A 56,893-nucleotide genomic window follows, 5' to 3' on the forward strand; every position below is an offset into this window, starting at 1 on the left:
GGAAATCACCTCGGGCCACTTCATCGCCAAGAGCGCCTGAACGACTACCAACCACCGCATCGATCTGAAGAGGAAACAGGTTCAATGAAAAGAATGAAATGGGGACTGAAGACCGCTCTGACCGCTATCATGATATCGAGCGTCGCTATCAGCGCCACTCCTGCCTTCGCGGCAGGCAAGCTGACGGTTTCGTCGTCGCAGGATCCGGGCAGCTGGGATCCGATCGACACGTTCCTCGTGGCATGGGCTGCCGTTTCGACCAATATTTTCGACGGCCTCACCTATCGCGGCCCCGATCTCAAGCTGGTACCGGGCCTTGCCGAATCCTGGGAGGAACTGGATCAAGGCAAGCGCATCCGCTTCAAGCTGCGTCATAACGTGAAATTCCATGACGGCGAACCCTTCAATGCCGAAGCGGTGAAGTTCACCTTCGACCGCCTGCTCGGCGAACAGGGCGCCAAGGGACCGCAGCGCTCGAACTACACCGCGATCGAGAGCATCGATGTCATCGACGACTACACGGTCGACATGAAGCTGAAGACGCCCGATCCTGTGTTGCTGACCAAGCTTGCCGGCTATGGCGCGATGATCGTTCCGCCGAAATATATCAAGGAAAAGGGCGAGGATTATTTCAACCTCAACCCGGTCGGCACTGGAGCCTTCAAGTTCGTCTCTTATACGCCGAAGGTGAACATCAAGCTCGAAGCCAACCCGGATTATTGGGGCGGCGCACCGAAACTCTCCGAACTTGAATACCGCTTCATCAGCGAGCCGGCGACAGCCGTTGCCGAGCTTCAAGCGGGCCGCGTCGATATCGTCATCCCACCGACCATCCCGATCGGCATGCTGCCGGTCATCCAGGGCGATTCCAAGCTCGAAATCGCCAGCGTTCCCGGCCCCACGGTCGATGCGCTGCGCTTCAACACCCGCGACGGCATCACGGCCGATCCGCGCGTGCGTAAGGCGATCATCATGGCCGTCGACCGCGACACGATCGTCAAGTCGATCCTTGCAGGCCAGGGCACCGAGATCGTCAGCTTCCAGAATTCGCTCTCCTTCGGCTACGATCCAAACCTGAAGCCGCTTCCCTATGATCCGGCAGCCGCCAAGAAGCTGCTCGCCGAAGCCGGCGTGAAGCCCGGCGCGGCATTGCAGATCGACATTCGGGGCAACGACGCGACCATGAACGAGGTGGCGCAGGTCGTAGCGAGCTACCTGCAGATGGTCGGCCTCACCGCCACCATCAAGCCGTATGAAACCAACGTTCTGCTGAACGACATCATTCCGCAGGGCAAGACCGGCGCGATGTTCCAGCAGAAATGGGGCGGCTGGACCTTCGACTACGACAACACGGCCTATTCGATGTATCACTCCGGCGAAAAGTGGAATCCTTATGAAAAGGATGCCGCTCTGGACAAGCTGTTGGAATCGCAGCGCCCGCTCACCGATCGCGCCGAGCGCGAAAAGGTACTGAAGGACATCGGCAAATATGTCGCTGACAAGGCGCTCGAACTACCGCTCTACAACAGCAATGCGATCTACGGCGTCAGCAAGCGCGTCAAAGGCTTCGTGCCCGCTCCGGATACCCGCATCAAGCTCAACGAAGTCACCGTCGACTAATCATCAAGCATGACGCCGCCGGCCCGGCCGGCGGCGTCATCCGAAAGCTCTCGGGGTAAGAACGTGGCCGGTTTTCTCATCAAGCGATTGCTGCAGGCGATTTTCGTCGTGATCGCCATCACTCTTCTCGTTTCCTTCGCCATCCGCCTCACTGGCGACCCTGCCGTGATGATGTTTCAGGGCGGCGGCAGCATGACGGAAGACGATCTGGCCCGCATTCGCACAGCCCTCGGCACAGACCAGCCCTTCCTCGTGCAGTATTTCAGCTTCCTGAAGGGACTGCTGACGCTCAATCTCGGCCGCAGCTTCACCGGCGGCACGCCAGTCTCGCAACTGATCGCCAATGCCCTGCCCGCAACACTGCTGCTTGCCTTCATCTCCATGGTCGTGTCGATCGCGATCTCCATCCCGCTCGGCATCAAGGCAGCGACTGCACGCGGCAAGACGGCGGACCAGGTGATCCGCGTTCTCTCGCTCCTCGGCCTATCGTTCCCGAACTTCTGGCTGGCGCTGATGATGGTGCTGTTGTTTTCCATCACGCTCGGCTGGCTGCCACCGAGCGGCATGGTCGGCATTTCGAGCTATGTCATGCCAGCCGTGACGATGGGCGTGATCCTGACGGCGACGAATGTGCGCCTGGTGCGCACCGCCATGCTGGAAACGCTGCAGTCGCAATATATCATGGTCGCGCGCGCCAAGGGCCTTAGCGAAAGCAAGGTGCTCTACAAGCACGCGCTGCGCAATTGCGCCATCCCGCTCATCACCTATTTCGGCATCCAGTTCGGCGGGCTGCTCGGCGGCATCGTCGTCATCGAGCGCGTCTTCAATTGGCCCGGTCTCGGCACGCTGGCATTCGACGCCGTCGGCGCCCGCGACTACCCGGTCTTGCAGGGCGTGATCACCGTGCTGGCGCTGTTTATCGTCGGCGTCAATCTTCTCGTCGACATCGCCTATGGCCTTGTCGATCCCCGTATCCGCACGGAGTAACGCTAATGGCCGCCACGATCTCACGCCGTTCGCGCTTTCTAAACTTCGAATTTATCTTCGGCGCATTGCTCACTGTCGTCATCTGCCTTGCGGTGCTTCTCTCCGATGTGCTCTTTCCCGGCGGCGCAGAAAAGATCGATCTGATGGCAAGGCTTGCAAGGCCCTTCGCCAGCCTCGCTCATCCCTTTGGTACCGATCCGCTCGGCCGCGATGTACTGGCCCGCGTCGTCGCAGGCGGCAAAATATCGCTGACCGTCGGCCTCACCTCCGTGATCGGCGGCGTGGTTCTCGGCGTGCTGGTGGGGCTTGCCGCTGGCTACTACCGCGGCATCTGGGACATGCTGCTGATGCGCTTTGCCGACGTCCAGCTCGCCATGCCCTTCATTCTTCTGGCGATCACCTTCATCGCCATCGTCGGCGGCAGTCTCACCAACACCATCATCCTCTTGATCGTCTCGCAATGGGTGCAGTATGCGCGACTTGTACGCGGTTCGGTGCTGAGCCTGCGCGAGCGCGAGTTCATCCTGTCGGCGCGCGCGATCGGCGTCAAAGATTGGCGCATCATCTTCCAGCATTTGCTGCCGAACCTCATCGGCCCGGTAATCGTGCTGATGACGCTGAATATCGCCACCAACATTCTCCTGGAAAGCAGCCTCACCTTCCTTGGCATGGGTGTCGATCCCACCATTCCGAGCTGGGGCGGCATGCTGGCCGACGGGCGCACCTATCTGCAGACAGCGTGGTGGGTCAGCCTCTTTCCGGGCGTTGCAATCCTTTTGACCGTACTTGGCCTCAATCTTCTTGGCGACTGGCTGCGCGACAGCCTCGATCCGACTGGCAGAACGACAAGGTAAGACATCATGACTCTGATTTTCGAAAGAAGTTTTGAGCGCACCCTGTGGCGCCTTGTCGCCGATGCCAAGCCCAGCCAGAACTTCGAGGCATGGACCTTCGATGACCGAGAAAGCCGCCAGCAGACCGAACACAAGCTCGCGGAAAAGGGCATAAAGGCCCGCATTCGCAGCGCCTACAAGCCGCTGGTCAATGCCTTCATCGAGGAAATCGACCTGCATGATGTGAATGCGATCGAGATCCGCTATCCGGTTCATCCCAACGCACCGGAAAACCGCTTCCGCCTGGAAGCCTATCCGCTCGCGGCAATGGTGGGAGCTCGCGAGATCACCTTTACCGCGCGAGCCGACAGCGACTTTCATTATGACGTTCTGCTGAAAGGCACTGCCGGCCAGGAACGCCAATTGCAGGTGCTCGTGCCCAATCGCGTCCATATCGATGCCGCCGGCGAAACGAGCGTTTCCCCGACCGGCTGGCTCACGAGGAACGGCAATGCGACGGGCGACCGGCTCGTCACCGATTATGAACAACTCTTCGAAGAGACGATCAACGCGGTCACGCAATTCGATTGGGGCGCAAGCGAACCCTATTTCGATGAACTGAACATTCGCGTTTCCCTGCCTGCGCTGGACGAGGCCTTGCCCATCGGCGACGAGGTCATGAGTCTCCGCGAGGCGCTGCATGAGGACTTCTATTTCTCGCTGCTCGAATTTTTCCAGAAGAAATCCGGCCGCCCGCTGGGCGACCGTGGCTTGAAGCCGGGGCAGATCGTTCCGCAGATCCTGCAGTCCTCCGGCGAGATTTCCGTCCGGGTGGAAACGCAGCCACTGACGTCTCGCTACTGGGATAGAGCCGAACAGCAGATCGAGACGGCGACGGAACCTCTGGCTGTGCAACAGATCGAGGCCGAGCTTAACAAGATCGGCGGCGGCGAAACCTTTGAAGCCCTTACTCGCTCCGGCCGCACAGTCAGAGCCCGCTATATCAAGGGCCGCGATGCAGCCGTGATGATCAGCGGCGGACAGCACGCCAATGAGACGACCGGCACCGCGGGTGCCTTGCGCGCAGCCCGTCGGCTTGCCGGGATCGAAGGCGCGCATTTTACTATCTCGCCGCTCGAAAATCCGGACGGTTACGCACTGCATCAGCGCCTGCGCCAGGACAGCCCGCGCCACATGTATCATGCCGCCCGCTATACCGCGCTTGGCGACGATCTCGAATATCGGACCGAAGAGACTGCCGGTCCCTATCTCTTCGAAAAGAAAATCCGCTTCGAGGCGGAGAGGCTGAGCGGAGCGCAGCTGCACGTCAACCTGCATGGCTATCCGGCGCATGAGTGGACACGTCCGCTCTCCGGCTACGTTCCCCGCAACTTCGCCATGTGGACGCTGCCGAAGGGCTTTTTCCTGATTGCCCGTTATCATTCCGGCTGGGCGGCTCAGGCCGAGCAGCTTCTGGACAAGGTCACCAAACACCTCGGCGCCATCCCCGGTCTGCTGGATTACAACGACCGCCAGATCGCACTCTATGAAAACCATGCCGGCGAAACCGGCTTCCGCATCATCAACGGCTTCCCGTGCTTTGCCAATATCGACGACCGCCACACGGTACCGATGACCCTGATCACCGAATATCCCGACGAGACCATCTACGGCAACGCATTCATCGCCGGCCATACCGCGCAGATGGAAACCGTGCTTTCCGCCTACCGCTCCTGGCAGGAAATTATGGCGTTAAGCTAATCGGGCTCGCCGATGTGAGCATATCGAGCAGGGCGGTCATGGCGCTCGTCGTATAGGCATCCGATCGGCGCACGAAAAGCGTATCCACCAGCGACCGTTCCGGAGGAAGCGTGTGAATCGCAACCCTGCCCTCATGGGCGACGGCAGCGACGACGCCTCTCGGCAAGAGGGTGATGCCGACCCCAGCCGACACGCAGCTTATGATCGTGTCGAGAGAACCGAATTCCAACGGCTTCGACGTGACGATCCCCATATCGGCAAGAAGCGACTCCAGCCGCTGCCGATAGGAGCAGCCGATCTGGAAGACGATAGTCTTGAGATCGATAATGCCGGCCAAATCCTCCATTCCGCGAATGGCAGGCGATGTCACGAGAACGAGCTCTTCCTGAAAGATCACCTCCTGCTCGAGATCGGGATGGCTGACCGGACCCGCCACAAAGGCGCCCTCGACCCGGCATGAAACGACATCGTCGATCAGTCGGCGGGTCGTGCCTGTTGTCACGACAAGACGCACCTGCGGATAGGTCTTGGCGAATTGGCCGAGGAGCGGCGACAATCGCAATGCCGTCGTCGTTTCCAGACTGCCGAGAGAAAGCGTCCCGCCCGGCTCGCCATCATCCCTGGCGGCAGTGCGAGCATCGGCTAAGAGCTTGGTAATGCGACCGACAAAGGGCAGAATTCGTTGTCCCGCCGGCGTGGTCGATACGCCCCTCGCATGCCGCTGGAACAGGCTGACGCCCAGCTCTTCTTCCAGTGCCCGGATTCGCGCCGTTACATTCGATTGAACCGTATGTAGCTCCCGCGCCGCCCGGTTCATGCTGCCGTGCCGCGATACCGCCTCGAAAACTTTGAGATCCGATACATCCATTTCCCATCTCCAATAGAGATAACTGTTCTCACAATAAATCATTTTTTATGATATAACGCGCGGCGTATTCTCTCAAGCATAGATAGCTGAGAGACCGCCCATGACCGAAACCGCCACGCACGAAACCGGCCGGAACCATTATGATGCCCAGGTGGCATGGCGGGCCATCCTGTCGGCATTCTGTGCCTGCCTTATCGGCATCGCTCTTGCCCGTTTCGCTTATACGCCGCTCCTGCCCGCCATCGTCGATAACAATTGGTTCGAAGCCCCGGCGGCTGCCTATCTCGGTGCCGCAAATCTTTCCGGTTATCTGGTCGGCGCATTGCTCGGGCGGACGATCGCCGCACGTACTTCCACCGTCCTGACGCTCAGGATCATGATGCTTGCCGCAACGGCAGCCTTCTTTGCCTGCGCTTTTCCCGTCAGCTTTCCATGGTTCTTTGCGTGGCGTTTTGCAGCCGGCCTTGCTGGTGGCGCCCTGATGGTACTCGCGGCGCCGACCGTCCTGCCGCTGATCGCACCGTCTCGCCGAGGGCTTGCCAGCGGTATAATCTTCATGGGCATCGGCGCCGGCGTTGCCCTGTCGGGCACGCTAGTTCCTCTGCTGCTTCAACAGGGATTGCGTAAGACATGGCTCGGCCTCGGCGCCTTATCGCTGCTGCTCACGATCATTGCCTGGGCCGGATGGCCGCGCGAAATCGCCGTCCATACCACCACAAGCCATCATGCCACGCATGTCTCGAAACGGTGGACGCTGCGCGCGCTCTACATCGAATATGGGCTGAATGCCGCCGGCTGGGTCCCGCATATGATCTTCCTCGTGGATTTCGTTGCCCGCGGCTTGGGAGAGGGTTTGCAGGTCGGCGCGGAATACTGGGTGCTGTTTGGCCTCGGCGCGACCATCGGCCCCATCCTCGCCGGCCATTTGGCCGATCGCACGGGTTTTGCCGCAGCGCTGCGGTTCGCCTTCCTTCTCGAGGCCGTCGCAGTCGCCATTTCCACCTTTGGCCGCGGGCAGGCTTGGCTCATCGCGTCGAGCCTGATCGTCGGCGGCTTCGTAACCGGCACGGTTCCGCTGATGCTCGGCAGGATCGCAGAACTACTGCCGCACCATCCGGCGCAGCAGAAGGTCGCCTGGAGCCTGGCAACCGTATTCTTTGCCCTGTTCCAGGCAACAGCGGCTTACGGACTTTCCTTCGTCTTTGCCCGAACCGGCGATAACTACGGCATGCTCTTCTTGATCGGGGCCGGCGCCATGGTTCTTGCCCTGGCGATCGACCTCTCCGCCGCCGTGCTTATCCGCACTCCCGGGGACCACGCTCAGGATCATGAATTATAACTGCAAGAGAATTGGACATGACAGAACTTTTGACCGAGATCACCGGCCGCGAAAACATGCTAGGCGATGGCGGCGCCCTTGATGCGCTCATTGGCTTTTATCGCGCCTTCAATGCCGGCGACCTGGAAGCACTCGCTGCCAACTGGGCCGATGGCGACAGGCCAATCATGGACAATCCGATCGGAGGCATCCGGCGCGGATGGCCGTCGATCCGCGAGGGCTATGCGAAGCTGTTTGGTGGAAAGGCGAAAGTCCGGGTCGCATTCTACGATTTTACCAGCCAAGGCGATGATGACTGGCATCTGTTCGTTGGCCGGGAGCGGGGAAGTTGCGTCACGGCCGACAGGAGTATCGAGCTTCGCATTCGCACGACACGCTGGTTCACCCGGATCGACGGCGTCTGGCGTCAGCTCCACCATCATGGCTCCATTGAGGAACCTGCCCTGCTTGCTGCCTATCAGGAAATCATCTTCGGCGCGCCATTGGAGCGACCAGCGTAGATGTTGTCACGAGATTTTGGCCCTCTGCGCGCTACCTTGCCCACATGGCGCCAAAGTTTCACGCGAGTTGGAATTCATGAGGCATTTTCTGCTGCTGCTCGCCAGCCTGTCCATTATCTGCCTGGGGTCATTTGCACCGCCGGCACATGCCGAGGGATTCGTTCGCGCCGATCATCAGCGAATCGTCGACGGCAAGGGCAATCCCCTCATCCTGCGTGGTCTCGGCCTCGGAGGTTGGATGGTGCAGGAAGGCTACATGATGGGCCTCTCCAATCTGAAGGCACAGCACATCATTCGTCGCCGCATTTCCGAAATCATCGGCGAGAAAAGGACCGAACAGTTCTATCGGTCCTGGCTCGACAATGCCGTGACGAAAGCCGATATCGACGCTATGGCCAAATGGGGCTTCAACAGCGTGCGCCTGCCGATGCACTGGAAACTCTTTATCAAAGACGGCAGCACGTCAAAAAGCATTGTCTGGAACGAAGAAGGCTTTAGGCAGGTCGATGCGCTGATCCGCTGGCTGAAAGCCCATGATATGTACTTGATCCTCGATCTGCATGCAGCACCGGGTGGTCAAGGGCATGACATCGCAATTTCCGACCGCGATCCGGATAAACCTTCGCTCTGGGACAGCGACGAAAATCAGGCAATAATGATCGCGCTCTGGAGCGAGATCGCACGCCGCTACAAGGACGAATCGACGATTGCGGGTTACGATCTCCTCAATGAGCCGAATTGGGGTTTTCAGGACGAGAGCGACAAGGGCGGCTGCCGCGAAACCGAGAACAGGCCGCTGCGCGATATCTACCAACGCACCATCCGCGCCATCCGCGCGATCGACACCAACCACATGCTTATTATCGAAGGCAATTGCTGGGGCAATAATTATGCCGGCTTTTTGCCGATCGATGACCGCAATACAGCGCTCAGCTTTCACAAATACTGGACGCCGACGACCCAGGATTCGATAGAGCCTTTCCTGAAGTTGCGTGAGCAATATGACATGCCACTATGGAACGGCGAATCCGGTGAGAATAACAACGACTGGTACGCGCGCGCCGTAGAATTGCAGGAGAGGAACGGTATCGGCTGGTCGTGGTGGCCTCTGAAGAAAATGGGCGCCGGCAACCCGCTGGAGATCAGGACGAATGCAAATTATCGCGACCTGACCGCCTATCTCCGCGGGGAAGGCAAGAAACCTTCCGTCAGGAGCGCCTTTTCCGGGCTGATGCAGCTTGCGACCGACAGCCGCCATGGTAGAAACATCCACCATCAAGATGTGATCGACGCCCTGATGGGGCCGTCGCGTAAATAAAGCAAGAGCGAATAAGATTAGTACCGTCCTTTGGCACGAGACACTCCAAGTCTCCCTGATCCTTTTATCCCATCGCATGCCTGATGGTCTTCGAGAGACGCCGGAGAAATCGAGGCCTCGATGAGGCAACGAGCTTCCATGACAGAATAGTCCTCGCGATATCGCTCGGCAGGACGCCAATGGAAAGAAACCATCCCGCCAGCATCAGGCGACGCTTTCGCGACGCGTTCATCTTGAGACTGGCAACCGCGCCGGCCGCTGCAAGCGAAAGCTTGGAATCATTCGCGACAGGATGCTGGCGCCTGTCGATGCAAAGCGATGCCAGACGCTCTTCCAGATGCACGGGATCATGCAGGGCGGCATCCTCACGCATGTTCAATCCGACCTCGCTTGCCTGATCCGACAAGGCCTCCAGCCGGCGGAAATCATGCGTGATGCGCCAGCGCGCGCGCTGGCCGAGTTTTTCGGCGAAGACGGAATGATTGGCGCCATGAATGCGATAGGCGCCGAGGCAATCGTCGATGGAGGTTACCTCACCATGAAGCGGCGCAACCGTGGCAAGATATCCATCCGCTCCCTGCCGAAACTCAGGCTCAGGCACCGGCATGACCTTCTCCAGTACGGAACGTCGGAATGCCAGACCGCTGGTGACCGTCGTCTGATAGCGCCCCTTTCGCAGCAGTTCCGGCGTGACGTCACCGGAATCGAAGGGCAATTCGATAGGCGGAAATACATCCTTTACATGCATTTTTTCGTCGACGATATGCAGCCTGAACTGCACCTGTGCGGTCGTCTCCTCGCAGGCTTCAACAACCTCCGATACTGCATTCGGATAGAGATAATCATCCGCATCGAGAAACAATACGATCTCGCCCCGACTGGATGCAAAGCCAGTGTTGAATGCGGCAGCATGTCCGCCGTTCGCCTCGCGCAGGCATGTCTTGATACGATCGCCATACGCGGCAACGACATCGGCCGTCGCGTCCGTCGATGCATCGTCGACGACGATGACTTCGGCATCGTCATAATCTTGTTCTAGCGCGCTATCGATGCTGCGCCTCAGAAAATGCGCGTAGTTATAATTCGCAATAACGATGGAAACGGGAACGCGGTCTGGGATGGAATGCATCGCATTGAACCTCGCAGATCTGCTTTGGTTGCGGCGAACCTTCTCATTCAGGTCCTTATGGATGAAGCCGCTACGAACAGGGATATGTATCGATGCCGACGGGGTGTCTCACGAACATATCGAGCAACAGCTATTGGATCATGCCGATCCATCTTGCCGTTCCAAGCCTCAACAGTTTTATGGCTTTTGAATGACCACTGCTCGTGATGGGAATTTCATCGCCGCATTCATGCATGCAATAAAGACCGAAGCGCCAGCTATGCTTGTCGCGATCAGAGTGTTCTTTCTTCCCAATGAAATTGCATCTGCAACATAAATGCTGCGTCTCACCGCAGGACGCATAGTTCTTCGTGAAGGAAGACAAAATGAAGCCCGCGCGAGGCGGGCTCCATCAACTTTTATTCTGCCGCGCCGGCCGCCTTCGTCCTGCGAGTGCGCTTCGGCTTTGCCGCTTCTGCTACAGCCGATGCGGGAGCTGCGGCAGCAGCCTTTGCCCGGGTAGCTCTCGGCGACGTCTTGGCAGCAGCGGGCTTGGCGGCAGCCGGTTTTGCCGCTGCGGGCTTTGCCTTGGCTTTCGCCTTGGCCGTTGTTGCCTTGCCTCCGGTCTTTGCCGCGTTCAGGAGTGCGACACGACGCTGGCGGTTCTGCTCAAGAGCCTGCTGGAAACCAACATCGTGTTCCGCATGATAGGCGAGATCATCGAGAAACTCAGCCACGTCCTTGATGGTATCGACGACGACATAGCTCAAGCCGCGACCGGCATTGATCGAGTCACGACCGACCGTTACGCCATATCCGCCTGGAACACGCTGGAACCAAGTGGAGCGCCACTTCTTGAAGCCAGCAGCGTCGCGCTCGTACTCCTCCAGATATGCCTTCTGTTCTGCTACTCGGGCACGAAATGTATCAACAACGTTCCGCGCACCAGCCTTCGGCTTGTCAGCCTTTTTGGAAGTCCATTTCTCAAGAAAGTTTGCCATTGATCCGATCTCTTCAGGTTAGCGTTCCTTGTCACGCCGCCATTGCTTCGAAAAAGCTGACGGAGCTCCTCCACAGGGATGCCCGCATATATGTAAAGGATAGATGTATAATGGCAACATAATCCGTTATTATTGCGCCACAATTCGCCATTTCAGCCATCCCATTGCGGCCCTTTCGGCCGCGAAGCGTAAATTTCGTATCTTTTCGCTTGCTGGGATAGCCCTCTCTTGTCCCAATATAGAACTTCGGCACTCTCGTGATGCTGGGCATATTCGCTCTGGAGTATTCTACAGCAGTGGAAACTTGCCGCGTATCGAGGGTTTTATTGATAGCAGCTAGCGCTCGCCGCTATTTTGTTGTCTGGCAAATTCATCTGTGTTCGCCGATACGATAGCTGGCGGCTAAGACATTAACCTTGTCTCTAATCCATGTTCACTCCGGATCGAGACATGATCTCGCGCGCTTTTCTTCTTCTCCGGGCACCTTCGTCAGTTCGCCATATGGATCGAACATGAACCTTGCTGCAGCATCTTGATCGAAGCTCTCATGTTCGTATGCCGCATCTTCAATGCGGATATGGTGGATATGATTGAGCAGACGTTTTGGAAACAATCGGCAAAGACGTCATAGGCGCGTATACTGGGAGAGGCGTCGATGAAGGCAATGTGTGCGGCGTCAGCGTATGGCCCATATGATCGGCAGGGATATACGGAAAGAAGCGGCGATTAAAGGACCGGACCGCGAAAGGGGGTTCGCCCCTCGTAAACGGAACGCTCTCACGGCCGGTCCCATATTCCTGCGGGTCAGGCCCGCAAGAGGCGGCGCTTTTGCGCGCCCATTGCGGCAATATATTGACTAGCGCTAAAAAATGGCAGCCTAACAAAATTGCTTCCCATTAAGATCTCGCGCGTAGATAGTAGTCTATGAAACCTCACCGCACATCGATACCTCTCTATCAGTTAAGACACTTTCCATGAGGACAACAAGACTGATCCCGCGCTCCTCCATCGAGACGGCACGCCTCCGCCTGCGTCCTACATCGACCCTCGCCGCAATACGCGCCTTCGAAATCCAGAGCGACTGGGCCGTGACACGCATGCTGAGCAACGCCTCATATCCACCGAACGAAAACGATATCAGAGATTGGTTTTCCAGCCATGAGCGCGAATGGGCCGAAGGCTCCGCCTATCGTTTCGCCATCGAACAAGAGGAAAGAATGATCGGCATCGTGGACGTTGATGGCATTGCCGACAGCAAGGGGAGCCTCGGCTATTGGCTGGAAAGGCAAGCTTGGGGAAAGGGCTATGCCTTCGAGGCAGCACAGGCCTTGATCGCCTTCTCCTTCCAAACGATCGACTTGTCCAAGCTCGAATCCGGTCATGCATCCGACAACCCCGCCTCGGGACGGGTGCTGACCAAACTGGGTTTCCGTCGAGCTGGCTACAGGGAACTCTTTTCGCGAGCACGCCGCGAAACCATCATCCAGTGCTGCTATATGCTTGAGCGTTAATTGCCGCGAACCCATTATATGACGCAGCGCCGCATCTTTATGCGGCCGTATTGCTTGGTCACCTATGACCGATACTCTCGGCCGATGTCTCCGGAGGCGATTGCTTGGGCGGAACATTGCCGTTCTGCTCGGCACGATCGCGATGCAGGGCCGCGCGGGCGAGCAGCATGAAGGTGATCGGGGTCGTCACCGTTATGAAGATACCGATCAGCAGTTCATGAATGACGAGGGATCGCGTCGCCGTCGAAAAGAAGATCGTCGATGCGATCATGATCGCGCCGATGCCGCCGCTCGTACCCAATGTCGGCGCGTGAATGCGCTCGTAGAATGTTCCAAGCCTTAAGAACCCGATGGCGCCGACGAGCGTCAGGAAAGCGCCGATCACGAGAAGTGCACCGACCGGGACCGCCGCCCATAGCGGCATGTTTTCAAATGAGGCGCTCATTCGATCACCTCCCCGCGCATCAGGAATTTTGCCAATGCAACCGTTGCGACAAAGCCCAGCATACCGATGACGAGTGCGGCTTCGAAATAAACGACGCGACCAGTGCCGATGCCAAAAGTCAACAGCAGCAGCATGGCATTCACATAAAGCGTATCGAGCGCAATAATGCGATCTTGCGCGCGCGGTCCCCGGAACATGCGGATAGAGGCGATCGCCATCGCTGCCACGATCATCAGCTGCGCAATCGTAACGGACATCTGGATGATCATGGCGCTCATGCGAAAATCTCCATCAGCAGGCTTTCATAACGATTGGAGACCGTTTGGCGCCATTGCGCCTCGTTCTCGAGATCGAGGACATGCAGCAGCACCGTGTTGTCGTTAGAATCATATTCCAGCCACGCTGAACCCGGCGTGCTGGTCAGGATAACCGCAAGCAGCGCCAGCGGGATTTGATCCCGCACCTTGAGCTGAAGAACCACAAAACCCGGCGTCGTCTTATGCGAACGCCCTCTCAGGATAATCCAGGCCACCTGGACGTTCGATTTCACGACATCGAAAACGACCCGGAAGAAGAGCTTGGGCAGCAGATACCATTTCCGCAGCCGCGGCTTTTCGGGTCGCAGCGATGCCATGCCCCAGGACGCAAAGACCGCGACGATGATACCTAGGATAAGCTGACCAAGCGAGAAGCCGTTCAGCAGCAGCCACATAAGGATCAGGCTGAGTGTCAAAAGCGGATAAGGCAACATCACAGGCCTCCCGTTTTTGCTGGCGAGACCACGGCATTACGGACAGCATCGACATAGATGTTGTGATCCCTAAGCGTGCGGATAGTCGCATCCATGTACTGCATGACCGGTCCTGCCCAGATGGTCAGCGCCAGCGTCAATGCGAGCAGGCTCATGACCGGGACGATCTCGATGACGAGGACGCGGGGAACAGTGCCCTCGAGCGAACTCCAGAATGCGCGTATGCCGGCGCGCGTCATGGCGATCAGAGCGGCAATGCCTGAAAGAATGACGAGCAGGATCAACGTCCAGACCGCAGCGCTCGGCGGAACGCCGATCGCGCCGGTCCCCATCATGGCCGAGAGCATGGTGAACTTGGAGACGAAGCCGGACAGAGGCGGCAGGCCTGCCAACAGGATGCCGCAAGCGGCAAAGCAGATGCCGAGCATTGCCATGGTGCCGGGCATGGTTACGCCATCCTCTTCGGCCGACTCCTTATCCTCGGCATCACCATAGGCCTCCATGGTAACGGCGAGAACGCTGGCGCCGGCATCCTGTCCGCGCTCCACGAGTTCGATCAGCATGAAGAATGCGCTGATCGTCAGCGTCGAGCTGACGAGGTACATCAGCGCGCCGGACGAGATCGAGCCATCATTGATACCGATCACCATCAGCAGCGTACCGGATGAGACCAGAACCGAAAAACCGGCGAGCCGCCCAAGCGCCTGCGACGCCAGCACGCCGACCGTTCCGAAGATCAGCGTTGCCATCCCTCCATAGAGAAGCACGATCGCGCCGAAGCCCGCAGAAGGGCCGGCGCTGAACAGGAGCATGGTCAGCCGCAGGATGACATAGATGCCGAGCTTGCTGAGGATCGCGAATATGCCCGCAACCGGCGCCGAAGCCGCGCTATAGGCTGTCGGCAGCCAGAAGCAGAGCGGCCACATGCCCGCCTTGATGAGGAATGCGATGCCAAGCACGCCGGCGCCGGCCTGCATCAACATGCGGCGATCTGCCGACATTTCTGGGATGCGCACGGCAAGATCCGCCATGTTCAGCGTTCCCGTCGTGCCATAGATCAGGCTGACGCCGATGAGGAAGAGCAACGCGGCTGCGAGGTTGACGGCTATGTAATGCATGCCCGCCTTGACGCGCAGCGGTCCGGAACCATGCAACAGGAGGCCATAGGATGCCGCCAGCATGACCTCGAAGAAGACGAAGAGGTTGAAGAGATCGCCAGTCAGGAACGCGCCGTTGACGCCCATCAACAGCAGCTGGAACATGGTGTGAAAATGCGCACCGACCGCATGCCAACGCGCCAGCGAGAATATCAACGCGGCAACGGCGACTATGGATGTCAGCAGCAACATGAGTGCCGACAAGCCGTCGAGCACGAGCACGATACCAAAGGGTGCGCTCCAGTTTCCCAGCAGGTAGGCACGCTCCTGACAGGGTGATGCACCTTCTGCACGGAAGAGCGCAAGCGCAATGCCCACCAGCAACAGCGCTGCAACGAGACTGATGAGCGCCTTCAGCGTACGTGAACGCTCATCAATGAACACGAGCAGCGCACCCGCGACAAGGGGAACAAGGATCGGAGCGATGATGAGATGATGCGACCAGCTCGTCATTTCCGGTCACTCCGTCCGTCGACGTGGTCCGTACCGGTCAGGCCGCGCGATGCAAGCAGCACGACCAGGAACAGGGCTGTTGTCGCAAAGCCGATAACGATCGCAGTCAGCACCAGAGCCTGCGGCACCGGATCTGCCAGAGCCTGCGTTGCCGTGTCATCGCTAAGCAGCGGCGGCACATTCGTCTTTACGCCGCCGACACCGAAGATGAAGAGGTTGACGGCATAGGAAAGCAGCGACAGTCCGATGATGACTTGGTAGGTGCGCGGGCGTAGAATCAGCCAAACGCCGCAAGCGGTCATCACACCAACCGCAATGGACAAGATGAGTTCCATCAGCCCCCCTTTACCTTGTCGGCATCAAGCGCCCGCAAGCGGTTGATACGGATCGACTGGTGCGCAAGTGCGACGAGGATCAGAACGGTGGATCCCACAACGAGCAGGAAAACGCCGAGATCGAAGAGCAGCGCGCTTGCCGCCGGCACTTTGCCGATCAGCGGCAGGTCTAAATATTGGAAGTGCGAGGTGAGGAATGGATAGCCGAAGAACCAGGCGCCGATGCCCGTCGCCGTCGCGATCAAAAGCCCGGCGCCCATCCAACGGAGCGGCAGGATGCGGATGCGATCCTCCGCCCAGCGCGTGCCACCGGCCAGATATTGCAGCAGGAAGGCGATCGAGAGCGTCAGGCCAGCAGAAAAGCCGCCCCCCGGCGCATCATGCCCCCGCATGAAAATATAGACCGACAGGGCGATCACGAAGGGGAACATCCACTGCATAATGACGGAGGGTACCAGCAGGTAGTCGCGCACGGTATCTCCGGCCGAGCGCTCCGGCCGTTCCTCGTCGAAACGATTCTGGATCCGCTGCTGCTCCGGCATCTCCATGCTGTCGGGTGCCGGGCGGAAACGACGCAGCAGCGCATAGACCGTTAAAGCGACGACGCCGAGAACGGCGATTTCGCCCAGCGTATCGAAGCCTCGGAAATCCACGAGGATGACGTTGACGACGTTGCGGCCGCCGCCCTTCGAATAGGCATTCTCCAGGAAATAATTCGCGATAGCGTCAGGTACCGGCATGGTCATGACGGCATAGGAAATGAACATCATGCCGACGCCGCAGATGACAGCCAGAGCCAGATCGCGGAAGCGGCGGAAACGGGCGCGCAAATCGACCGTATCGTCGATCCCTTCGGTCCGCTTCGGCAGCCAGCGCAAACCCAGCAGGATGAGAACCGTCGTAACAATCTCAACGAGAAGCTGGGTGATCGCGAGATCCGGCGCCGACAGCCAGATGAACGTCATGCAGACGATCAAGCCGACGCCGCCCAGCATCACCAAGGCGGCAAGCCGGTGATATTTTGCAAAGAAGGCGGTGCCAATCGCCAGGCAAATACCAATCGCCCAGACTGCGGCGAAGACTGGGTCGGCGCCCAGGAAGGAAAAGTGCTTGGCTTCGAAACCGGACAGATAAAGCGGCAGCAGACCGGCGGCGAACCCCATCACAACGACCCAGCGAAGCTGCGGCTGCAGCTTGCGCGTGCCGATCCGCTTTTCGGCGGTTCTGGCCCAATGCCAGGAAACCTCGACCAGCACCCGTTCGAAGATGCGCTGCCCCTTCAAGCGTCGGAAGATAGGCGGACCGTCGTCGCATCGGGAAAAGTAATCCTTGAAGGTGAAATAGAATACCGTGCCGCCGACCAATGCGACGATGCTCATCACGAGCGGCAAATTGAAGCCATGCCAGAGCGAGAGGCTGTATTGCGGCGTATCGGCATTGAGAACGCTGACCACAGCCGCATGCAGGAAAGGAGCCACCGAAAGCGCCGGAACGATGCCGACGACTAGGCATACCACGACCAGAAGCTCGATCGGGAAGCGCATCCAGCGCGGCGGCTCGTGCGGCTTGGCGATCGGCAGATCGGTCGGCGCCGGCCCGAAGAACACCGTCTGAATGAAGCGCAGCGAATAGGCAACGCTGAAGGCGCTTGCCAGCGTCGCCACATAGGGAAGCATGCGATCGAGGATGGAATCCGCATGGGTTTCGATCGCTTCGGCGAAGAACATTTCCTTCGACAGGAAACCATTGAGCAGCGGAACACCGGCCATGGCGGCACTCGCAACGATCGCAAGCGCTCCCGTGAACGGCATATAGCGGAACAGACCGCTCAGACGGCGCATGTCGCGCGTGCCGGTCTCATGATCGATAATGCCGGCCGCCATGAATAGCGAGGCCTTGAAAGTCGCATGGTTCAGCATGTGGAAGATGGCGGCGACTGTCGCAAGCGGGCTGCCGAGGCTGAGCAAGGTGGTGATGAGGCCGAGATGGCTGATCGTGGAATAGGCGAGCAGCCCTTTGAGATCCTGCTGGAACATCGCGAAATAGGCGCCGAGCACCAGCGTGATGATGCCGGCGGCACCGACGATATAAAACCACTCGTTAGTGCCGGCGAGAACCGGCCAGAAGCGCGCCAGCAGGAAAACGCCGGCCTTCACCAGGGTGGCGGAATGCAGATAGGCCGAGACGGGCGTCGGCGCCGCCATCGCATTCGGAAGCCAGAAATGGAACGGGAATTGCGCGCTCTTCGTCAGCGCACCGAGCAGGATGAGGATCAGCGCAGGCAGATAGAGCGGATGGTTGCGGATGATATCGCCCGATGCCAGGATCTTGTCCAGATCATAGCTGCCGACGATATGGCCGAGCAGGATTAGCCCGATCAGCAGGCAGAACCCACCGATCCCCGTGATCGTCAGCGCCATGCGGGCACCATCGCGAGCGGCAGCCGAATTGTGCCAATAGCTGATGAGCAGGAATGAGAAGATGCTCGTCAGTTCCCAGAATATCGAGAGCAGAATGACATTGCCTGACAGGACGATGCCGAGCATCGCGCCCATGAAGGCAAGCAGGAAGGAGAAGAAGCGCGGAACCGGGTCCTCCTCCGACATGTAATAGCGGGCATAGACGATGACGAGAAAGCCGATGGCAGTGATGACAAGCGAAAACAGCCAGGCAAATCCATCCAGCCTGAGACTGAAGTTAAGCCCCAGCTGCGGCAACCACTCTATGCTGTAGCGCACTACGCCACCGTCCATCACGGCGGGATAGAAGCTAGCGCAAATTAAGAGCGCCAGAAACGTGATGATCCCGGCAATCCATGCCGGCCCGCGCCGCGACTGCGTGCGTAACAAACATACGGAAAGAAGACTTCCGACAAACGGTAGAGCCAAAAGTGCTAGAATAAAAATGGGCTCGCTCGTTATCCCAAAACGTCGTTCCTTCGCTTGGCAGGATTGCACCAGTCGGCAAAACCCCTGGAAATCCGCTAGATTATGCCCTATATGACAGATATCGCCCAATATGGGCAGCTTCGAACCCTGCGTCAAGGTAAGATGGCGATGATTTTGACACCAGCGCTCTGCCGGGCGGCCCGCGGCTTCCTCGATTGGACGCAAATGGACCTTGCGGAGCGTTCCGGCGTGTCGCGCAGCACCATCCGCGATTACGAGGGTAATCGGCACAGCCTGCATCGGGCGACGGAAGCGCAATTGAGATTGGCGCTCGAGACCGGAGGCGTCGCCTTCTTCCGGATCCAGGGGCATGAGATCGGCATCTGTCCCAAGGCTCTCGTCACGGAAGGTCAAGCGCCGTCGCATGCCGAGAGTTGCGAGATCCTGTCTACCACCGGCGACAGGGGCCAGATCCTCCCTCCGAAAGCAGACCGATAGGATCGACGACCGACATCTAGCACGAGCAAAGCGTCAGGCGGCAAGCCTGTTCTATACGACGCAACGGACAACCCATCTAGCGGCCTGGGAAGCCTGGCCGGTTGTCGATCCGACTCTGCTCGCAAGAAGGTGAATGAATAGGCCCTCAAATCAGCCACATTCACGCCGATCACCGCATCCGCGCCGTACCCCAAAACGACCGGAGAAACATATGTCCATCACCAGCGAAGCATCAACCACGGTTCCAACAGTCCGCTACCGGCCATCGCAGCGGCTCCTGCATTGGCTAATGGCTGTCATCATCATTTCCGCACTCCTCATCGGTCTCTATTGTTCTTATCTCACGCCCGGCGTGCCCCTACGCCGCGCCCTCCTCGATGTACATAAATCGCTCGGCATGACTGCGCTTGTCCTCATCGCCGTGAGGCTGCCGCTGAGGCTTTCGTTTGGTGAACCCGCCTATCGGCGTCCGCTAGACGTCTTTAGCCACTACGCAGCGCGCGGCGCACACATTCTGCTTTACGCTCTGATGATCTTGATGCCGCTTGCCGGCTACACCACCTCCGCTGCTGGTGGGCATGATCTGCCATGGTTCGGTCTCTTCCAATGGCCCAACCTGCTGCTGCCCAACGGCGGCCTGGAAAGAATCGCTGCGCAGATCCACGAATACGGTGCTTACTGCCTCTATGTTCTTGTCAGCCTGCATGTATTGGCAGCCCTCTGGCACCATTTCATTCGGAGGGACGAAGTGTTGCAGAGAATGCTCGGACTTTGAATTATCGATAGTGTCGATATCCATTGTCTAGACTACGATGGGCGTCGGCAGCCATTTCGGGTGGGAGATTTGGCAATAGCGTTCTCAAATCTGTCATATCGTGTCACTAGAAGCACGTGCTGGAAATTAGCCGCAAACGGGTATGATTCCCGCCCTCTTCATTTTGCGAAACAGGCCCGCCATGCATCACAATTCTCCCATCATCATTGAGGGCGCCACCGTTGTCTTCGGCGACCGCCTGGAGCCTGCATCGGTACGGATCGAAGAGGGACGCATCACTGATATCGACGGTGCCCGCGACGGAGCCGAGGTTATCGACGGGCGCGGTCACCTTCTCGGGCCTGCCTTTGTCGATGTCCACGGCGACGCTTTCGAACGACAGCTCATGCCGCGCCCGGGCACGATGCTGCCGGTTGCGCCGGCGCTTCTCGAAACGGACCGCCAGCTTGCTGCCAATGGCATCGCCACAGCCTTCCACGCGCTGACCTTGAGCTGGGAGCCGGGGCTGCGCTCCGTTGAAAACGGCCGTGCGGTGGTTTCTTCTCTCGATAAGCTGGCTTCAAGGTTGATGGTCGACAACCGGGTACAATTGCGCTGGGAAACATTTTGCTTTGAGGCAATCGACCTCATTCGCGACGCGTTGTCAGGTTCTCACCGGCCCTCCATTGCGTTTAACGACCACACATCGATGCTGCTGCTTGATCCCGCGGTATCGCTGCAGGAGCGGCCGTTCGATCTCGATCCGAATTTCCCTGCCCTTGATCCTGGCTCACCGGTCTTCGCGGACAAGATGGCCGAACGCGCAAAGAGGGCAAAGCTGCCGGTCGCGGACATGATCGCCATGGCACGCGCCATGTGGGAGCGCCGGCCGCAAGTCCTGGCCGCCATCAACGAGGTCTCAGCACTTGGCGAGGCTGCCGGCGCTCCGATGCTTTCGCATGACGACAGCCAGATCGAGACACGTGATTTCTATCGCGCACGCGGCGCACGTATCTGCGAATTCCCCATGAACCGTCGCGTGGCGCGCGCTGCCAGAGACGCGGGCGATTTTATCGTCTTCGGCGCGCCAAATGCGACGCGCGGCGGCAGTCATCTCGCGTCGATCGGCGCGGCCGACATGATCCGCGAAGGTCTCTGCGATATCCTCGCCTCGGATTATTATTATCCCGCCATGCTCCTCGGCCTTGCACGCCTGAAAGCGGATGGCGTGGGGCAGTTGCAGGATCTATGGCCGCTGGTCTCCGGCAATCCCGCACGAGCATCGGGTCTCCATGATCGTGGTACGATCAAGGTCGGCAACCGAGCCGATCTCATCCTCGTCGAATGGCCGGAGGGTGATGTACCCGTCGTCAGGCGCACCTGGGTCGCGGGTCGCGAAGCCTATCGGGCTATCGCCGCTGGTCATTAGCGGGCATCAAAGCACTGCGTCATGCAGGCCGTTTTTCGCGCCCGGAGGGTCTCATTCATTGAAGAAGGGAGGCTAAACCGACACCGATCATGCAAGTCAGCAATCCCGCGCAGATGAAGAACAGCACCAGAGGTGTGTATCTGGACATGCGGCCTCCTCTCGACGTTACTCCAGGGATCGTCATACGATGAAATCCGCCCTCCTGGGCACCGATGCGATGCAAAGCTCTGCGCCCCACTAGGAGCCGTAAAGCTCGTCACCGAAGTCTACGCAGGAGTCGGCCGCTGGTTCCGAAAATATCAAGGCGTTCGCTCAAATGGATTCCGGCCGCGAGCTTGGCCACGGCCGAAAAGCTCGAATTATCTGAGCTGCTATCCCTTATCTCCGGCGATGCGTTGCCCATCCGTAAGGTAGCGCCAAACGCTGCTCTCTCCGACAAAAAGAGACACATGTCCGTCAAAACAATGGCAGTGGTTGCTCTCATCAATTGCTGAAAATCGGGATCTGTTTCGATCCAGGATCAATCGATAGAGGCTGGATTGCGCAAAGTTTGAGTTGACCGTTTTCAATGGTGAAGCGACACTTGCCACCTGGAGCGAGGCAGGAGGAATAATGATGCACGAACCAGATCGCTGGCGCCAAATGGCAACTGCGCCAAAGGACGGGAGCAGAATTCTCGTTACAATCCGCCCCTCCGAACAGGGGCCGGCAGAAGTCGATCTTGCCTATTGGTCGAGTGGAGATCGCTTTGGGTCGGAAGGCTGGCGCGCTTCCGACTCTGCGCCGGGGTGCATCATCGAATATGCCGAGCCAGAATTGAAGTGCTGGATGCCGCTTCCCTCAGCCAATCTCAATCGGGCCTCAATGCCCTCACCCTGGGAGGGCGATGACGCTGAGCAACTCGACGGGGCAGGGATTTAGCGACTCAAGCCGGCAGTCGCAGGATTGGATGGCAAACAATGGTATCTTGGTAGCTCCAGGGCATCATCGGATCCCGCCTGCCAGTTGTACCATAGTGATATCGGCGATTCCGCTCATCAGCTTGCAGGGATTTGCACGTGCTTTCAAAACTACCGAACCGTCTTCGTTATCGACAGAATCCGGCACCTGATTGCTAGATTTTCAGCCGTTTTGCCACAATTACGCCTGCCGTTTCCGAAATTGTCGGCGCAGGCTACGCGCCCTCGTGGGCTGTGATTTTGGAAAATATGGTTGTGATATGAAGATTATGAGACTGGTTCTTTTGCCCGCAGTGGCCGTGCTGATGGCAAGCGCCGCTGCACATGCACAGGAATGGAGATACTTGCCGGATTATGGCGACCCAGGCGATGGCTATGCGGCGCCGCGGTATTTTCGCGAAGCGCCGCCGCGCTATCGCGACGATCGGCGTCTCGACGATAGCTATTACTATCACGGCGACGCTTATGGCTATTATGATGACGAGGATGGCGATTTTCCGCCCCCTCCCCGGCGCTTGCCGCGGCAGGCTTCGATCGATCCGCGCGAGACTTCTCCGCAATTCAACCCCGGCGTCAAGGATGACCGGCGTGCCGCCATGGCGCGATCGCCGATCCCGCGCACGGTGGTGCCCTTCTCCGGCTACGAACCCGGCACGATCGTGATCTCCACGAAGGAAAAACGTCTCTATCTGGTTCAGAATGATGGGACCGCACTCAAATACGGCATCGGTGTCGGCAAGCAGGGCTTTGCCTGGAAGGGCACGGAAACGGTCAGCCGCAAAGCAGAGTGGCCGGATTGGACGCCGCCCAAGGAAATGATCGCCCGTCGGCCGGAATTACCCGATCACATGGAAGGCGGCCTCAATAATCCCCTTGGGGCAAGAGCGCTCTATCTCGGCTCCACCCTTTACCGCATCCATGGCACCAATGAGCCCAACTCGATCGGCAAGGCCGTATCTTCCGGCTGCATCCGCATGGCAAATCCGGATGTGATGGATCTTTATAGCCGGGTCAACGTGGGAGCGAAGGTTGTCGTGCTCTGATTGCGCCTTTGGCGCCGTGCCAATTCGGCTCACGAAGGGCTGTTATCCGCTGGAGGAAAGCTCATCCGCTTCCCGCCATCCGCGCAGCAAAGCGAACAATTCTTCGCGATCCTTCTCATCAAGGCGTGGCACGCCCGGAACGCGGACAGGACCGACATTGAGGCCGGAATAGGTAACGGCCTCCTTGACGACGGTAACGTTTGTTCCGTTGCGGAACTTCGTGCGCATGCGTTCGAAGGGCTCAAGCTTGTTGACGATGGCGCGGGCGGAGGCGAAATCACCCTTCTCCAAAGCCGCGTGAACGGCAAGCGATAGCTTTGGCGCAACATTGACGAGGCCTGAGGTGAAGCCCCTTGCGCCGGCCGCCGCAAATGTCGGAGCCCAGCTTTCGGCCAGACCGCAGACGAACAGCGCGCCCTTTGGATCGGAACTCGCGATCGCCCGCGAAAGCAGCATCAGATCCGTCGTCGCAAACTTGATGCCGACAATGTTGCCGTGGCCGGCCAGGCGAACCATGTCGCCAACGCTGAAGCCCTCGGCGCGGACATAGGCCACGAGCGGCAGGGGCGAGGCCTCCGCCAGATCGCGGAAATAGTCGATCTGCGAGGCGGGAGCGGCGAATGGATCCACCGGTTGATGCGACATGACGGCGGAGGCGCCGATCGAGGCAGCATCCCTAGCCATCTGGATCGCCTCACGCAATGAGCGGCCAATCGCCGCCGTCACCGGCGCCTTGCCGTCGACACCGAAAATCGCAGCTTCGTGGACGCGGCGGATTTCTTGCGGCGTGAGCGCATAGAACTCGCCGGTATTCCCCGCCGCAACGATGTTGTGAATGCCGGCAGCGGCCACGCGCGCGTAGACCTGAGCGGTCACGCGCGGTTCCACTTCGCCACTTGCATCATAGGCCGTGACCGGGACGCCGGAGACGCCGGTCAACGCCTGCCGCATGGTTTCAATGCTCATAGTTCCATCCTTCGTCATCCCTCGTGGCGCAAGCAATGAAGCTTCCAAAAGCCGATCGCCTCGCCTTACCTCATCCAATATCTTAAACGCCCCGGAACATGCGGGCCCGTGCATTCAAGATGTGTCGTTTCATTGCATCGTGCGCTTCGGTCTCCCGCCGCTCGAAGATCGCCTGCACGATCACGGCATGCTCATCCTGCACACTGCGGATCTGCTCGGGCGTCCGCTTGAGACTGAGGCTGCGGGTCACCGAGTGACCGATGGCAAAATGCGGCCGAAACAATTCGCGGGCAGTGATATGGAACTGATTGCCGGTCGCGATCGCAATGGCATTATGCAGCTCCTGATCCTCTTCAGCACCAAGGCGTCCCTCGCGAAGACACTCTTCGATCTTCTGCAGCGCCGCCATGATCCGATCCTTGTCATCAGGCTGCCAGTTGCGCGCCGCAAGCTCGGCGGCTTCCGCCTCGAGCCCGGCGCGAAATTCGAAAAAGCGCTGCACGTCGGCCAGCGATCCTACAGGCACCATTTTGAGGACTGAAGAATCCGGCCTTTGGCGCACATAGGAACCCGACCCCTTGCGCGAAACGATCAAACCGTCCGCTCGCAGCCGCTCCAGAGCGTCGCGCACGACGGGCCGGGACGCCCCGAACATTTCCGCAAGCTTGGCTTCCGCCGGCAACCGCTCGTTCACCGGAAAGGTTCCATCCGCGATCATCGCGACGATCCTCTCATAGATGATGTCGCCGAAGCGCGTCGCGCTCACGCCGGAATCGTTGGCGACGGAGAGTTTCATCATCGTCCTCTGTGAATGCCGCTCAACGACGGAGCTATCAAATCTGTAAAAATATGTCAACTCTTGTAATTATCTGATAATATGGAGCGCAAAGATTGATGAGAAGGCCCTGGAAGAGGAAGGCTATATTGGCAGCGGCGCGTGCCCAAGCGTCTGGATGGTGCCTACGCCTTTGCGTAAGCTCGCTATCATCAGTCACGTAAAAATTAGGGCGGCCATCAGGCCGTCCCTTTCATTTGAAGAGTGTATTGGCTCGCGTGAGCGCAATCATTTCGCGCGTGCTGCGCCCGAATTGCCAAGATCTTCCGGCCGTGGCGTGCGCGGCACCATTCGCCCCACCACCAGAACCAAAAGTGCTGCTGCCAGCAGGCAGGCCGCAAGGAAGAACATCGGTGTGATCGTGCTTCCCGTCGCATCCTTGATCCAGGGCACGACGTTCTGAGCGATGAAGCCGCCAAGATTGCCAACGGAATTGATCGCAGCAAGGCCGGCGGCAGCCCCCGCTCCTTGGAGGAAGCGCGACGGCAGGCTCCAGAACACCGGCTGGCCCGCGAATATGCCAGCTGCCGCGATGGAGAGGAAAACAAACTGCAGCGTATGGTCCGGAATAACGGCTGACAGAACCAAGCTTACGGCACCGACCAGCGCGGGAATGACGATATAGGGTGTCTTCGATTCTACCTTGTCCGCCGCCGTCGGCACAGCATAAAGAGCGATTGCAACGAGAAGCCATGGAATGATGTTTAGGAAGCCGTTCGTCGTGTTGCTGACACCGAAATTCTTGACGATGGTCGGCAGCCAATAGCTGAGACCGTAAGCGGCAAGCGGGAAACCGATATAGCAAAGCGCCATCAGCAGTACGCGCGGGTTGATCAGCGCCTTGAAGCCATCGGCGGCGTTCTGCTCCATGCCCGAATTTTCCACCGCGAGCCGGTCCTTCAGCCATTTCTTTTCCGTATCGTCGAGGAACGTCGCCTTGGACGGCAGGTCCGGCAAATAAAACAGCGTTATGAAACCGGCAAGGATGGCGGGAATGCCGGTCACCAGGAAGACCCATTGCCAGCCGGCAATACCATAGAGCCCATTCAAATCCAGCAGCACACCGCCGAGCGGTGCACCGATCGCATTGGCAAAGGCGCTGAAGATCATGAAAAGCCCGACCATCCTGCCGCGATAGGCCGAAGGATACCAGAGGGTCAGCAGATAGAGCACTCCGGGAAAGAAACCGGCTTCGCAGGCGCCGAGCAGGAATCGGAGAATGTAGAACATGGTCGCATTCTGCGTATAGGCAAGCGCGACCGTCACCGCTCCCCATGAGATCAGAATACGTGCAAACCACCTGCTGGCTCCGAACCTGTCGAGAAGCAGGTTGCTCGGCACCTCGAAGATGAAATAGCCGATAAAGAACAGAGAAGCGCCAAGACCATAGGCGTATTCGCTCATGCCGAGCGCGCCGACCATATCGAGCTTGGCGTAACTGACATTCTGACGATCGATATAGGCGATCAGATAGAGGATACCCAGAAAAGGCATAAGCCTCCAGGTGATCTTGGAAATAAGCTGCTTTTCATCAATCACGCATCTTCCTCCCTGAAAGGTGGTTATGAGTGATATAGATAGCGCAACTTAGTGTTTATCAATGCAGCGAAACATAAACCTCATTCCGCCGATGAAACTCGCAGCGGAAAACAAGCGAGCGGGTCTTCAAAGCAAAAAATGCCGATTTCGCCGCAATTCGCGCTTCAGGCAACGCGCTCGAATTTGGTGCGAATATGCTCGATATAGTGCTGGCCGGGCGATGGCGCCTTTACCATGGCAATCGCTGCCTTTTGCGGAACGCCGGTGAATTGACGTTCCTCACCATTCTTGAAGCGAATATAAAGCCGTCCGTCATCCGGGCGGAAATAGACTGATTTGATGATTTTTGACGAAACTGGAAGCTCTTGCATGGGTCACCTTACCTCTGCCGGCTTTGTCGCATGAAAAGCGAAATATTGGGTGAAGCGACCTAGTTAATTAAAGATAGAGTTGCATCGAACGATTTTATCGATTGCGCCCAGCAGCTTAACTATCCTTCGGCAAGGCGCTATCCGGATAAAGAATTGCGAACTCCGCGCTCGGATCGCCGACAGAGGCATGAAGCGATGAATAGCGATCGTGCCGGCTTCTGGGAGCCACCGATGATAAGCGGATATCGGCCGCGCCGCATATTATTTGAGCACCCGGATCGCTTGACACATTTTTAGCCCCCTCATATGATTTTTACCAATTGATCAAAAAGCTGGGGAACTAAAAATGACCAATGAAATCATACTGTCACGCCGCGCCGTGATTGCATCGGGCATAGCGCTCGGCGTCAGCGCTCTCGCGCCGGCCGCCCGTGCAGCCGCGCCGCTCAAGGTGGCGGGGATTCACGCCTCGCCGGTCGAAAACGCGTGGAATTCCTGTCTTCACAAGGCACTTCAGGATGCAGCCAAGGAAGGCGTTATTGAATATGTCTTTTCCGAAGGCGTTTCGGGCACGGATTATCCGCGTGCCATGCGCGAATATGCCGAACAGGGCAACAAGCTGATTATCGGCGAGGCCTATGCTGTAGAGAAGGAAGCACGCCAGGTTGCTGCCGACTACCCGGATACGGCTTTCGTGCTCGGCTCCAGCGGCGAGCCTGCCGGCAGCAATTTCGGCGTCTTCGGCACCTGGAACTATGACGGCGCCTATCTTGCCGGCATGCTGGCGGGCAAGATGACCAAGTCGAATGTCGTCGGCTCCGTCGGCGCCATCCCGATCCCCGAAGTCAATATGCTGATCAATGCCTTTGCCGCCGGCGTCAAAGCGGTCAATCCCGACTGCAAGCATCTCGTCTCCTTCATCGGCACCTTCTTTGACCCGCCGAAGGCGCGCGAAGCCGGTCTCGCGCAGATCGACGCCGGGGCCGACGTGCTCTTCGGTGAGCGCATCGGCACTGCGGACGCCGCCAAGGAACGTCACATCAAGTCGGTAGGATCGCTGATCGACTACACGCCGCGCTATCCCGATACCGTCTTTGCCAATGCCATGTGGTACTTTCGTCCCATTCTCAATGCGGCGATTGCTGATGTTGCCGCCGGCAAGCCGGTCGGCCGCAACTACACGGCCTATGGCCTGATGAAGGAAGGCGGCAGTGATATCATCTATGTGAAAGGCGTCGCACCGGCAGAAGCGGAAGCTGCAATGGAGAAGGTTCGTGCCGACATCAAGGCCGGCACCTTCGAAGTGCCCAAGGTCGCGGATCAGCCGAAGTAGTTCTTCGGCTCGATCATGACCAGCCCGTCATTCGCCGATGCCACAGAGCTGGCCGGCGCCATCAAGTCCGGCAAGCTTACCTGTGTGGATGCCATGCAGGCGGCACTTGCCGCCTGCGCCATGAAAGATGAGCTTGGCGCCATTACCTATGTCAATCCTGAAGCCGGGCTTGCGGCAGCGCACGCCCTGGATCAGGAGGCATCGGAGCATCCCGAGCGCTTTGCGCAGCGCGCCTTTGCCGGCGTTCCGACGATCGCCAAGGATCTCGGCGGCCCCTTCCCGGGACTGCCGATAACGGCGGGCTCTCGCTTGTTCGCCCGCGCCGGTCAAGGCACGGACAGCGATTTGGCAGAGCGCTTTCGCGATGCCGGTCTCTGCGCCTTCGGCTTGAGCACCAGTCCGGAATTCGGCTTCTCACTCGCGTCCGAACCGGTAATCGGTCCGATCTGCCGAAATCCCCTGGACCAAGACAGAACCGCCGGCGGCTCGTCGGGTGGTGCCGCGGCCGCAGTCGCCGCCGGTATCGTGGCGATCGCGCATGCGACGGATGCGGGCGGCTCGATCCGCGTGCCGGCCGCTTGCTGCGGCCTTGTCGGAATGAAGCCGACACGCGGCGCCGTGCCCGCCGGCCCTTCATTCGGCAATCATCTCGGCGGCATCGCCAGCGAACTGGCCGTCACCCGCTCGGTACGCGACACCGCAGCGATCTTCGATGCCGTGCGAGGTCGAACGCGAGGACCGTTCGCGGATATCGCTCAACTCCCGGCCAAGACGGGTAAGCTTCGCGTCGGATTCCTTGCAGACACCGGCCAGCGTTACGCAATCGAACCAGATCGGGCCCAAGCGGTGGAAGCAGCAGCCAGTTTCCTGGAAAGCCAGGGAAACGAGCTGGTATCCATCCGTTGGGATGAGATGGAAAGTGCCGTTCAAGCCAGCAGCCGCGCTTTTGGCGATATCATCTCCGTCAATATCGCCAGCCTGATTGACGATCTCGAACTCGACATGCGCCTTGCAGAGGCGATGACACAAGCCTTCATCATGCGCGGACGCGCCATGCCCGCAACCGCCCTTTGGAACTCCCTCAATGGCGCCGTCAGGGCAAGCCGCACTCTGTGGGATGTCTTCGACAGGGTCGATGTCATCGTCATGCCGATGCTCGCCACAGCACCGCCACCCATCGGGTCCTTTCCAACGGATCATTCGGACACTCAATTGCACCTCGAGCGCATGACATCCTTTGCCCCTCTTGCCGCGCTCGCCAACATATCCGGCTTTCCGGCGATTACAGGCCCGTTTGGAGAGGATGCTGAAGGATTGCCGCTGCCGGTCCAGCTGATGGCACCCATGGGTGAGGATAAGCTGTTGCTGCAGCTTGCATCCGTGCTCGAGGCCGAGCAACGTTGGCAGCACCGCTTCCCGATTGCAGGCTTTCCGGCATGATCATTCCTGTCCTCTCCATTGAAGGTGTCAGCAAACGCTTCGGCAGCACGATTGCCAATGACGATATCTCGCTGTCCTTGGCAAAGGGCGAAATCGTTGCCCTGCTCGGAGAAAACGGCGCTGGCAAGACGACATTGATGAGCATCCTCTTCGGGCACTATGTGCCCGATACCGGCCGCATCCTGATCGACAATATAGAATTGCCGCACGGCAAGCCGCGCGCGGCAATCCGGGCTGGTGTCGGCATGGTGCATCAGCATTTCTCGTTGGCGCCGAACCTGACGGTGCTCGAAAACATCATGACGGGCACGGAGGGACTTTGGTCACTCAAGTCTCAAACGGATGCGGCCCGAAACAAGCTCCTGGCTATCTCCGAGCGCTTCGGCCTGAAAGTTGATCCCGATGCGCGCCTTGGCGATCTCTCCGTCGGCGAGCAGCAGCGGGTGGAAATCCTGAAAGCCCTCTACAATGATGCGCGCATCCTCATCCTCGACGAGCCGACCGCCGTTCTGACGCAGATCGAGGCCGAGAAACTATTCTCGACGCTGAAGCAGATGGCAGCACAAGGCCTGTCCTTGATCTTCATTTCGCACAAGCTCGATGAAGTCATGGCAACGGCCGATCGTATCGTCGTCCTGCGCGGTGGCAAGGTTGCAGCCAAAAGGCAGGCATCCCAAACAAGCAAGGCCGAGCTTGCGGAGTTGATGGTCGGACATCGTGTCACGCGCCCAACCCGCGAAGCCTCGACGCCGGGCGCCATCGCTCTCGAAGCTCGCGATATCACCGTCAAGACCGGTGGCGTCGAACGGCTGAAAAAGATCAGTTTTCATGTCCGGGCCGGCGAGGTTCTGGGGATCATCGGAGTATCGGGCAACGGGCAGGCGACCTTGGGGCAAATCCTGTCCGGCACGTCGAACCGTTCCTCCGGCGAGCTTCTTCTGTTCGGAAAGCCTGTCGGCGATCTCGACGTTGCCGCGATTATCGATGCCGGCATCGGACGCATTCCGGAAGACCGAAACCGTGATGGTGCGATCGGCGAAATGGCGATCTGGGAAAATGCCGTGCTCGAGCGCCTGCCTTCCTATTCGAAGCATGGCCTCGTCGACAAAGGTGCCGGCATGGCATTTGCGCAGGAGATCATCCAGGCATTCGATGTGCGCGGCGGTAATGCTGCAACCCGCACCCGGCTATTATCGGGCGGCAATATGCAGAAGCTGATCCTCGGTCGCAATCTCCATGAGCGACCACGAATCCTGATAGCCGCCCAGCCAGCACGCGGGCTGGACGAAGGTGCTGTGGCCGCCGTTCACGGACGCATTCTGGAAGCGCGCCAGCAAGGCACCGCCGTTCTCCTGATCTCGGAGGATCTGGACGAGGTCATTGCATTGGCCGATCGCATCCAGGCAATCGTCGGCGGACGCCTTTCGGCGCCTATCGATGCCGATAAGGCCGATGCGCGCCTGCTGGGACTGATGATGGCGGGGGAATGGAAAGAGAAGAGCGGAGCCGACAATGCGATTTGAACGGCGCGAACACCGCCCACTCTACATGATGGCCCTTGCCCCTCTGCTCGCAATCGTCGCGGCACTCGCCTTGGCCGGCATCCTGATTGCAATCGCGGGCGCGCCCGTGCTTGAAGCCTATCGCAGAATCCTGCTTGGCGCCTTCGGGTCGCGACTTTCGACAACCGAGACGCTGACGCGTGCGACGCCACTGATCCTGACGGGGCTTGCTGCGGCCGTTGCCTTTCGTGCCCGCCTCTGGAACATCGGCGCCGAAGGGCAATTCTATTTCGGTGCCATTGCCGTCGCCGCCTTCGGCTCGAAGATGCTCGCCGGCCTGCCCGGCCCGATCGTTATTCCGCTATTGATGGCGATCGGCGCCATTGCCGGCATGATCCTGATCCTCGTGCCACTATGGCTGCGGCTGCGCTTTTCCGTCGACGAGGTCGTCACCAGCCTTATTCTGAACTTCATCGCCGTTCTCTTCGTCTCCATGCTGATCGACGGTGTGCTGAAGGATCCGACGGCATTCGGCTGGCCACAATCCCAGGCCCTTGTCGATCACGCCATGCTGCCGAAGCTGATTGCCCGATCGCGTCTTCATATCGGTTTTGCAATTGCGATCGTCATTGCTGCGATCGTTTATTTCGTTCAGTCGCGCACCGTTTTCGGCATGCAGTCGCTGGCGGCAGGCCTCAATCCGTCAGGCGCCGTTTTTGCCGGCGTTCGCCTCGGCTCGACCCTCGTCAAGGTCGCCTGTCTTTCGGGCGGGCTTGCCGGCCTTGCCGGCGCCATCGAAGTCATGGGTGTCAAAGGCTATGTCACGACCGATCTGTCCCCCGGCTTCGGCTATTCCGGCATCGTCGTTGCGATGCTTGCGAACCTCAACCCGCTTGGGGTTGTCCTCGCAGCGATCTTTACCGCGACAATGTTCGTCGGTGCCGACGGCATGAGCCGCAGCCTCGGCATTCCCACGTACATTGCCGACGTCACGGTCGCCCTGTCGCTGTTGACCATGCTGATCGCCTTGTTCTTCACGCAATACAGGATCCGCCGATGAGCACGCTGGTCGACATCATTGCATCGGCCGGGCTTTGGGCCGCGGTGCTGCGGATCGCCACGCCGCTAATCTTCGGCACGCTCGGCGCGCTTCTTTGCGAGCGGGCCGGCGTTCTCAACCTCGGCATCGAGGGCATCATGACCTTCGGTGCGATGATCGGCTGGCTCTCCGTCTATCACGGTGCGGATTTATGGACCGGCCTTCTAATTGCGGCAATCGCTGGCGGCATTTTCGGTCTTCTGCATTCGGCCCTGACGGTGACACTAGGCCTGTCGCAGCATGTTTCCGGCCTCGGCGTCACGCTCTTCGCGTCCAGCTTCAGTTACTACGTCTTCCGGCTGATCGTTCCGATCGCCGGGACGCCGCCGACCATCACGCCGTTCCAGCCGATCGCCATTCCCGGGCTTTCCACGCTGCCCTTCATCGGCCCCGCTCTCTTCACGCAGACCGCCCCGACCTATCTCGCGATCCTGGTAGCGCTGATCATAGCCTACCTCATCTTCCGCACGCCGGTCGGGCTTGCGATCCGCATGACCGGCGAAAATCCACACGCGGCCGAAGCACAAGGCCTCAACCCCATGAGGATCCGCTATGGCGCCATCATCGCCGGTAGCGCATTGATGGGCATGGGCGGCGCTTTCCTGACGCTTTCCGCCTTCAACAGCTTCTTCCCGACGATGGTGCAGGGCCGCGGATGGATCTGCATCGCGCTGGTCGTCTTTTCATCCTGGCGGCCGGGCCGGGCGCTGTTCGGCGCCCTCCTCTTCGCCTTCTTCGATGCATTTCAGCTGCGCCTGCAGACCGCAGTTCAGGGTGTCCCTTATCAGCTCTTCCTGATGACACCCTATATCCTGTCCATCGTTGCCCTTGCCATCATGAGCAGGCGCGCCCGCGTACCGCAGGCGCTGATGCAACCCTATCGCCGTGGCGAAAGATAATCCGAGGAGCGTTCCATGTTCGATCTGATCATTCGCAATGCCAATCTGCCCGATGGCCGCAAGCGCATCGACATCGCGGTCAAGGATGGCAACATCGCAGCAATCGAAGCCTCGATCGCGGCAGAGGCGAAGGAAGAGATCGATGCGACTGACCGGCTGGTGAGCCCCCCCTTCGTCGATCCGCATTTCCATATGGATGCCACGCTTTCGCTCGGCCTGCCGCGCATGAACGTTTCCGGCACGCTTCTGGAGGGTATCGCGCTTTGGGGAGAATTGCGCCCGATCGTAACGAAGGAAGAGCTTGTCGATCGCGCGCTGCGCTACTGCGATCTCGCCGTCACGCAAGGACTGCTGTTTATTCGCAGCCATGTGGACACTTCCGATCCGAAGCTGGTGACGGCCGAGGCGCTTCTGGAGGTGAAGGACAGGGTCAAGCCCTATATCGACCTGCAGCTCGTCGCCTTCCCGCAGGATGGCTATTATCGCGCCAAGGACGGCGTGGCTTCCCTCGCGCGCGCGCTCGACATGGGCGTCGATATCGTTGGCGGCATTCCGCATTTCGAGCGCACCATGGATGAGGGCAGAGCTTCGGTCGAGGCGCTTTGTAGGATCGCAGCCGATCGCGGCCTTCCCGTCGACATGCATTGCGATGAAACCGACGATCCGATGTCGCGTCACATCGAGACGCTGGCGGCAGAGACGGTCCGCTTCGGGCTGCAGGGCCGCGTCGCCGGCTCGCACCTGACCTCGATGCATTCGATGGACAATTACTACGTCTCCAAGCTCATCCCCCTGATGGCGGAAGCAAGGATCAACGTCATTCCCAATCCGCTGATCAATATCATGCTGCAGGGCCGGCACGACACCTATCCCAAGCGCCGCGGCATGACCCGTGTGCGCGAACTGATGGATGCCGGGCTCAACGTCTCCTTCGGCCATGATTGCGTGATGGACCCCTGGTATTCGATGGGCTCCGGCGACATGCTGGAGGTCGGTCATATGGCGATCCATGTGGCGCAGATGGCGGGTGTCGAAGACAAGAAGAAGATCTTCGACGCACTCACCGTCAACTCCGCCAAGACGCTCGGCCTTGAAGGCTATGGCCTGGAGAAGGGTTGCAATGCCGATTTCGTCATGTTGCAGGCCGTCGACACGCTGGAGGCGCTGCGCCTGAAGCCCAATCGTCTCGCCGTCATCAAGCGCGGCAAGATCATCGCTCGTTCCGCCCCGCGCGTCGGTGAGCTTTTTCTCGATGGCCGGCCTTCACAAATCGATGGCGGGCTCGATTACGTGCCTTTGAGGGGCTAACAGACCACCTCCTGAGCCACAACCACGCAGTTCTTGGCTTGGAGCTCGCTTACCGCAAAGCGGGATCTCACAACACTCATATTGCTTGATCCCGAACCGATGGGCTTCGTGAAATTCCCACAGATCACCTGCTTCCCTTTGCCTATTCCTGCTAACCCTCAAGCCGCGTAAATCACATATGCATAACTGATACAAACTTCGCTTTACAACTAACATGTCAGCATGCTATGCACTGATCTCATAAGATCGGGAGGATCGGATGAGTGAGAATTTTGGCCTGTCGGCCGCCCTGGCAACACCCTTCGATGCGGATGGCGAGATTGCGATCCCGGGAGTGATCGAGCAGGCGAAGCATTGCCTTGCCAATGGCTGCAAAAGCGTCACCCTGTTCGGCACCACGGGCGAAGGCGCTTCGATCGGCATGCAGGAGCGCAAACAGGTTCTGGCCGCCATGATTGCCGCCGGCGTCACACCTGAGCAGATCGTCATGGGCGTGCTCGTCGATGCCGCCGAGGACGCCGCGGCGCAGGCTGGGCAGGCGCTGGCGCAGGGCGTCCGCAATATTCTTCTTGCCCCGCCCTCCTACTTCAAGAACGTCAGCGACGATGGCCTCTTCAAATGGTTTTCGGCCGTTTTCACCATGCTGGGCACCCATGCCCGCGACGTGATCGTCTACAATATTCCGTCGGTCACGATGGTACCGCTCTCCATTTCCCTCGTTGGCCGCCTGCGCGCCGCATTTCCGGATGTCGTTGTCGGCGTCAAGGACTCCTCCGGTGATTGGCCCTATACCGAGGAACTGCTGAAGACGCATGGCGATCTCATCATTCTGATCGGCGACGAGCGGCATCTGGCCCGCGGCGTCCGGCTCGGCGGACAGGGGGCAATCTCCGGCATGGCAAATCTCCTTCCGCGCGAGGTGCAAGCCATGGCGGAAAAAGGCATCGACGACGCCAATGTCGAGCGCTTCGTCGGGCAACTGCTGAACTATCCGGTCATCCCCTCGATCAAGGCCATTCTCGCCCGTTTGACTGAGAACGATAGCTGGCTTGCCGTGCGCCCGCCGCTCGTGGCATTGAACAGCCAGGATTCCGACACGCTCTTTGCTGCCTTCGGCGCACTGTTTCGCGCCAAGGCGGCTTAACCGAACAGCCCGGAGCTGCCGATGGATGGACCAGGCGAACAGACGACGTTGAGAGAGAAAGCTTATGAGAGCTTCACGCGCCATCTCTTGGCGCGCGATGTTCGCCCCGGGCAATTCATCTCGCAGCGGCGGCTGGTCGAGCTGACGGGATTGACGCTCGGCGCGATCCGCGAACTGATCCCGCGCCTGGAAGCCGAAGGGCTGATCAAGACGGTGCCCCAGCGCGGGCTGCAGATCGCTCATATCGACCTGGACCTGATCCGTGAAGCGTTCCAGCTCCGTCTTTTTCTGGAAAAGGAAGCCGTCGCGCTGTTCACCTATTCGGCGTCAGATGAGACGATTGCCAAGCTTTTGAAAGACCATCGCGATATCGCGGATGCGATCCGCTCCGGCGACAGCTCGCAGGAGCTCGAGCTTCACGCGCAATCGGTGGATTGGGGCATGCACGATGCCTTCATCGATGCGCTCGGCAATACCATCATCTCGAATGCCTATCGGGTCAATTCGATCAAGATGCGGCTGATCAGCCAGGACAGGTTTCGCATCAATGGGCATGTCGGCCCAGTCATGGAAGAGCATCTGAAAGTGCTTGAAGCAATCGAGCGACGATCGGCCGATGAGGCGGTTACCGCGCTGGTAGCCCATATCGGCGGAGCCCGGGATCGCGCGTTGAAGATGTAAACAGCTTTGAATAACAGGCCGCGAATGAGGAGATTTTCGGCCAAAGGAGGAGGAACGCAATGTCATCGTCATTTTTCAACCCGACACGTCGCGGCTTCATGGCCGGCACCGCCGCACTCGGCGCAGCAAGCCTTCTTGGTGTCCGCACCGCTTCGGCAGCCGTCGACTGGAAGCGCTTTGCTGGCACGACGCTCGAGGTCAATCTGGTCAAGAGCCCGCGCAGCGAAACGATCCTCAAATATCTGAGTGAGTTCGAGGCGCTGACCGGCATCAAGGTCAATGCCGAGGCGACGCCCGAACAGCAGCAGCGCCAGAAGACCACGATCGAGCTCAGCTCCGGTAAGCCTAGCTTCGATGTCGTGCATCTGAGTTACCACGTCCAGAAGCGCCAGTTCGAAAAAGGCGGCTGGCTCGCCGATATCAGCGGCTTCATGAAGGACCCGTCGCTCACCGATCCCTCGCTGACAGAAAGCGACTTCGCCGAGGCCGGGCTGAAGTTCGCGAAGGATTCCGCAGGCGTCATGCGCTCCCTGCCCTTCTCGGTCGACTACTGGATCGTCTACTGGAACAAGGCCCTGTTCGAGAAGAAGGGCCTCGCCTATCCAGAAACCTTCGAAGATATGGCGAAAGCCGCCGAGGCGCTGACGGATAAATCGACCAACACCTATGGCTTCGTCGCCCGCGGCCTGAAGAATGCCAACGCGCCGGTGTGGACGACCTTCATGCTCGGCTATGGCACGACGCCGCTTTCGGCTGACGGCAAGCTGCAGACGGAATCGCAGGGCGCCGTCGACGCCGCCAAGCTCTATCAGCGCCTGATGACGAAATCCGCACCTCCCGGCGTTTCCGGCTTCAACTGGGCCGAAGCGCAATCGGCCTTCCTGCAGGGCAAGATCGGTATGTGGGTCGATGGCGTCGGCTTCGCGCCGCCGATCGAAAATCCGGAGAAATCCCGCGTTGTCGGTCAGGTCGGCTACGGCGTCATGCCGAAAGAACCGAATGCGCAGGCAGCTGCGACGACCGGCGACGGCATCGGCGTGACGGCTGCCAGCCAGAAAAAGGAAGCCGCCTATCTCTTCTGCCAATGGGCGATCTCGCACGACATGGGCGCGCGTCTCTTGCAGGCCGGCGCAGGCGTTCCCTTCCGCCAGTCCATCCTGGAGGATCAGAAGGTGCGCGAGGGCGTGAAGATGCCGGGTGCCTGGCTCGATGCCGTCGCGGGCTCCGCCAAGGTCTCCCAGCTGGCACTGCCCGTCATCATCCCGGTCACCGAGTTCCGCGACATTTATGGTGTCGCGCTGACGAACATGATCGGCGGCGCAGATCCTGCAGCCGAACTGAAAACGGCAACCGCCCAGTTCGAGCCGGTTCTGGCACGAAGCGAGGGATAATGGCCTCCGTGAGCATTGAAGATACTGCCGCCAAGGCAACCAAAGGAAGGAGCAAGCCGCAACGGCTTGCTCCCAACTACTGGCCCTTCGTCATTCCCGCATTGATCGTCATTGCCGCTGTCATCGTCTTCCCATGGGTCTTCACCCTCTGGATGAGCGTGAACAAATGGACGCTTGGTCAATCGCAGAGTTTCGTCGGCTGGGACAATTATGTCCGGCTGGCGACCGACATGCGCTTCTGGGAATCGCTATGGCACACGGTTCTTTACACCGTGCTCTCCGTCGTCGGCCCTTTGATCTTCGGAACGCTGGCGGCGCTGATCTTCGATGCGAACTTTCCTCTGCGCGGGTTCCTGCGCGGCATCTTCGTCATGCCGATGATGGCGACGCCTGTTGCCGTCGCGCTCGTCTGGACCATGATGTTCCATCCGCAACTCGGGGTCCTCAACTACCTGCTATCGCTTGTGGGCATCGGGCCGCAGGAGTGGATCTACAATCAGGCGAGCGTCATCCCCTCGCTCGTGCTCGTCGAGGTGTGGCAATGGACGCCGCTGGTCATGCTGATCGTGCTCGGCGGTCTCGCCTCGGTGCCGCGCGAACCCTATGAAAGCGCCGAAATCGACGGCGCCAATGCCTGGCAGAAGTTCCGCTATCTGACGCTGCCGATGATCTCGCCCTTCCTGATGATCGCCGTCATCATTCGCGGCATCGATGCGATCAAGAGCTTCGACATCATCTATGCGATGACGCAAGGCGGCCCGGGAACGGCATCCGAAACGATCAACATCTATCTCTACAACACAGCCTTTTCCTATTACGACATCGGCTATGGCTCAGCCATGGCAGTGGTGTTCTTCATCCTCATCGTCGCGCTTTCCTTCATGCTCCTGATGATGCGACAGCGGACGAAATGGACCGACGCGGAGGGACATTGAGATGAAGCGTTCGACACTCAACCGTATCGGCCTGTTCTTCGTGGCCTTGGTCATCGTCTCGCCCGTTATTCTGTTCTTCCTCTGGATGATCTCGCTGTCGCTGAAATACGAAATCGACAACGGCGCCTATCCGCCGATCCTTATTCCGGATCGTTTCGCCTGGACGAACTACGTCAATGTCTTCCAGGAAAACAACTTCTTCCTCTATTTCTGGAACTCCATTCTCGTGACGGGGGCAGCTACCCTCCTCGCACTCGTCATCGGCGTGCCGGCCGGCTACGGTATCGCGCGGTTGAAGGCCGAGAAATCCGCCGTCGTCATCATGATTGCCCGCATGACACCCGGTCTTTCCTTCCTCATCCCGTTATTCCTGCTGTTCCAATGGCTCAATCTTTTGGGAACGCTCTGGCCACAGATCATCATCCATCTCGTCGTCACCGTGCCGATCGTCGTCTGGATCATGATTGGCTATTTCGAGACGACTCCGATGGAACTGGAAGAGGCCGCAAGCATCGATGGCGCGACGCCCTGGCAGGTTTTCCGGCTCGTCGCCCTGCCCATCGCCCGGCCCGGCATCGTCGTTGCCTTCATTCTGTCGGTGATCTTCTCGTGGAACAATTTCGTCTTCGGCATCGTGCTTGCCAGCCGCGAGACCCGCACGCTCCCCGTCGCCGTCTACAACATGCTCTCCTTCGAGCAGGTCAGTTGGGGACCGCTTGCTGCTGCCGCCCTGATCGTGACGCTGCCCGTTCTCGTGCTGACGATGTTCGCGCAACGGCAGATCATCGCCGGTCTGACGGCCGGCGCCGTCAAGTGACGCAGCCTTTATCTTTTGGATAGGATCACATTCATGGCACCCGTCAATATACAGAGCATCCAGAAGCGCTACGGCCAAGTGAAGGTCATTCACGATATCAGCGTCGACATCGCCGATGGCGAATTCGTCGTCCTTGTCGGTCCCTCGGGCTGCGGCAAGTCCACCCTGCTGCGCATGATCGCCGGGCTCGAAGAGGTGAGCGATGGTGAGATTCACATCGGCCGGCGCGAGGTCAGCCATCTGCCGGCGCGCGACCGAGATATCGCGATGGTCTTCCAGAACTACGCGCTCTATCCGCATATGACGGTCGCCGAAAACATGGGTTTTGCGCTGAAGCTGAAAAAGGCAAACGCTTCGGAAATCGCCGCCAAGGTGCAGAAGGCTGCCGCCATCCTCGGCCTGGAAAATCTGCTGGATCGCCTGCCTCGTCAGCTTTCCGGCGGCCAGCGCCAGCGCGTCGCCATGGGCCGCGCACTGGTGCGCGATCCTCAGGTCTTCCTATTCGATGAGCCGCTCTCCAATCTCGATGCAAAGTTGCGCGTGCAAATGCGCGGCGAGATCAAGTCCATGCATCAGCGCGTCGGCACGACGACGATCTACGTGACCCATGACCAGGTCGAGGCGATGACCATGGCCGACAAGATTGTCGTGCTGCACGGCGGTCTTATCGAGCAGGTCGGCGCGCCGCTCGATCTCTACGACCGGCCGGCCAATCTCTTCGTCGCCGGCTTCATCGGCTCACCGTCGATGAACTTCATCGACGGCAGGATAGAGGAAGGCGTCTCCCGCAGCGACAAGGGCCTCATCCTGCCCCTGCCGGAAGGCTTTCCGATCGACGAGCACGGTGGACGCCCACTTGTCTGCGGCATCCGACCCGAACATATCCGCGCCGCGACAAGCGGCTTGTCGGCCCGGGTCGGCATTGTCGAAGGCACGGGATCTGAGATCTATGCCAAGCTCGATTGCGGTGGCGAGGAAATCTCCTGCCTGTTCCGCGAGCGGCTGAACATCCGCTTCGGCGACAAGATCGAAATCGCGATAGACCCGGCCAGCATCCATCTTTTTGACAAGGCAAGCGGAAAGCGGCTTTGAACGCTCCTTCAATTTTCGATCCACCGGCCGGTAGGGCCAAGCACGTCCTTTGTGTCGGCGCTGCCGTTCTCGATACGCTCTTTCGCGTCCGCACCCTTCCCCAAGGTCAGGGAAAGGTTTTGCCTTACGACATGCTGCAGATCGCGGAAGGCATGGCCTCCAGCGCTGCCTATGCCATCTCACAGCTCGGTGGCGCGGCAAGCCTATGGGGTGCCGTTGGCCAGGACGAAATCGGCGATCGGATCGTTCGCGATCTCAAAAGCGATGGCATCCATGTGGACGGCATGCTGCGTGTGGACGGCGCCCGTTCTGCCGTCTCGACCATCCTAGTGGACGATGACGGCGAAAGGCTGATCGTCCCCTTCTATGATGCGAAACTGCATCATACGGTGAAGGAGTTCACGGCCGAGGATATCGCTGCATTCGATGCCGTCTTGGTCGACGTGCGCTGGCCGGCGCTGGCACTGCAGGTTCTCAAAGCTGCCAGCGCGATGGGCAAGCCGGCCATTCTCGACGGCGACGTGGCTCCTGACGGCATCATCGAACAACTGGCGCCGGAAGCGACCCATATCGTTTTCTCCGAACCGGCCGCGCAGCGCCTGACGGGCACAAGCGATGTATCCGAGATGACGCAGCTTCTGAAACAGCGGTTCGCTCATGCCTTCATCTGCGTGACCGCAGGAGCGGCCGGCAGCTGCTGGTTTGACGGGCATAACAATACCGTCGCGCATTGTCCGACCATTTCCGTCAAGGCCATCGACACGCTTGCCGCCGGCGACATTTTTCACGGCGCCTTCGCCCTCGCAATCGCCGAAGGTATGGCGCCGGCAGCCGCAATCCGCTTTTCTTCTGTCGCCGCCGCCATCAAGTGCGAGTCGTTTGGCGGGCGCTCCGGGGCGCCGACGCGGGTCGAGGTCATCTGCCGATCCCATTCGCGTTGAAAGCTGGGACGCGAGCGGGGCATCAGGCTTTCAGGCGCGAAAAGCGGCGCTTGGCGATCGCTCGCATCTTCCTGAAAGATCTGCCGATTCTCATTCCCGATGAGGCTTTGTTCTCCACGTGTCATGGCGGCGTTCCCGCCTTCTTTTAATCAGTGATAATCAATGCAGTCACTGAAAATCGAACACACTCAGACCAGCGGCCATTTCATCGAGACCAAGCGGGCGCGTGACCGGAGGCTCGGCTCTCGCCAGACAGCCTTGCCGTTCGCATAGGCGGCAGGCGGGGCCGATTGCGATCTGATTTGTACCCAGCGCCTTGCCATAGGCCACCTCGTCACGATGGGCGATATCGCAGCCGATCAGAAGTGCTGTGCGGCGCACCCTTTCGCCGAAGTCGGCCCGCGGCCCCTCGATCGTTCGCGATATGGTCAGAAAGCCCGCCCCGTCAGGCATTTGGGTAGCGTCCACCAATATCTGGCCGGGCTGAGTGAAAGCGGCATGGATATTGAGCTTCGGACAGGCGCCGCCGAAACGCGCCTGCGGAAAACCTTGGGCGCCCGCCTTGCGCAGGCGATGACCGGCATTATCGATCTCCATCAGGAAAAACGGGATGCCGGATGCACCCGGACGCTGCAGGCTGGTCAGCCGCGTGGCGGCCTGCTCATAAGAGACGCCGAAGCGAGCGCCGAGGGCTTCGATATCATAATGCAGTCGCTGCGCTGCCGCGAGATAGGCGCCATAGGGCAGCAGAAGCGCATGAGACGCGTAGCGCGCCAGCTCGAAACGGGCGATGCGATTGGCCTCGGGCGTCGAAAGCGTGAGGGAACTCAGCTCGGCGGCGATCTCCTCGCGCAGGGCCAAAAGAGAGACTTCTGTCGCAATCTCCCGGGTCTGATCGAAGGGCGAAAGACGCTCCGACAGGAAAAGCCGCATGGAATGCCGGTCATAGCGCCGACGCAAGCCGGGCATGGCGTGCACTGGCAACAGGCGCACCGCGATGCCATGCTCGGCCTTTAGCCATGCCTTCAATGCGCCCGCCAGGTCGTCGCCGGACGCCAGGCGTTCATGGAAGGTCTCCGCAGCATCTTCGATGCGGGCAAAGAAATTCGGACGCGACTGCAGGCGATCGTGAACCTCGTCGAGCGGCAGGCGCGGTCCGGCGACCTCGGCAACCCGGCCCTCGCGGCCCAGAAGCTCGACGAGATCGGACAGTCTTGCGGCCTGCTCGCGATAAGCGCGATAGAGCCGGATCATGCCGTTTGCTGCGTTCGGCGCGGCATCGGCGAGCTCGATCAGCTCCTGGTCGCCAGGGATCTCGCCTGACAGCAGTGGATCGGCAAAAACTTCACGCAATTGCCCTGCACTGCCGGCCTCACCGCCATGCAGTTCGTCGAGGTCGACCTTATAGACCGCCGACAGTTTCAACAGCAGTTGTACGGTCAGCGGCCGCTGATTGCGCTCGATGAGATTGAGATAGGACGGCGAAATATCGAGCGCCTGCGCCATCGTCGTCTGCGTCAGACCGAGGCCCATGCGGATGCGCCGAACCTTCGGGCCGGCAAAGATCTTGCGCTCAACCATCTGTCATACCTTTTACAAATTTTCCGAAGGAAGATATTTACACGATTTACAACTTAACTGAACGTTGTTGTCAACGATAGCACATCCTAACCCTTTTATCTAAGGCGATTCTCCGCTTTTTCTCGCGCTTACAGCGCAAGTATTGTAAAAATAGTCATGTAATCGAGATCGATCGGAGGATCGAGAAGAAGTATCGGGAGAATCGCATGACAGATTTTTACAAACTGGTTCCGAGCGCGCCCGCCGGGCGTTTCGATGGTGTCGAGCGCCCCTATCAGGCCGCGGATGTGGAGCGGCTGCGCGGATCGGTCAGCATCCGCCATTCACTGGCCGAGATGGGTGCGAACCGCCTCTGGCAGCTCATCCATGAGGAGGATTTCGTCAATGCGCTTGGCGCATTGTCCGGCAATCAGGCCATGCAGATGGTTCGTGCCGGCCTGAAGGCGATCTATCTCTCGGGATGGCAGGTTGCCGCCGACGCCAATACGGCCTCGTCCATGTATCCCGATCAATCGCTCTATCCTGCCAATGCAGGCCCGGAGCTCGCCAAGCGCATCAATCGCACGCTGCAACGCGCCGACCAGATCGAGACCGCGGAAGGCAAGGGCCTTTCCGTCGACACATGGTTTGCGCCGATCGTCGCCGATGCCGAAGCGGGCTTCGGCGGGCCGCTCAACGCTTTCGAGATCATGAAGGCCTATATCGAGGCGGGGGCTGCGGGCGTCCATTTCGAGGATCAGCTGGCATCGGAGAAGAAATGCGGCCATCTCGGCGGCAAGGTCCTCATTCCGACGGCGGCCCATATCCGCAATCTCAACGCCGCACGGCTTGCCGCCGACGTCATGGGCGTGCCGACCCTCGTGGTTGCGCGTACCGATGCCGAGGCCGCCAAGCTTCTGACCTCGGACATCGATGAGCGCGATCAGCCCTTCGTCGACTACGACGCCGGCCGCACGGTCGAAGGCTTCTATCAGGTCAGGAACGGCATCGAACCCTGCATCGCCCGCGCCGTCGCCTATGCGCCGCATTGCGATCTCATCTGGTGCGAGACGTCGAAGCCGGATCTGGAGCAGGCACGCAAATTTGCCGACGGCGTGCATCGGGTTCATCCCGGCAAGCTGCTGGCTTACAATTGCTCGCCATCCTTCAACTGGAAGAAGAACTTGGACGACGCGACGATCGCCAAGTTCCAGCGCGAGCTGGGCGCCATGGGCTACAAGTTCCAGTTCATCACGCTTGCCGGCTTCCACCAGCTGAATTTCGGCATGTTCGAGCTCGCCCGCGGCTACAAGGCTCGCCAGATGGCCGCCTATTCGGAGTTACAGCAGGCGGAATTTGCAGCCGAGGCCAATGGCTATACCGCCACCAAGCATCAGCGCGAAGTGGGCACCGGCTATTTCGATGCGGTCTCGCTGGCAATCACCGGCGGCCAGTCATCCACAACGGCCATGCACGGATCGACCGAGCATGCGCAGTTCAAACCGGCAGCAGAGTGATATCAGGATCTTAGGAGGAGAATGACATGGCATCGATAGCACGCGTTCGCGAGAGAGCAGAGGAGCAATCTCTGACCATGAATGCCGATCAGCAGGCGGTCATCCGCATGCTGGCCAATGAGCTGCATCGCCTCAACCAGGCGGTCATGAATGCGGTCGAAGCCGGCGTTTCCGTCGAGCTCGTCCGCTCGGCGCGTCATCACGGCGGCAACGGCAACTGGGGTGATCTCTTGATCCCCGTCGTCGTCGCCAAGGCTGCGAACCACGCCTGACGATCATACTTTCCAAGCAGACTTCGGGCCGCTGTCATCCGACAGCCGGCCCGTTCTCATGGCTCGCGATCAGAGCGTCGCGTCATCCGCAAGGTCCGCAAACGCCTGCCTGATAACCTCGGCAGTTGCGGCGGAGGCAACCAGGGCTGCCAGCAGGATTCTTGCCTGCCCCGGCCGCAGCGTCGAGGAATGAATAGCGCCGGCCTCGACGAGATCGTGCCCGCCGCCACCGCCGCCATAGCTTGAGATCAGCAACCCATCCGGCACCCGGCTGGAAACCACGACAGGCACGCCGACGTCAGCGCAGCGCCTGACAGCCTCGACCAGACGCGCGTTGGCATTGCCCGAGCCGAGAGCCGCCAGAACAATGCCATCGGCATCAGCCCTCAGGCTCGCATCCACATGTATCGAGTCACAACCGGGATAGATTGCCACCACATCGATGCGCGCGCTGTCGAGTACTGCCGAAAGGCGTAGACTTGGCGGATTTTCGCGCGGCCGCGATTGCCGAAAAGCGTCGGCAACATCCGACGAATATTTATAAAGCCCCCAAGCCGGCAGCAGCCGACCGCCGAAGCAGACGAGCACGCCACGCTCTGCATTGACCGGATCGGTAGCGGCGGCAACGGCGGCGGCAAGGTTGGCGGGGCCGTCGGCGCTCGGATGATCCGCCGTAAATTGCGCACCCGTGAACACGACCGGCTTGTTGAGGCGGTGCTGCAGATGGACGAGCAGCGCGGTCTCTTCCATAGCATCCGTGCCATGCAGAATGACGATCCCGTTGATGGCGTTATCGGCAAGCAGTTCGCCGACCTTGCAGCTGATCTCCTGCATGTCGGCGAGCGTCAGGCTCGCCGAATCCTTTGCCATCAGCTCAATGGGTCTGAGATCGACAGGCATGTCAGGAAGAAGTGCCAGCAGGCTCTCACCTGTCAATGACGGTATGCTCGCGCCGCTATCGGTGCGCTCGCTTGCGATCGTGCCGCCGGTGGCAATGACGGCCACCAGCGGATTGAGTTGTCCTTTTGTCACGCCTGGCCCCGCTCGGCCGCCAGCCGATAGATGCGATCCCGCAACAGGTACCAGCCAATGACAAGAGCCGGCGCGATCAGGATCAGCGAGGCGATCGTCCACGTGCCGACCGGATAGTCGAGTGCCATCAGCACCAGCACCGCAAAGAGGAAGACGAGCGTCAGGATACCGGTATAGGGCGCGCCGAACATACGGAAATCCGGGCGGGCCATTTCGCCGCGCTTGGAGAGCTTCCAGAGCTTCAACTGGCACAATACGATTACGCCCCAAGCCGAAATGATACCGAGCGCCGAAATATTGAGGGCAATCTCGAAAGCGGCCGACGGAACGACGGCGTTCAGCGCCACGCCGATGACGGTGACGACAGCCGTCACGGCGATGCCAACATAGGGCACGCCGGCCTTGTTCATCTTGGCGAGCGCGGCCGGCGCCGAGCCGGAGACAGCCATCGAATGCAGGATGCGGCCGGTGGAATAGAGGCCGGCATTGAGCGAGGACAGCACTGCCGTCAGCACGACAAGGTTCATGATGATGTCGGCGCCTTGGATGCCGATCGTCCCGAAGAAGGTGACGAAGGGGCTCTCCCCTGCTTTGTAGGCCGTATAGGGCAGAAGCAGCGACAGGAGAAGGACCGAGCCGACATAGAAGATCAGCAGACGGGCGACTACCGTGCGGATCGCACCCGGCATGACCTTGCGCGGGTCTTCGGTTTCGCCGGCGGTCGTGCCGATCAGCTCGATCGATGCGTAGGCGAAGACTACGCCTTGTATGATGACGAAGGCCGGCAAGATGCCATTGGGGAAGAAACCGCCGCTATCGCTGATGATGCTGAAACCAGCCGAATGACCGGCGATCGGCGTGCCCGAAACGACGAAATAAATGCCGATGACGAGGAAGCTGACCAGCGCCAGAACCTTGACCAGGCTGAACCAGAATTCGAGCTCGCCGAAGACCTTCACCGACAGGAGGTTCATGGCCAGCACTACCATCAGGGCAATCAGCGCAAAGACCCATTGATCGATGCCCGCGAGCCATGGCACGTAATGCTTGAAGAAGTTCATATAGAGGGCGACGGCCGTGACGTCGGCAACCGATGTCATGGCCCAGTTCAGCCAGTACATCCAGCCGACGGCAAAGGCCATCTTCTCACCGTAGAATTCGCGGGCGTAAGAGACGAAAGAGCCGGAGCTCGGGCGGTGCATAATCAGTTCGCCAAGCGCGCGTAGCACCAGAAAAGCAAAGAAGCCGCAGAGCGCGTAGACGAAGATGAGAGCCGGACCTGCTGCCGCAAGACGCCCTCCCGCGCCCAGGAAAAGACCGGTACCGATCGCGCCGCCAATGGCGATCATCTGGATCTGCCGTGGCTTCAACGCCTTGTGGTAGCCAAGATCCTCATTGACCGGCGGCCGGCGATCCGCCGGAATATTCTGAATAGGTTCGACTGACATTGCTCCTCCCTCGAGCCGTTTGTCCATGGGCGGATCCGGGGTGATTTTGCACCCGACCGGATGCCGCTGCCTTAATCTGGCCGGCGATCAAGCTTAGCGATCGCCGGTCATGCTGTAATGCTGTATGACAGATTTTCTCTTAGACATAGAAATAGCGGCAGGTCAAGTCGAGCGGCGCTTATTGACGCGGCAGAAGCTAACGGATAACAGATTTCAAAATCTGTCATACAGCTTGACAGATAGAGCTTGATTTCGACCATAGGAGGATAATGTGGTCAAGACGCGAAGCGAGTATGACCTGCTGGGTGAAAAGGATATTCCGGCTGAGGTTTATTGGGGGGTACATACGGCAAGAGCCGTGGAGAATTTCCAGGTCACGGGAACACCGATCGGCCGCTATGCGCATCTCATTCGAGGCCTGGCCTTCGTCAAGGAAGCCGCGGCTCTTGCCAATCACGAGTTGGGGCTTCTGAGTAAAGACAAGCTCGATGCCATCGTGCGCGCCTGCCGCGAAATCCGCGCCGGCGAGCTTCACGACCAGTTCGTTGTCGACGTGATTCAGGGCGGCGCCGGCACTTCCACCAATATGAACGCCAATGAGGTCATCGCCAACCGCGCGCTCGAACTGCTCGGCCATGCCAAAGGCGACTATGCGCACCTTCATCCGAACGATCACGTCAATCTCAGCCAATCCACCAACGACGCCTATCCGACGGCCGTCAATGTCGCGCTCATCGAAGCGATCGACAATCTGGCGGCGGCAATGGAGACGCTGCAGGATGCTTTCGAACGCAAGGCCAAAGAATTCGACGGCATTCTGAAGATCGGCCGCACGCAGCTGCAGGATGCAGTGCCGATGACGCTCGGCCAAGAATTCAGGACCTTTGCCGTCATGCTCGGGGAAGATCGATCCCGCCTGATCGAATCGGCCGCCCTCCTGCACGAGGTCAATCTCGGCGCTACCGCTATCGGTACCGGCCTCAATGCGCCAGTCGGCTATGCCGCCCTTGCCTGCGCCCACCTCGCCCAGCTGACGGGTCGCCCGCTGGTCACCGCAAGCGACCTCATCGAAGCAACGCAGGACCCCGGCGCCTTCGTCCATCTCTCCGGTGTACTGAAGCGCGTCGCAGTCAAGCTATCGAAGACCTGCAACGACCTGCGCTTGCTCTCTTCCGGACCTCGCGCCGGCATCGGCGAGATCACGCTGCCTGCCATGCAAGCGGGCTCGAGCATCATGCCCGGCAAGGTCAATCCGGTGATCCCGGAAATGGTCAACCAGGTGGCATTCTCCGTCATCGGCAACGACATCACCGTGACTATGGCGGCGGAAGGGGGCCAACTGCAGCTCAATGCCTTCGAACCGATCATCGTGCGCTCGTTATCGGAGAGCATCATGCATCTGACCGCGGCCTGCCATATCCTTGCCGAACGCTGCGTAGATGGCATTACCGCCAATCCGGCTCTGATGGCACAACGCCTGCAGGAATCGATCGGCCTTGCAACAGCACTGAACCCGCTGATCGGCTATCAGGCGGCGACCAAGGTTGCCCGCGAGGCTCTGGCAACAGGACGCACAGTGCCGGAAATCGTGCTGGATCATGGATATCTGACCGCCGAGCAGCTCTTCGAGGCGCTACGGCCGGAACGGCTCGCCAACCTGCCGCTCGCTCTCAATGAGGCTGTTGCCCCTCGCCAATAATCGTGGTCACCACGCGCTTGACCTGACCGAGATGGGCTTCCATCGCCGCGATGGCCTCCTCCTCCGATGCCGCCGCAATCGCCTCGACGATGCGGCGGTGCTCGACATTCGAGGCCACGCGTCGCTGCGCCATCATGTTGACCAGCTCCGATTGTCGCATCAGTGCGTCGCGGGCGTCGGAAACGATCTTGGCAAAGACGGCATTTCCTGAGGATTCGGCAATCATCGAATGGAATTCCGAGTCCAGAGTTACCCACTTCAAAGGGTCTTCTTCTCGGTCCATCTCATCGCAAAGCTCAAGCAGGCGCGCCAATTGCTGCTCCGTGCGCCGCAGCGCCGCCCAGCCGGCGGCAGGAACTTCGATGAAGGGACGCGCCTCGATCAGGTCGCGCGCGGAATAGCCGCCATAGCGGAGCTCTGGACCTGGCGTGGATGTCACGACATAGGTGCCACTGCCGGTACGGGTCTGGGTGAGGCCGAGTGTCTGAAGCGAACGGAGCGCTTCGCGGATGATCGGGCGGCTGACACCATAGCGCGTCGCAAGCTGCGACTCGGCCGGCAGCCGTATCCCAACTGCCAACCGTCCCGATGTTATCGCCGAACGAATATCATCAAACACTGCTTCGGCAGCGTTTTTCCGACTGATCGGACTTGTATAAGATAACCAATCAGCCACCTCACTCATGACAGCCAAACTTCACAAACATTCCGCGCTTGTCAAGGATCGGCTGACGAAATGGCACCTGTTCGCCGGGGCGCACACAATTCGAAAAGCCGACCTTATGTTGATAACGCCATCGGCGACAACTTGCACTTGATACCGCCTTTGTGGGCGATATAAAGAAATCCCTATTCCTTTATGTGGAACCTCATCGTGCCCTTACCCCTCTTCGCTTTGTTTCTGGCCGCCTTTGCTTTCGGCACGACCGAGTTTGTCATCGCGGGCATTCTTCCGGACGTGGCGCAGGGTCTGGGTGTCTCGATCCCCTTTGCCGGCTATTTGGTTTCCGGTTATGCGCTGGGGATTGCACTCGGCGGGCCGCTCCTGACCATGGCGACACGACAGGTTTCGCGCCGAACCATTCTGATCGCTCTGACGATCGCCTTTTGCTTGGGCCAGATCGCCTGCGCGCTTGCACCCGACTTCGCCGCCATGCTCCTCTTCCGTGTTGCGACCGCCGTCGCCCACGGCGCCTATTTCGGCATCGCCATGGTGGTTGCGGTCGGCCTTGTGCCCCAAGCGTTTCGGGGACGCGCGGTCTCCGTGATCCTCGCAGGCCTGACGGTCTCCAATATTGTCGGCGTTCCTCTTGGCGCGGCCATCGGCGGACTTTGGGAATGGCGGACGACGTTTTGGGCAATGACCTTGGTCGGTGTCCTCGCATCAGTCGCGATATGGGTCTTGATCCCGCAGACGAAAGCAGAAACTCAGCAGTCCAGCCATTTGAGCGGAGAAGTGCGTGTTCTCGGCCGCCAGCAGGTCTGGACGTCCCTCATCATGATGCTCGCTCTGATGATCGGACAAATGGTGCCGTTCACCTACATAACACCGCTCCTGCGTGAAGTGACGGGCCTTGATGCCATGCTTATTCCCTGGGTTCTTCTGCTCAATGGCGTCGGAGCGACATTGGGAGTTGTGATCGGCGGCAGGCTGTCGGACTGGAAGCTGATGCCCTCGCTTATCGCGATGCTCGCCATTCAATCCGCGACACTCGTCGTCCTTTATCTAGTCAGCCCCTACCCCCTGCCGATGAGTGTGGCGATCTTCGTTTGGGGCGCGCTTAATTTTGCGATTGGCACCCCTATCCAGGCCCGCATCCTGATGTGGACCGCCGATGCGCCAGGCCTTGCTTCCTCACTCATTCCGTCAGGATTCAATATCGGGATTGCGATCGCTGCAAGCGTCGGTGCTGCACTGCTCGAAAGCGGCTATGGCTATCGCAGTTTGCCGGTGCTGGGCGCGATCACGCTTGCCTTGGCCTGCGTGGTTGCCATCCTCTCTGCGGCGCGCGAAAGGCGCAGCGGCGCCGCGCCTCCCAATGCGGCTCTCACGTAATGTCTTTTGCAAGGCAGCGGCCCTTAACACCGGCCGCCAGCGCGCAAGTCAGGCGATCAGCCCTTTCATCGGCAGGACATGATCGGAGCCCGGAAAGACGTCGCGCGTCAACAGGGTCGGTGACGCTCCAAGCAGATCGACCGCGATCCCCTTGACGACGGCGCGTAGATCCGTCGTGGCGGCAAGATCTCGGCCATCGCGCAATTGCGCCTGCTTGAGACCGGGCCAATCGGCAATCACCCGGCCGCCCTTGATCGCGCCGCCGGCGAGGAAGGCGGCCGTTCCAGTGCCGTGGTCGGTGCCTTGGGTACCATTGACCTGCGCCGTGCGGCCGAATTCGGTCGCAACAAGAATGGCGGTATCCTTCCAGGCCGGACCAAGCTCCTGCTGGAAGGCGGCAAAGGAATTGTCCAGCCCGACGAGCAGCTTGTTCAGCCGATCGACCTCTCCGGCATGGGTATCCCATCCTTCGAAAGCCAGTGCCGCAACGCGCGGGCCATCGTCTTGGGCCAACAGGCGCGCAGCCCCTCTCGCCATCTGTTCCATGCCCGTCGGATCGCCGGGGCCTCCCTTGGCCTTGACATCAAGACCGGCGGCGATCTTGCCGGTCGAAATGCCTTCAGCAAGGATTTTAGCAAAAAGCGGATCAGTGTGGTTGTAGAGATCCATCAGCCGCGGTGGCAGGTCGTCGCTCACCGGCTGGAGAGTCGATGGCGACCAGCCGAGTACCGGCGCCTTGCCGCGAATGACGAGTGGTGCATTGGCGCCGACCGAGAGACCGCGGATCTCCGAAGCTCCCGGTGAAACCTTGTCACCCTTCGGCAGCCCCTCCAGCATCCGGTTCAGCCATCCGGATTCGACGCGGCCGGGCATTTCGTAACCGGACTCCAGCACGTCCTGGCCATCGAAATGGGACCGGTCGCGATAGGGCGTCGCGCTGGCATGCACGACGGCTGCCTGCCCTGCGCGATAGAGCCTGTTGAAATTCGGCATCGACGGATGCAGCGCAAAAAAACTGTCGAGCGGCAATGCCGCCTCCGGGCCGGTCGTCGTCATGGCGATCGCCTGCCGCAAGGCCTGATAGTCGGGGTCGCCGACCGGCGGCACGGCCGTTAGACCATCGAGCGCGCCACGCAGGATGATGGTGATGAATCGCGGGTCGCGCCCACCGGCAGCATGGGCAAAACGCGGGATGAAGGCCCAGGCAAACAAGGCGCCGGAAGCGCCAAGGACGGCACGACGGGTGGGGGTCATGAGTTCGCAGGTCATGGTCAGCGCCTTTGAAATTCGGGTGAGAGATAAGCGATCGTCAAGCCCTGCTTGCGGGTCTCGGCGCGCGATACGGCCTGCAACGTCTCATTGGAAAGGAGCGGCCCCAGGCTGTCGGACACGAAACTACGGGGGTCGACCTGAGACGGCACTGAATTCGCAATCATATTGGCGACATCCATCCGCATGCTCAGGCCCTCGCTGGAAGCCCAGACATCGACCGTGTCGGCAAAGCCGTTAGGGCCGGCCGGCGCCCATAAGGGCTGGCCCATGGCAGTCAAGGCGCCGAGAATGACATTCGGCTTCGGCGTTTCGCCGGTCGCCCGCAAGAGCGCAGTCATGAATTCAAGCGGAGAACGAACTTTCGAGAGCGTCGGGTTCCAGGCATCCTCGGAACCGACAAGCGCCCGGTAAACTGCAGAAAGATCGCCATCCGTCTTGCTAAACGTCGCAGCGACGGTCTGAACAAGTCCTGGCGGCGGGGTATCGGCCACGAAATGCCGGACGAGCTTAGTGGCGATATGCTGTGCTGTTGCCGGATGGCGGGCGAGATCGCGCAGGGCTTCCCGCCCCTGCCCCACGCCATTGTCGGCATAGGTGAGGCCGAGCAGCGTCTGATCGCCGGGCTCGTGGGCACCGGCATTGAAGACGAAGGTGCCGGGGGTCCCAGGCTTGCCTTCGTTGCGTGCCACCGTCCAGCCGGTTATGATCTTGGCAAGCGTCGTCACGTCAGCCTGCGTGTAGCCACCGTTGACGCCAAGTGTATGGAGCTCCATCGTCTCTCGGGCGAGATTCTCGTTCAAGCCGCGCTTCTTATTGCCATTGGCCTTCGAATTCGGTCCAATCGATTGCTGATTGTCGAGATAGGCAAGCATGGCCGGATGGGTCTCGACAGCGAATAGCATATCGGCGAAACGGCCGAAGACGTGCGGTCGGATCGCTTCGCGCTCGAAGGCGCCGGCGACGATATGCACCTCCTCGCTCTTCGAGACGGCAACCGCGAAATGATTTGCCCAGAACATGGCAAGCCGCTCGCCAAAGCCGATCAATGGCTGCCGGATGGTGCCGTTGAAGCGGGCATCCACTTCCGCCAGCAGGACCTGCTGCGGCAGGTAGGGCATTGCGGGTTTTTCCAGCTTCTCGACCGCCTTGCCGATGACAGCCGCCATGGCCTGGTTGTCTGGCGGCGCGGACATGGTCTGACTGCCTGGCGCTGCGCCCGATGGCTGTGCCGGAGGTTTCTGCGGTGGCTGCGGCCCCTGCATCGGTTTGTCTTGCGGGGCGGAAGCGGCCGTGACTGCCGCCTGCTGCCTGGCCTGTTTTCGTTGCTCCTGGAAGGCATAGAGAGAAACAAGAAGATCGGCTGTGGATTGCAGCTGCGGCCCAACCGGAACAGGGACGTAACGCTCGGTGATTTCTTCCAGCAACGCACCGCGCGGATCGGAGGCGATCGAGGTGATGCCGTTGTGGTCCGCCCCTAATCCGAAACGGGAAAGCGCGAGCGCTGCGTAAACATCATTGGACTGCTGGGCCATGGCCTTGCCACCTCCTGCTTCAAACATGTTCCTTTAACGCAGGTCTGGTTCCAATCCGTCGCTCGGCAAGCGTGATCATCTTGTGGCAGCCGGGGCTTTGGGCATGCTGCGGCGGGCCAGGCTTTCCGCCAGCGCCCGACGCTCGTCATAGGAAAGCGTTGCCGCAAAATCGACGGCACGCTGTTCGACCTTCGCTCTCAAGGCTATATCTGCATCGCGCGCTCTCGCCAGGGCCGCCGAAAGCGCCGCCGTATCGAGCGTGGGTTGGCCAAGGAGGGAGGCGGCATCGATCTTTGCCTGCTGTGCCTCGAGAATGGTCTGGCGCTCGCCCTTGCGGGCCTCATTGAGGGCAGCGCGCAAAGCTTTCCTCTGGGTCGACGGCAATTGCTCGCCGGCGAGCGGCATCATTTCGCCGCGTGCCTGCGTCTTGCGGATCCATGTCAGCCCGCCACCGGCCAATGCTCCGACCAGGAACGTATTCAACACCAAAAGAAAAATGACTACTATTCGAAAGCTGCGATCCGTCATTGGTTGTCCTGCTGCGCTATATTCGCGTCCGGTCCTATATCGCCAAACATGGTGGCGGTTCCATCGGAGACGATCGAGGTATCGGATGTTAGGTTTGGAACCAGGACGGCAATGGCAATGCTGCCGGCAAGCGCGCCGGCGATGCCGACCCCCACAAGGCCGATACCGGCCGAGCCAAAGCGGAACCAGCTTCGCATCGTCAGGCGGCGTACGAGCTTTGCGAGAATTCGCTCTTCCAGGCCGGTGGGACGGGGATTTACGACGTAGGTGTCGAGCAACGCGTCCAGATCGGCCGCGCGCGTAAGCGTTTCGGCGGCGGCATGGCTCTTGGCAAAATCCCGCGCGGCTGCGCGCTCAGCCTGCGGCCATCGGCCGATATCACCGCCATAGGCCGCAGTCAGTGCTTCAAACCGCTCGGCATTCATCGGACCCGCGATATGTTCAACCATCGCCCTCATCCTTCAACAAAAGCCCCTGCAAGGAGCGCCTTCCACGCGCAAGCAGGCTTTCCAGTGCATCGACGCTGACATCCATGACCTCGGCTGCCTCGGCATTCGACAGTGACTGATAGTAAACCAGAATGATCGCCTCGCGCTGCCGGGGCGCAATCATCTGTAAGGCCCGTTCGACGCGCCTCGACGGATCGTCCTCACTCATCAACCCCGCATCCGGCGCCGGTCCTTCATATTCGATGTCGGGCGGATGCTCGGCAAGAACGTCCTTGCGCCGACGCAGGCGGTCATAGCAAAGGTTGATCGCCACACGATGCACCCAAGTGCTGAAGCGAGCGTTGCGCTGGCGCCAGCCGCCGGCATTTCGCCAGACGCGCAAAAATGTCTCCTGCGCCACATCCTCGGCCTCGGCGGCATCGCCAAGCATGCGGGTCGCGACGGCGACGATGCGCGGCAATTGCCGCGCAATCATCATGCGCATTGCCGAAACGTCGCCCGCAGCGATACGGCCAAGCAGATCATCATCCGGGTCGCTACTTTTGGGCGCACGATCCCACCTCATCGACAATCGCCACCGCTCCAGTTCCCCACGATACCTGCATGACACCTCGCGCTCAGCCTTTCGGCCGGCAAACGGCGCCCCTTGGATCGCAGCATCTCGGTCAGCGTATCATCCTTCGACATCAAATGCGGGCTCACAGGAATTGAACGCGGCCCTTAGGGAAATCCGTCGCTCTCATGCCAGGAATTTTCGAATTTTCTTTCACGTTGAAAGGCCATTTAAGAATGGTCGCATAAAAAGCCGGCTTGCCAGAAGGCGGGAGTTTCAACAATTCGGACTCTAGCTATTGCCAGCTTGCAAGACGGCAGACAAAGGCTCAAGCAGATAAGAGCGGCGGCGGATTGATTGTTGTCCGGTCCTGCCGGTGTAGGGATAAAGCCTTGACAGTGAGACCCATGGCATGAAGGCGGAATCAAGACTTCGATGATCAATATCCGCTGACGGATCTGCGAACTCCGAAGGCTAAACGCATCATAGGTCACAACTTAACCGCTAGATAACTTCCCAAAGAAGCGTACCCGAGATCGCTCAGCCAATATATTTCGCCATCAGCTTCCGATTTTCACTTCACAAAATGGGGAAATTGCTCAGGGAAACTTGCGTGTGGCTTATAGTGCTTGACAGGATATATTCTGTTGCGATTTCCTTGCTCAATTTTTGAGGATAGATAAATACCTCCATCCTGTCGAGCATCGCTGGTATATGGGGCTTCAGCACTGAACGGCATGATGGAAGAAGAATATCAAGAAGAGGGGCACAGCTTGAACATCGGTTTCTGTGGAGAGGTGAATGAGGCGAACTAAGGAGGAGGCGGCAGAAACGAGGAACGAGATTTTGCAATCCGCAAAAGCTCTGTTTCTCGACAAGGGCTACGAGAATGTCAGCCTGGAAGAGATAGCCGTAGCCGCCGGTGTCACGCGGGGGGCGGTGCACTGGCATTTCAAGAACAAGCAAGGGCTGATGTTTGCAATCCGCGACGAGGCCCAGCAGCCGTTCAAGGATCTGGCGGAGCGGATGTCGAAGGAACTGCCGCCCAATCCGCTTGATCTCGTCGCCGATACGATAGCCGCGATATTCGACGATATTCACAGCGATCCGCGCAAGCGCAGCAT

The 56,893-nt window shown here is 59.6% G+C and carries 53 protein-coding genes and 1 pseudogene (2 of these 54 cut by a window edge); 32 read left to right on the forward strand and 22 right to left on the reverse strand.

The features are described 5' to 3' along the window. The 5 genes from ACYJRZ_RS17100 to ACYJRZ_RS17120 all read left to right on the forward strand — a co-directional run. On the forward strand, positions 1-40 hold the 3' portion of the coding sequence (locus ACYJRZ_RS17100) for an ABC transporter ATP-binding protein (RefSeq protein ID WP_459461259.1). The gene continues 1,784 nt to the left of window position 1, outside the view; the window shows 40 of its 1,824 coding nt (coding positions 1,785-1,824); the start codon falls outside the window, past its left edge; its stop codon occupies positions 38-40. 53 nt (positions 41-93) lie between these two features. Next, positions 94-1,620, forward strand: coding sequence for an ABC transporter substrate-binding protein (locus ACYJRZ_RS17105; protein ID WP_459461261.1), 1,527 nt, complete (start codon positions 94-96; stop codon positions 1,618-1,620). 63 nt (positions 1,621-1,683) lie between these two features. After that, positions 1,684-2,607, forward strand: a complete 924-nt coding sequence (locus ACYJRZ_RS17110) for an ABC transporter permease (protein WP_459460832.1) — start codon at positions 1,684-1,686, stop codon at positions 2,605-2,607. Positions 2,608-2,612: 5 nt separating this feature from the next. Next, positions 2,613-3,461 (forward strand): ABC transporter permease, encoded by an 849-nt coding sequence (locus ACYJRZ_RS17115; RefSeq protein ID WP_459460834.1) that lies wholly within the window; start codon positions 2,613-2,615, stop codon positions 3,459-3,461. 6 nt (positions 3,462-3,467) lie between these two features. Then, the gene (locus ACYJRZ_RS17120; RefSeq protein WP_459460836.1) at positions 3,468-5,201 is read left to right on the forward strand and encodes a M14 family metallopeptidase; all 1,734 of its coding nucleotides are present in this window, start codon (positions 3,468-3,470) and stop codon (positions 5,199-5,201) included. On the opposite strand, the gene ACYJRZ_RS17125 is transcribed toward ACYJRZ_RS17120, so the two are convergent. Next, positions 5,185-6,069, reverse strand: coding sequence for a LysR family transcriptional regulator (locus ACYJRZ_RS17125; protein WP_459460838.1), 885 nt, complete (start codon positions 6,067-6,069; stop codon positions 5,185-5,187). The two genes, ACYJRZ_RS17120 and ACYJRZ_RS17125, sit on opposite strands and share 17 nt — an antisense overlap. 100 nt (positions 6,070-6,169) lie before the next feature. Between ACYJRZ_RS17125 and ACYJRZ_RS17130 the strand changes: the two genes are divergently transcribed. The 3 genes from ACYJRZ_RS17130 (at position 6,170) to ACYJRZ_RS17140 (ending at position 9,226) form a co-directional block, all read left to right on the forward strand. Further along, positions 6,170-7,408 (forward strand): YbfB/YjiJ family MFS transporter, encoded by a 1,239-nt coding sequence (locus ACYJRZ_RS17130; protein ID WP_459460840.1) that lies wholly within the window; start codon positions 6,170-6,172, stop codon positions 7,406-7,408. A gap of 17 nt (positions 7,409-7,425) precedes the next feature. Continuing rightward, complete coding sequence (locus tag ACYJRZ_RS17135; RefSeq protein WP_459460842.1) at positions 7,426-7,908, forward strand: YybH family protein; 483 nt, start codon at positions 7,426-7,428, stop codon at positions 7,906-7,908. 76 nt (positions 7,909-7,984) lie between these two features. After that, complete coding sequence (locus ACYJRZ_RS17140; protein WP_459460844.1) at positions 7,985-9,226, forward strand: glycoside hydrolase family 5 protein; 1,242 nt, start codon at positions 7,985-7,987, stop codon at positions 9,224-9,226. Positions 9,227-9,290: 64 nt separating this feature from the next. Here ACYJRZ_RS17140 and ACYJRZ_RS17145 read toward each other — a convergent pair whose 3' ends face one another. Both ACYJRZ_RS17145 and ACYJRZ_RS17150 read right to left on the reverse strand, forming a co-directional pair. Continuing rightward, positions 9,291-10,355 carry a glycosyltransferase gene (locus ACYJRZ_RS17145; protein WP_459460846.1) on the reverse strand — a complete coding sequence of 355 codons (1,065 nt, stop codon included), beginning with the start codon at positions 10,353-10,355 and terminating at the stop codon, positions 9,291-9,293. Positions 10,356-10,753: 398 nt separating this feature from the next. Then, positions 10,754-11,335, reverse strand: a complete 582-nt coding sequence (locus tag ACYJRZ_RS17150) for a hypothetical protein (protein ID WP_459460848.1) — start codon at positions 11,333-11,335, stop codon at positions 10,754-10,756. Positions 11,336-12,309: 974 nt separating this feature from the next. Here ACYJRZ_RS17150 and ACYJRZ_RS17155 point away from each other — a divergent pair. Then, positions 12,310-12,846 carry a GNAT family N-acetyltransferase gene (locus tag ACYJRZ_RS17155; protein ID WP_459460850.1) on the forward strand — a complete coding sequence of 179 codons (537 nt, stop codon included), beginning with the start codon at positions 12,310-12,312 and terminating at the stop codon, positions 12,844-12,846. Positions 12,847-12,904: 58 nt separating this feature from the next. Here ACYJRZ_RS17155 and mnhG read toward each other — a convergent pair whose 3' ends face one another. The 6 genes from mnhG to ACYJRZ_RS17185 are packed head-to-tail and all read right to left on the reverse strand — an operon-like array spanning position 12,905 to position 18,908. Next, a complete protein-coding gene (gene mnhG, locus ACYJRZ_RS17160; RefSeq protein WP_459460852.1) occupies positions 12,905-13,291 on the reverse strand; it encodes a monovalent cation/H(+) antiporter subunit G in 387 nt (128 codons plus the stop codon). Beyond that, positions 13,288-13,569 (reverse strand): K+/H+ antiporter subunit F, encoded by a 282-nt coding sequence (locus ACYJRZ_RS17165; RefSeq protein ID WP_459460854.1) that lies wholly within the window; start codon positions 13,567-13,569, stop codon positions 13,288-13,290. Before ACYJRZ_RS17165 ends, mnhG begins: the two co-directional genes overlap by 4 nt. Further along, the gene (locus ACYJRZ_RS17170) at positions 13,566-14,042 is read right to left on the reverse strand and encodes a Na+/H+ antiporter subunit E (protein ID WP_459460856.1); all 477 of its coding nucleotides are present in this window, start codon (positions 14,040-14,042) and stop codon (positions 13,566-13,568) included. Before ACYJRZ_RS17170 ends, ACYJRZ_RS17165 begins: the two co-directional genes overlap by 4 nt. Continuing rightward, positions 14,042-15,652 (reverse strand): monovalent cation/H+ antiporter subunit D, encoded by a 1,611-nt coding sequence (locus ACYJRZ_RS17175; RefSeq protein ID WP_459460858.1) that lies wholly within the window; start codon positions 15,650-15,652, stop codon positions 14,042-14,044. The genes ACYJRZ_RS17170 and ACYJRZ_RS17175 overlap by 1 nt, the downstream gene beginning before the upstream one ends. Beyond that, positions 15,649-15,987, reverse strand: a complete 339-nt coding sequence (locus ACYJRZ_RS17180; RefSeq protein WP_459460860.1) for a Na+/H+ antiporter subunit C — start codon at positions 15,985-15,987, stop codon at positions 15,649-15,651. Before ACYJRZ_RS17180 ends, ACYJRZ_RS17175 begins: the two co-directional genes overlap by 4 nt. Further along, positions 15,987-18,908: a monovalent cation/H+ antiporter subunit A gene (locus tag ACYJRZ_RS17185; protein WP_459461263.1), complete on the reverse strand. Its 2,922-nt coding sequence runs from the start codon at positions 18,906-18,908 to the stop codon at positions 15,987-15,989. The genes ACYJRZ_RS17180 and ACYJRZ_RS17185 overlap by 1 nt, the downstream gene beginning before the upstream one ends. A gap of 69 nt (positions 18,909-18,977) precedes the next feature. Here ACYJRZ_RS17185 and ACYJRZ_RS17190 point away from each other — a divergent pair. The 5 genes and pseudogenes from ACYJRZ_RS17190 to ACYJRZ_RS17210 all read left to right on the forward strand — a co-directional run. Continuing rightward, positions 18,978-19,262: pseudogene (locus ACYJRZ_RS17190) on the forward strand (helix-turn-helix transcriptional regulator); the annotation flags it as partial. A 322-nt stretch (positions 19,263-19,584) separates the two neighbouring features. Continuing rightward, entirely contained in the window at positions 19,585-20,148 is a 564-nt protein-coding gene (locus tag ACYJRZ_RS17195; RefSeq protein WP_459460862.1) for a cytochrome b, read from the forward strand. Between the two features lie 181 nt (positions 20,149-20,329). Then, positions 20,330-21,556: an alpha-D-ribose 1-methylphosphonate 5-triphosphate diphosphatase gene (locus ACYJRZ_RS17200; protein ID WP_459460864.1), complete on the forward strand. Its 1,227-nt coding sequence runs from the start codon at positions 20,330-20,332 to the stop codon at positions 21,554-21,556. Between the two features lie 615 nt (positions 21,557-22,171). Beyond that, positions 22,172-22,477, forward strand: a complete 306-nt coding sequence (locus ACYJRZ_RS17205) for a hypothetical protein (protein WP_459461264.1) — start codon at positions 22,172-22,174, stop codon at positions 22,475-22,477. 298 nt (positions 22,478-22,775) lie between these two features. Beyond that, entirely contained in the window at positions 22,776-23,558 is a 783-nt protein-coding gene (locus ACYJRZ_RS17210) for a L,D-transpeptidase (protein WP_459460866.1), read from the forward strand. Between the two features lie 42 nt (positions 23,559-23,600). Here the strand turns inward: ACYJRZ_RS17210 and ACYJRZ_RS17215 are convergent, their stop codons facing one another. The 4 genes from ACYJRZ_RS17215 to ACYJRZ_RS17230 form a co-directional block, all read right to left on the reverse strand. Then, positions 23,601-24,524: a dihydrodipicolinate synthase family protein gene (locus ACYJRZ_RS17215; RefSeq protein WP_459460868.1), complete on the reverse strand. Its 924-nt coding sequence runs from the start codon at positions 24,522-24,524 to the stop codon at positions 23,601-23,603. Between the two features lie 82 nt (positions 24,525-24,606). Next, positions 24,607-25,320: a FadR/GntR family transcriptional regulator gene (locus ACYJRZ_RS17220; RefSeq protein WP_459461265.1), complete on the reverse strand. Its 714-nt coding sequence runs from the start codon at positions 25,318-25,320 to the stop codon at positions 24,607-24,609. A gap of 267 nt (positions 25,321-25,587) precedes the next feature. After that, positions 25,588-26,898, reverse strand: coding sequence for an MFS transporter (locus ACYJRZ_RS17225; protein ID WP_459460870.1), 1,311 nt, complete (start codon positions 26,896-26,898; stop codon positions 25,588-25,590). A gap of 164 nt (positions 26,899-27,062) precedes the next feature. Further along, positions 27,063-27,269 carry a KTSC domain-containing protein gene (locus ACYJRZ_RS17230; RefSeq protein ID WP_015342748.1) on the reverse strand — a complete coding sequence of 69 codons (207 nt, stop codon included), beginning with the start codon at positions 27,267-27,269 and terminating at the stop codon, positions 27,063-27,065. Positions 27,270-27,615: 346 nt separating this feature from the next. On the opposite strand from ACYJRZ_RS17230, the gene ACYJRZ_RS17235 reads away from it, so the two are divergent. From ACYJRZ_RS17235 to ACYJRZ_RS17295, 13 genes are all read left to right on the forward strand, one after another. After that, positions 27,616-28,602: a BMP family protein gene (locus tag ACYJRZ_RS17235; RefSeq protein ID WP_459460872.1), complete on the forward strand. Its 987-nt coding sequence runs from the start codon at positions 27,616-27,618 to the stop codon at positions 28,600-28,602. 15 nt (positions 28,603-28,617) lie between these two features. Further along, positions 28,618-30,042 (forward strand): amidase, encoded by a 1,425-nt coding sequence (locus ACYJRZ_RS17240; protein ID WP_459460874.1) that lies wholly within the window; start codon positions 28,618-28,620, stop codon positions 30,040-30,042. Then, positions 30,039-31,565: an ABC transporter ATP-binding protein gene (locus ACYJRZ_RS17245; RefSeq protein WP_459460875.1), complete on the forward strand. Its 1,527-nt coding sequence runs from the start codon at positions 30,039-30,041 to the stop codon at positions 31,563-31,565. Before ACYJRZ_RS17240 ends, ACYJRZ_RS17245 begins: the two co-directional genes overlap by 4 nt. After that, positions 31,555-32,604, forward strand: coding sequence for an ABC transporter permease (locus tag ACYJRZ_RS17250; protein WP_459460877.1), 1,050 nt, complete (start codon positions 31,555-31,557; stop codon positions 32,602-32,604). Before ACYJRZ_RS17245 ends, ACYJRZ_RS17250 begins: the two co-directional genes overlap by 11 nt. After that, positions 32,601-33,542 carry an ABC transporter permease gene (locus ACYJRZ_RS17255; RefSeq protein ID WP_459460879.1) on the forward strand — a complete coding sequence of 314 codons (942 nt, stop codon included), beginning with the start codon at positions 32,601-32,603 and terminating at the stop codon, positions 33,540-33,542. The genes ACYJRZ_RS17250 and ACYJRZ_RS17255 overlap by 4 nt, the downstream gene beginning before the upstream one ends. Before the next feature lie 15 nt (positions 33,543-33,557). Next, entirely contained in the window at positions 33,558-34,850 is a 1,293-nt protein-coding gene (locus tag ACYJRZ_RS17260) for an amidohydrolase family protein (protein WP_459460881.1), read from the forward strand. 259 nt (positions 34,851-35,109) lie between these two features. Continuing rightward, entirely contained in the window at positions 35,110-35,994 is an 885-nt protein-coding gene (locus ACYJRZ_RS17265) for a dihydrodipicolinate synthase family protein (protein WP_459460883.1), read from the forward strand. A 21-nt stretch (positions 35,995-36,015) separates the two neighbouring features. Further along, positions 36,016-36,675 (forward strand): GntR family transcriptional regulator, encoded by a 660-nt coding sequence (locus tag ACYJRZ_RS17270; RefSeq protein ID WP_459460885.1) that lies wholly within the window; start codon positions 36,016-36,018, stop codon positions 36,673-36,675. Between the two features lie 59 nt (positions 36,676-36,734). Further along, entirely contained in the window at positions 36,735-38,066 is a 1,332-nt protein-coding gene (locus ACYJRZ_RS17275) for an ABC transporter substrate-binding protein (protein ID WP_459460887.1), read from the forward strand. Beyond that, positions 38,066-39,001 carry a carbohydrate ABC transporter permease gene (locus ACYJRZ_RS17280; RefSeq protein WP_459460889.1) on the forward strand — a complete coding sequence of 312 codons (936 nt, stop codon included), beginning with the start codon at positions 38,066-38,068 and terminating at the stop codon, positions 38,999-39,001. Before ACYJRZ_RS17275 ends, ACYJRZ_RS17280 begins: the two co-directional genes overlap by 1 nt. A gap of 1 nt (position 39,002) precedes the next feature. Then, positions 39,003-39,818, forward strand: a complete 816-nt coding sequence (locus tag ACYJRZ_RS17285; RefSeq protein WP_459460891.1) for a carbohydrate ABC transporter permease — start codon at positions 39,003-39,005, stop codon at positions 39,816-39,818. A 33-nt stretch (positions 39,819-39,851) separates the two neighbouring features. Next, complete coding sequence (locus ACYJRZ_RS17290; protein WP_459460893.1) at positions 39,852-40,910, forward strand: ABC transporter ATP-binding protein; 1,059 nt, start codon at positions 39,852-39,854, stop codon at positions 40,908-40,910. Next, on the forward strand, positions 40,907-41,851 hold the full coding sequence (locus ACYJRZ_RS17295) for a sugar kinase (protein WP_459460895.1): 945 nt from the start codon (positions 40,907-40,909) through the stop codon (positions 41,849-41,851). Before ACYJRZ_RS17290 ends, ACYJRZ_RS17295 begins: the two co-directional genes overlap by 4 nt. Before the next feature lie 168 nt (positions 41,852-42,019). Here the strand turns inward: ACYJRZ_RS17295 and ACYJRZ_RS17300 are convergent, their stop codons facing one another. Then, positions 42,020-43,432, reverse strand: a complete 1,413-nt coding sequence (locus tag ACYJRZ_RS17300) for a helix-turn-helix domain-containing protein (RefSeq protein WP_459460897.1) — start codon at positions 43,430-43,432, stop codon at positions 42,020-42,022. A 206-nt stretch (positions 43,433-43,638) separates the two neighbouring features. Between ACYJRZ_RS17300 and aceA the strand changes: the two genes are divergently transcribed. Continuing rightward, entirely contained in the window at positions 43,639-44,928 is a 1,290-nt protein-coding gene (gene aceA / locus ACYJRZ_RS17305) for an isocitrate lyase (protein ID WP_459460899.1), read from the forward strand. A 26-nt stretch (positions 44,929-44,954) separates the two neighbouring features. Next, positions 44,955-45,200 carry an SMc00767 family acetate metabolism repressor gene (locus ACYJRZ_RS17310; protein ID WP_459460901.1) on the forward strand — a complete coding sequence of 82 codons (246 nt, stop codon included), beginning with the start codon at positions 44,955-44,957 and terminating at the stop codon, positions 45,198-45,200. 69 nt (positions 45,201-45,269) lie between these two features. Here the strand turns inward: ACYJRZ_RS17310 and ACYJRZ_RS17315 are convergent, their stop codons facing one another. Then, entirely contained in the window at positions 45,270-46,232 is a 963-nt protein-coding gene (locus ACYJRZ_RS17315) for an asparaginase domain-containing protein (RefSeq protein WP_459460903.1), read from the reverse strand. Further along, complete coding sequence (locus ACYJRZ_RS17320; RefSeq protein ID WP_459460905.1) at positions 46,229-47,680, reverse strand: amino acid permease; 1,452 nt, start codon at positions 47,678-47,680, stop codon at positions 46,229-46,231. Before ACYJRZ_RS17320 ends, ACYJRZ_RS17315 begins: the two co-directional genes overlap by 4 nt. A 271-nt stretch (positions 47,681-47,951) precedes the next feature. Between ACYJRZ_RS17320 and aspA the strand changes: the two genes are divergently transcribed. Further along, positions 47,952-49,379, forward strand: a complete 1,428-nt coding sequence (aspA, locus tag ACYJRZ_RS17325; protein ID WP_459460907.1) for an aspartate ammonia-lyase — start codon at positions 47,952-47,954, stop codon at positions 49,377-49,379. Here the strand turns inward: aspA and ACYJRZ_RS17330 are convergent. Then, positions 49,351-50,064: a FadR/GntR family transcriptional regulator gene (locus ACYJRZ_RS17330; RefSeq protein WP_459460909.1), complete on the reverse strand. Its 714-nt coding sequence runs from the start codon at positions 50,062-50,064 to the stop codon at positions 49,351-49,353. The two genes, aspA and ACYJRZ_RS17330, sit on opposite strands and share 29 nt — an antisense overlap. 189 nt (positions 50,065-50,253) lie before the next feature. Here ACYJRZ_RS17330 and ACYJRZ_RS17335 point away from each other — a divergent pair, with 189 nt between their 5' ends. Next, positions 50,254-51,435 carry an MFS transporter gene (locus ACYJRZ_RS17335; RefSeq protein WP_459460911.1) on the forward strand — a complete coding sequence of 394 codons (1,182 nt, stop codon included), beginning with the start codon at positions 50,254-50,256 and terminating at the stop codon, positions 51,433-51,435. Between the two features lie 48 nt (positions 51,436-51,483). Here the strand turns inward: ACYJRZ_RS17335 and ACYJRZ_RS17340 are convergent, their stop codons facing one another. The 5 genes from ACYJRZ_RS17340 to ACYJRZ_RS17360 form a co-directional block, all read right to left on the reverse strand. Next, positions 51,484-52,704, reverse strand: coding sequence for a DUF1501 domain-containing protein (locus tag ACYJRZ_RS17340; protein WP_459460913.1), 1,221 nt, complete (start codon positions 52,702-52,704; stop codon positions 51,484-51,486). A 2-nt stretch (positions 52,705-52,706) separates the two neighbouring features. Then, complete coding sequence (locus tag ACYJRZ_RS17345) at positions 52,707-54,239, reverse strand: DUF1800 domain-containing protein (protein WP_459460915.1); 1,533 nt, start codon at positions 54,237-54,239, stop codon at positions 52,707-52,709. A 75-nt stretch (positions 54,240-54,314) separates the two neighbouring features. After that, positions 54,315-54,767 (reverse strand): periplasmic heavy metal sensor, encoded by a 453-nt coding sequence (locus ACYJRZ_RS17350; RefSeq protein ID WP_459460917.1) that lies wholly within the window; start codon positions 54,765-54,767, stop codon positions 54,315-54,317. Next, positions 54,764-55,216: a hypothetical protein gene (locus ACYJRZ_RS17355; protein ID WP_459460919.1), complete on the reverse strand. Its 453-nt coding sequence runs from the start codon at positions 55,214-55,216 to the stop codon at positions 54,764-54,766. The genes ACYJRZ_RS17350 and ACYJRZ_RS17355 overlap by 4 nt, the downstream gene beginning before the upstream one ends. Beyond that, positions 55,209-55,781, reverse strand: coding sequence for an RNA polymerase sigma factor (locus ACYJRZ_RS17360; protein ID WP_459460921.1), 573 nt, complete (start codon positions 55,779-55,781; stop codon positions 55,209-55,211). Before ACYJRZ_RS17360 ends, ACYJRZ_RS17355 begins: the two co-directional genes overlap by 8 nt. 789 nt (positions 55,782-56,570) lie before the next feature. On the opposite strand from ACYJRZ_RS17360, the gene ACYJRZ_RS17365 reads away from it, so the two are divergent. Continuing rightward, on the forward strand, positions 56,571-56,893 hold the 5' portion of the coding sequence (locus ACYJRZ_RS17365) for a TetR family transcriptional regulator (protein ID WP_459460923.1). 334 nt of this gene lie beyond the right edge of the window; 323 of the gene's 657 nt are visible here — the first part of the coding sequence; it begins with the start codon at positions 56,571-56,573; the stop codon falls past the right edge of the window.

This window comes from Rhizobium sp. No.120 (assembly GCF_054558365.1).

Coding starts and splice junctions, on each gene's coding strand:
- ACYJRZ_RS17105 (WP_459461261.1), top strand. CDS start 94: ATGAAATGGGGACTGAAGACCGCTCTGACCGCTATCATGATATCGAGC.
- ACYJRZ_RS17115 (WP_459460834.1), top strand. CDS start 2,613: ATGGCCGCCACGATCTCACGCCGTTCGCGCTTTCTAAACTTCGAATTT.
- ACYJRZ_RS17120 (WP_459460836.1), top strand. CDS start 3,468: ATGACTCTGATTTTCGAAAGAAGTTTTGAGCGCACCCTGTGGCGCCTT.
- ACYJRZ_RS17125 (WP_459460838.1), bottom strand. CDS start 6,069: ATGGATGTATCGGATCTCAAAGTTTTCGAGGCGGTATCGCGGCACGGC.
- ACYJRZ_RS17130 (WP_459460840.1), top strand. CDS start 6,170: ATGACCGAAACCGCCACGCACGAAACCGGCCGGAACCATTATGATGCC.
- ACYJRZ_RS17135 (WP_459460842.1), top strand. CDS start 7,426: ATGACAGAACTTTTGACCGAGATCACCGGCCGCGAAAACATGCTAGGC.
- ACYJRZ_RS17140 (WP_459460844.1), top strand. CDS start 7,985: ATGAGGCATTTTCTGCTGCTGCTCGCCAGCCTGTCCATTATCTGCCTG.
- ACYJRZ_RS17145 (WP_459460846.1), bottom strand. CDS start 10,355: ATGCATTCCATCCCAGACCGCGTTCCCGTTTCCATCGTTATTGCGAAT.
- ACYJRZ_RS17150 (WP_459460848.1), bottom strand. CDS start 11,335: ATGGCAAACTTTCTTGAGAAATGGACTTCCAAAAAGGCTGACAAGCCG.
- ACYJRZ_RS17155 (WP_459460850.1), top strand. CDS start 12,310: ATGAGGACAACAAGACTGATCCCGCGCTCCTCCATCGAGACGGCACGC.
- mnhG (WP_459460852.1), bottom strand. CDS start 13,291: ATGAGCGCCTCATTTGAAAACATGCCGCTATGGGCGGCGGTCCCGGTC.
- ACYJRZ_RS17165 (WP_459460854.1), bottom strand. CDS start 13,569: ATGAGCGCCATGATCATCCAGATGTCCGTTACGATTGCGCAGCTGATG.
- ACYJRZ_RS17170 (WP_459460856.1), bottom strand. CDS start 14,042: ATGTTGCCTTATCCGCTTTTGACACTCAGCCTGATCCTTATGTGGCTG.
- ACYJRZ_RS17175 (WP_459460858.1), bottom strand. CDS start 15,652: ATGACGAGCTGGTCGCATCATCTCATCATCGCTCCGATCCTTGTTCCC.
- ACYJRZ_RS17180 (WP_459460860.1), bottom strand. CDS start 15,987: ATGGAACTCATCTTGTCCATTGCGGTTGGTGTGATGACCGCTTGCGGC.
- ACYJRZ_RS17195 (WP_459460862.1), top strand. CDS start 19,585: ATGTCCATCACCAGCGAAGCATCAACCACGGTTCCAACAGTCCGCTAC.
- ACYJRZ_RS17200 (WP_459460864.1), top strand. CDS start 20,330: ATGCATCACAATTCTCCCATCATCATTGAGGGCGCCACCGTTGTCTTC.
- ACYJRZ_RS17205 (WP_459461264.1), top strand. CDS start 22,172: ATGCACGAACCAGATCGCTGGCGCCAAATGGCAACTGCGCCAAAGGAC.
- ACYJRZ_RS17210 (WP_459460866.1), top strand. CDS start 22,776: ATGAAGATTATGAGACTGGTTCTTTTGCCCGCAGTGGCCGTGCTGATG.
- ACYJRZ_RS17215 (WP_459460868.1), bottom strand. CDS start 24,524: ATGAGCATTGAAACCATGCGGCAGGCGTTGACCGGCGTCTCCGGCGTC.
- ACYJRZ_RS17220 (WP_459461265.1), bottom strand. CDS start 25,320: ATGAAACTCTCCGTCGCCAACGATTCCGGCGTGAGCGCGACGCGCTTC.
- ACYJRZ_RS17230 (WP_015342748.1), bottom strand. CDS start 27,269: ATGCAAGAGCTTCCAGTTTCGTCAAAAATCATCAAATCAGTCTATTTC.
- ACYJRZ_RS17235 (WP_459460872.1), top strand. CDS start 27,616: ATGACCAATGAAATCATACTGTCACGCCGCGCCGTGATTGCATCGGGC.
- ACYJRZ_RS17240 (WP_459460874.1), top strand. CDS start 28,618: ATGACCAGCCCGTCATTCGCCGATGCCACAGAGCTGGCCGGCGCCATC.
- ACYJRZ_RS17245 (WP_459460875.1), top strand. CDS start 30,039: ATGATCATTCCTGTCCTCTCCATTGAAGGTGTCAGCAAACGCTTCGGC.
- ACYJRZ_RS17250 (WP_459460877.1), top strand. CDS start 31,555: ATGCGATTTGAACGGCGCGAACACCGCCCACTCTACATGATGGCCCTT.
- ACYJRZ_RS17255 (WP_459460879.1), top strand. CDS start 32,601: ATGAGCACGCTGGTCGACATCATTGCATCGGCCGGGCTTTGGGCCGCG.
- ACYJRZ_RS17260 (WP_459460881.1), top strand. CDS start 33,558: ATGTTCGATCTGATCATTCGCAATGCCAATCTGCCCGATGGCCGCAAG.
- ACYJRZ_RS17265 (WP_459460883.1), top strand. CDS start 35,110: ATGAGTGAGAATTTTGGCCTGTCGGCCGCCCTGGCAACACCCTTCGAT.
- ACYJRZ_RS17270 (WP_459460885.1), top strand. CDS start 36,016: ATGGATGGACCAGGCGAACAGACGACGTTGAGAGAGAAAGCTTATGAG.
- ACYJRZ_RS17275 (WP_459460887.1), top strand. CDS start 36,735: ATGTCATCGTCATTTTTCAACCCGACACGTCGCGGCTTCATGGCCGGC.
- ACYJRZ_RS17280 (WP_459460889.1), top strand. CDS start 38,066: ATGGCCTCCGTGAGCATTGAAGATACTGCCGCCAAGGCAACCAAAGGA.
- ACYJRZ_RS17285 (WP_459460891.1), top strand. CDS start 39,003: ATGAAGCGTTCGACACTCAACCGTATCGGCCTGTTCTTCGTGGCCTTG.
- ACYJRZ_RS17290 (WP_459460893.1), top strand. CDS start 39,852: ATGGCACCCGTCAATATACAGAGCATCCAGAAGCGCTACGGCCAAGTG.
- ACYJRZ_RS17300 (WP_459460897.1), bottom strand. CDS start 43,432: ATGGTTGAGCGCAAGATCTTTGCCGGCCCGAAGGTTCGGCGCATCCGC.
- aceA (WP_459460899.1), top strand. CDS start 43,639: ATGACAGATTTTTACAAACTGGTTCCGAGCGCGCCCGCCGGGCGTTTC.
- ACYJRZ_RS17310 (WP_459460901.1), top strand. CDS start 44,955: ATGGCATCGATAGCACGCGTTCGCGAGAGAGCAGAGGAGCAATCTCTG.
- ACYJRZ_RS17320 (WP_459460905.1), bottom strand. CDS start 47,680: ATGTCAGTCGAACCTATTCAGAATATTCCGGCGGATCGCCGGCCGCCG.
- ACYJRZ_RS17330 (WP_459460909.1), bottom strand. CDS start 50,064: ATGAGTGAGGTGGCTGATTGGTTATCTTATACAAGTCCGATCAGTCGG.
- ACYJRZ_RS17340 (WP_459460913.1), bottom strand. CDS start 52,704: ATGACCTGCGAACTCATGACCCCCACCCGTCGTGCCGTCCTTGGCGCT.
- ACYJRZ_RS17345 (WP_459460915.1), bottom strand. CDS start 54,239: ATGGCCCAGCAGTCCAATGATGTTTACGCAGCGCTCGCGCTTTCCCGT.
- ACYJRZ_RS17350 (WP_459460917.1), bottom strand. CDS start 54,767: ATGACGGATCGCAGCTTTCGAATAGTAGTCATTTTTCTTTTGGTGTTG.
- ACYJRZ_RS17355 (WP_459460919.1), bottom strand. CDS start 55,216: ATGGTTGAACATATCGCGGGTCCGATGAATGCCGAGCGGTTTGAAGCA.
- ACYJRZ_RS17360 (WP_459460921.1), bottom strand. CDS start 55,781: ATGAGGTGGGATCGTGCGCCCAAAAGTAGCGACCCGGATGATGATCTG.